At 61.2% G+C, this 57530-nt stretch carries 47 protein-coding genes (1 of these 47 cut by a window edge); 13 read left to right on the top strand and 34 right to left on the bottom strand.

Going from position 1 to position 57530, the window contains the following annotated elements; all coding sequences use genetic code 11:
• The 13 genes from exeI to ACB028_RS04500 all read right to left on the bottom strand — a co-directional run.
• Positions 1-118: the beginning of a GspI family T2SS minor pseudopilin variant ExeI gene (gene exeI, locus ACB028_RS04560; RefSeq protein ID WP_371143625.1), read on the bottom strand. 242 nt of this gene lie to the left of the window's left edge; only the first 118 of its 360 coding nucleotides appear in the window; its start codon is at positions 116-118; its stop codon lies beyond the left edge, outside the window.
• On the bottom strand, positions 115-726 hold the full coding sequence (gene gspH, locus ACB028_RS04555) for a type II secretion system minor pseudopilin GspH (RefSeq protein ID WP_371143624.1): 612 nt from the start codon (positions 724-726) through the stop codon (positions 115-117). Before gspH ends, exeI begins: the two co-directional genes overlap by 4 nt.
• 4 nt (positions 727-730) lie before the next feature.
• Positions 731-1162: a GspG family T2SS major pseudopilin variant ExeG gene (gene exeG, locus ACB028_RS04550; protein ID WP_042073013.1), complete on the bottom strand. Its 432-nt coding sequence runs from the start codon at positions 1160-1162 to the stop codon at positions 731-733.
• Positions 1163-1254: 92 nt separating this feature from the next.
• Entirely contained in the window at positions 1255-2475 is a 1221-nt protein-coding gene (gene exeF, locus ACB028_RS04545; RefSeq protein ID WP_201940881.1) for a GspF family T2SS innner membrane protein variant ExeF, read from the bottom strand.
• A gap of 1 nt (position 2476) precedes the next feature.
• Positions 2477-3982: a type II secretion system ATPase GspE gene (gene gspE, locus ACB028_RS04540; RefSeq protein WP_042027734.1), complete on the bottom strand. Its 1506-nt coding sequence runs from the start codon at positions 3980-3982 to the stop codon at positions 2477-2479.
• Positions 3982-6012: a GspD family T2SS secretin variant ExeD gene (exeD, locus tag ACB028_RS04535; protein WP_371143623.1), complete on the bottom strand. Its 2031-nt coding sequence runs from the start codon at positions 6010-6012 to the stop codon at positions 3982-3984. The genes gspE and exeD overlap by 1 nt, the downstream gene beginning before the upstream one ends.
• A gap of 22 nt (positions 6013-6034) precedes the next feature.
• On the bottom strand, positions 6035-6883 hold the full coding sequence (exeC, locus tag ACB028_RS04530) for a GspC family type II secretion system variant ExeC (protein WP_371143622.1): 849 nt from the start codon (positions 6881-6883) through the stop codon (positions 6035-6037).
• A 250-nt stretch (positions 6884-7133) separates the two neighbouring features.
• Positions 7134-7808, bottom strand: coding sequence for a GspB family T2SS assembly factor variant ExeB (gene exeB, locus ACB028_RS04525; protein ID WP_371143621.1), 675 nt, complete (start codon positions 7806-7808; stop codon positions 7134-7136).
• Complete coding sequence (locus ACB028_RS04520; RefSeq protein ID WP_371143620.1) at positions 7808-9376, bottom strand: ExeA family protein; 1569 nt, start codon at positions 9374-9376, stop codon at positions 7808-7810. The genes exeB and ACB028_RS04520 overlap by 1 nt, the downstream gene beginning before the upstream one ends.
• Positions 9377-9705: 329 nt before the next feature.
• The gene (locus ACB028_RS04515; protein ID WP_371143619.1) at positions 9706-11151 is read right to left on the bottom strand and encodes an HD domain-containing phosphohydrolase; all 1446 of its coding nucleotides are present in this window, start codon (positions 11149-11151) and stop codon (positions 9706-9708) included.
• A gap of 48 nt (positions 11152-11199) precedes the next feature.
• Positions 11200-12321 carry a beta-ketoacyl-ACP synthase III gene (locus ACB028_RS04510; protein WP_371143618.1) on the bottom strand — a complete coding sequence of 374 codons (1122 nt, stop codon included), beginning with the start codon at positions 12319-12321 and terminating at the stop codon, positions 11200-11202.
• A gap of 57 nt (positions 12322-12378) precedes the next feature.
• The gene (locus tag ACB028_RS04505) at positions 12379-13542 is read right to left on the bottom strand and encodes a VWA domain-containing protein (RefSeq protein WP_371143617.1); all 1164 of its coding nucleotides are present in this window, start codon (positions 13540-13542) and stop codon (positions 12379-12381) included.
• Complete coding sequence (locus ACB028_RS04500) at positions 13543-14385, bottom strand: AAA family ATPase (RefSeq protein ID WP_371143616.1); 843 nt, start codon at positions 14383-14385, stop codon at positions 13543-13545. It lies immediately after the preceding gene.
• 167 nt (positions 14386-14552) lie between these two features.
• On the opposite strand from ACB028_RS04500, the gene cysK reads away from it, so the two are divergent.
• The 4 genes from cysK (at position 14553) to crr (ending at position 18557) form a co-directional block, all read left to right on the top strand.
• Complete coding sequence (cysK, locus tag ACB028_RS04495) at positions 14553-15521, top strand: cysteine synthase A (RefSeq protein ID WP_042027719.1); 969 nt, start codon at positions 14553-14555, stop codon at positions 15519-15521.
• Positions 15522-15974: 453 nt separating this feature from the next.
• Complete coding sequence (locus ACB028_RS04490; protein WP_026457936.1) at positions 15975-16232, top strand: HPr family phosphocarrier protein; 258 nt, start codon at positions 15975-15977, stop codon at positions 16230-16232.
• Between the two features lie 44 nt (positions 16233-16276).
• Complete coding sequence (gene ptsI / locus ACB028_RS04485) at positions 16277-18004, top strand: phosphoenolpyruvate-protein phosphotransferase PtsI (RefSeq protein ID WP_371143615.1); 1728 nt, start codon at positions 16277-16279, stop codon at positions 18002-18004.
• Positions 18005-18047: 43 nt separating this feature from the next.
• A complete protein-coding gene (gene crr, locus ACB028_RS04480; protein ID WP_026456550.1) occupies positions 18048-18557 on the top strand; it encodes a PTS glucose transporter subunit IIA in 510 nt (169 codons plus the stop codon).
• Positions 18558-18987: 430 nt separating this feature from the next.
• Here the strand turns inward: crr and mscK are convergent, their stop codons facing one another.
• Both mscK and pykF read right to left on the bottom strand, forming a co-directional pair.
• Positions 18988-22311 carry a mechanosensitive channel MscK gene (gene mscK, locus ACB028_RS04475; RefSeq protein WP_371143614.1) on the bottom strand — a complete coding sequence of 1108 codons (3324 nt, stop codon included), beginning with the start codon at positions 22309-22311 and terminating at the stop codon, positions 18988-18990.
• Positions 22312-22459: 148 nt separating this feature from the next.
• Entirely contained in the window at positions 22460-23872 is a 1413-nt protein-coding gene (pykF, locus tag ACB028_RS04470) for a pyruvate kinase PykF (protein ID WP_042027715.1), read from the bottom strand.
• A gap of 307 nt (positions 23873-24179) precedes the next feature.
• Between pykF and ACB028_RS04465 the strand changes: the two genes are divergently transcribed.
• Together ACB028_RS04465 and ACB028_RS04460 are read left to right on the top strand one after the other, a co-directional pair.
• On the top strand, positions 24180-24449 hold the full coding sequence (locus ACB028_RS04465; protein ID WP_371143613.1) for a hypothetical protein: 270 nt from the start codon (positions 24180-24182) through the stop codon (positions 24447-24449).
• Between the two features lie 155 nt (positions 24450-24604).
• On the top strand, positions 24605-25369 hold the full coding sequence (locus ACB028_RS04460; protein WP_371143612.1) for a class III extradiol ring-cleavage dioxygenase: 765 nt from the start codon (positions 24605-24607) through the stop codon (positions 25367-25369).
• 80 nt (positions 25370-25449) lie between these two features.
• On the opposite strand, the gene ACB028_RS04455 is transcribed toward ACB028_RS04460, so the two are convergent.
• From ACB028_RS04455 to ACB028_RS04445, 3 genes are all read right to left on the bottom strand, one after another.
• A complete protein-coding gene (locus tag ACB028_RS04455; protein ID WP_371143611.1) occupies positions 25450-29202 on the bottom strand; it encodes an AAA family ATPase in 3753 nt (1250 codons plus the stop codon).
• A complete protein-coding gene (locus ACB028_RS04450; RefSeq protein ID WP_371143610.1) occupies positions 29199-30425 on the bottom strand; it encodes an exonuclease SbcCD subunit D C-terminal domain-containing protein in 1227 nt (408 codons plus the stop codon). Before ACB028_RS04450 ends, ACB028_RS04455 begins: the two co-directional genes overlap by 4 nt.
• A 103-nt stretch (positions 30426-30528) precedes the next feature.
• Positions 30529-30957, bottom strand: coding sequence for a GNAT family N-acetyltransferase (locus ACB028_RS04445; protein ID WP_026456882.1), 429 nt, complete (start codon positions 30955-30957; stop codon positions 30529-30531).
• A 179-nt stretch (positions 30958-31136) separates the two neighbouring features.
• Here ACB028_RS04445 and rdgC point away from each other — a divergent pair, with 179 nt between their 5' ends.
• A complete protein-coding gene (gene rdgC / locus ACB028_RS04440) occupies positions 31137-32048 on the top strand; it encodes a recombination-associated protein RdgC (protein ID WP_026456883.1) in 912 nt (303 codons plus the stop codon).
• A gap of 172 nt (positions 32049-32220) precedes the next feature.
• The gene (locus ACB028_RS04435; RefSeq protein ID WP_201940889.1) at positions 32221-34002 is read left to right on the top strand and encodes a gamma-glutamyltransferase family protein; all 1782 of its coding nucleotides are present in this window, start codon (positions 32221-32223) and stop codon (positions 34000-34002) included.
• A gap of 198 nt (positions 34003-34200) precedes the next feature.
• Here ACB028_RS04435 and ACB028_RS04430 read toward each other — a convergent pair whose 3' ends face one another.
• Positions 34201-34671 (bottom strand): FKBP-type peptidyl-prolyl cis-trans isomerase, encoded by a 471-nt coding sequence (locus ACB028_RS04430; protein ID WP_026456884.1) that lies wholly within the window; start codon positions 34669-34671, stop codon positions 34201-34203.
• Between the two features lie 142 nt (positions 34672-34813).
• Positions 34814-35962, bottom strand: coding sequence for a Na/Pi cotransporter family protein (locus ACB028_RS04425; RefSeq protein ID WP_201940890.1), 1149 nt, complete (start codon positions 35960-35962; stop codon positions 34814-34816).
• A 290-nt stretch (positions 35963-36252) separates the two neighbouring features.
• Between ACB028_RS04425 and ACB028_RS04420 the strand changes: the two genes are divergently transcribed.
• Both ACB028_RS04420 and ACB028_RS04415 read left to right on the top strand, forming a co-directional pair.
• Positions 36253-36585: a hypothetical protein gene (locus ACB028_RS04420; protein ID WP_124239869.1), complete on the top strand. Its 333-nt coding sequence runs from the start codon at positions 36253-36255 to the stop codon at positions 36583-36585.
• A 207-nt stretch (positions 36586-36792) separates the two neighbouring features.
• On the top strand, positions 36793-37347 hold the full coding sequence (locus ACB028_RS04415; RefSeq protein ID WP_371143609.1) for a hypothetical protein: 555 nt from the start codon (positions 36793-36795) through the stop codon (positions 37345-37347).
• 91 nt (positions 37348-37438) lie between these two features.
• Here the strand turns inward: ACB028_RS04415 and ACB028_RS04410 are convergent, their stop codons facing one another.
• The 4 genes from ACB028_RS04410 to ACB028_RS04395 all read right to left on the bottom strand — a co-directional run bounded on the left by ACB028_RS04410 (position 37439) and on the right by ACB028_RS04395 (position 44236).
• Positions 37439-38788, bottom strand: coding sequence for an APC family permease (locus ACB028_RS04410; RefSeq protein WP_371143608.1), 1350 nt, complete (start codon positions 38786-38788; stop codon positions 37439-37441).
• Between the two features lie 772 nt (positions 38789-39560).
• Complete coding sequence (locus ACB028_RS04405; RefSeq protein WP_026457272.1) at positions 39561-40910, bottom strand: APC family permease; 1350 nt, start codon at positions 40908-40910, stop codon at positions 39561-39563.
• 366 nt (positions 40911-41276) lie between these two features.
• Complete coding sequence (gabT, locus tag ACB028_RS04400; protein ID WP_371143607.1) at positions 41277-42572, bottom strand: 4-aminobutyrate--2-oxoglutarate transaminase; 1296 nt, start codon at positions 42570-42572, stop codon at positions 41277-41279.
• A 200-nt stretch (positions 42573-42772) separates the two neighbouring features.
• Positions 42773-44236, bottom strand: coding sequence for an NAD-dependent succinate-semialdehyde dehydrogenase (locus ACB028_RS04395; RefSeq protein ID WP_371143606.1), 1464 nt, complete (start codon positions 44234-44236; stop codon positions 42773-42775).
• Positions 44237-44589: 353 nt separating this feature from the next.
• On the opposite strand from ACB028_RS04395, the gene puuR reads away from it, so the two are divergent.
• Both puuR and ACB028_RS04385 read left to right on the top strand, forming a co-directional pair.
• Positions 44590-45147, top strand: coding sequence for an HTH-type transcriptional regulator PuuR (gene puuR / locus ACB028_RS04390; RefSeq protein WP_371143605.1), 558 nt, complete (start codon positions 44590-44592; stop codon positions 45145-45147).
• 50 nt (positions 45148-45197) lie between these two features.
• Positions 45198-46475: an FAD-binding oxidoreductase gene (locus tag ACB028_RS04385; RefSeq protein ID WP_042027692.1), complete on the top strand. Its 1278-nt coding sequence runs from the start codon at positions 45198-45200 to the stop codon at positions 46473-46475.
• A 139-nt stretch (positions 46476-46614) separates the two neighbouring features.
• On the opposite strand, the gene ACB028_RS04380 is transcribed toward ACB028_RS04385, so the two are convergent.
• The 5 genes from ACB028_RS04380 to ACB028_RS04360 all read right to left on the bottom strand — a co-directional run bounded on the left by ACB028_RS04380 (position 46615) and on the right by ACB028_RS04360 (position 51033).
• A complete protein-coding gene (locus tag ACB028_RS04380) occupies positions 46615-47811 on the bottom strand; it encodes a transporter (protein ID WP_371143604.1) in 1197 nt (398 codons plus the stop codon).
• Positions 47812-47870: 59 nt separating this feature from the next.
• Entirely contained in the window at positions 47871-48530 is a 660-nt protein-coding gene (locus ACB028_RS04375; protein ID WP_371143603.1) for a hypothetical protein, read from the bottom strand.
• Between the two features lie 7 nt (positions 48531-48537).
• Positions 48538-49215, bottom strand: a complete 678-nt coding sequence (locus ACB028_RS04370) for a C39 family peptidase (RefSeq protein WP_268856366.1) — start codon at positions 49213-49215, stop codon at positions 48538-48540.
• Positions 49216-49269: 54 nt separating this feature from the next.
• Positions 49270-50367 carry a hypothetical protein gene (locus tag ACB028_RS04365; protein ID WP_335827564.1) on the bottom strand — a complete coding sequence of 366 codons (1098 nt, stop codon included), beginning with the start codon at positions 50365-50367 and terminating at the stop codon, positions 49270-49272.
• Positions 50368-50454: 87 nt separating this feature from the next.
• Complete coding sequence (locus ACB028_RS04360) at positions 50455-51033, bottom strand: hypothetical protein (RefSeq protein WP_371143602.1); 579 nt, start codon at positions 51031-51033, stop codon at positions 50455-50457.
• A 366-nt stretch (positions 51034-51399) separates the two neighbouring features.
• Here ACB028_RS04360 and ACB028_RS04355 point away from each other — a divergent pair, with 366 nt between their 5' ends.
• The gene (locus ACB028_RS04355) at positions 51400-52707 is read left to right on the top strand and encodes a sigma-54 dependent transcriptional regulator (RefSeq protein ID WP_342012927.1); all 1308 of its coding nucleotides are present in this window, start codon (positions 51400-51402) and stop codon (positions 52705-52707) included.
• 297 nt (positions 52708-53004) lie between these two features.
• Here ACB028_RS04355 and ACB028_RS04350 read toward each other — a convergent pair whose 3' ends face one another.
• From ACB028_RS04350 to ACB028_RS04330, 5 genes are all read right to left on the bottom strand, one after another.
• On the bottom strand, positions 53005-53433 hold the full coding sequence (locus ACB028_RS04350; protein ID WP_371143601.1) for an N-acetyltransferase: 429 nt from the start codon (positions 53431-53433) through the stop codon (positions 53005-53007).
• Between the two features lie 98 nt (positions 53434-53531).
• Positions 53532-53813: a putative quinol monooxygenase gene (locus tag ACB028_RS04345; RefSeq protein WP_201978229.1), complete on the bottom strand. Its 282-nt coding sequence runs from the start codon at positions 53811-53813 to the stop codon at positions 53532-53534.
• 721 nt (positions 53814-54534) lie between these two features.
• Complete coding sequence (locus ACB028_RS04340) at positions 54535-55023, bottom strand: TIGR00645 family protein (protein ID WP_042027681.1); 489 nt, start codon at positions 55021-55023, stop codon at positions 54535-54537.
• A gap of 180 nt (positions 55024-55203) precedes the next feature.
• Positions 55204-56589, bottom strand: a complete 1386-nt coding sequence (locus ACB028_RS04335; protein ID WP_371143600.1) for an ATP-binding protein — start codon at positions 56587-56589, stop codon at positions 55204-55206.
• Positions 56589-57263 carry a response regulator gene (locus ACB028_RS04330; protein WP_042028195.1) on the bottom strand — a complete coding sequence of 225 codons (675 nt, stop codon included), beginning with the start codon at positions 57261-57263 and terminating at the stop codon, positions 56589-56591. Before ACB028_RS04330 ends, ACB028_RS04335 begins: the two co-directional genes overlap by 1 nt.
• Positions 57264-57530: the final 267 nt, after the last annotated feature.

The raw sequence follows: 57530 nt of genomic DNA, 5'->3' as shown, positions 1-57530 counted from the left end.
CCAGGTAGTTGAGGGCCGAGAGGTGCTCGCTGGCTGTCTTCATCACCGCCAGGCCCGCGATGGCGAATACCGCCAGCGCGACCATCACCTCCAGCAGTGTCATGCCGCGCGCCTTCATTCTGGCTGCTCCTCATCACCGGTCAGCAGGGTCAGGCGACCGAACTCGTCCCCCTTGACGATGCGGATGTAGCGGGCATCGTCATCCTGCTGGGTGAAGGTGAGGGTAAACGACGTGAGTTCGCCTCCCGGGAAGATGAGCAGCTGGGGCGTGCGCTCTTTCTCGTCCCGTTTCTGCTCGCGCTCCTCGTCGGGATCGGGCTGCCAGCCAAAGCCGCCGAGCTCAAGGCCCAGCGTCATGTTCTCTGGCAGCTCGACCTGGCCGAGCTGTCTGTCATCGGCGATCGGTTGCCATTTGCGATCCCGGGCGGCGCGCTGCATGTACTGCCAGCCATTCTCCTCGATGCGAAGACCCACCAGGCGCCCCTCCATTACCGCATACTCCTGTGCCAGCTGCAGGGTCGCCATCAGGCGGCGTGCCTGCTGGTCGAGCTCCCTGTCGCCCCGAGCGCCCCCCATGCTGAGGGTGACGGCGGTGGCCACCAGCCCCATCAGCATGGCGACCAGCAAGACCTCCAGCAGGGTAAAGCCGGATTGGCGACGAAGGGCCGGACTGACTCTCACGCAGACCTCAGCGGGCAGGGCGAAGCAGGATGCAGGGGCACGCATTCACTTACTGGAAGTCCTTCAGGTTCCAGTTGCCGATGTCGTCATCGCTGCCGGCTTCGCCATCCGGTCCCATGGTGAAGATGTCGAGCTTGCCAAACTGGCCCGGGCTCAGCAGCTGATACGGATTGCCCCAGGGATCCTGCGGCAGGCGCTTGATGTAGCCACCCTCGCGGTAGCTGCGCGGCGCCGGATCGACGGTCGGCTGGGTGACCAGGGCTTCCAGCCCCTGCTCTGTGGTCGGGTAGCGGTTGTTGTCCAGCTTGTACATGTCGAGGGCATTTTCCAGCGCGACTATGTCGGAGACCGCCTTCTGCTGGTCGGCCTTCTCCTTGTTGCCCATCAGGTTGGGCACCACCAGGCTGGCCAGGATCCCGAGGATCACGATGACCACCATGACTTCCAGCAGGGTAAAACCGGATTGACGACGTTTATTCATGAGTTGCTCCGTAACGAATGAGATGGGCTGACCCATCAGAGATTGCTTAATGGGTTCGACTGGCCGACTGGGGCCCGCCGAACGCCGGAACCTTATAAATTCACCATATTGTTGAGCTCGAGGATCGGCTGCAGGATCGACATCACGATAAACAGCACCACCCCGGCCATGGAGACCACCAGCATGGGTTCGAACACCCCGAGGGCGATGTTGACCTGGGACTCGAACTCCCGATCCTGGTTGTCCGCCGCCCGCTCCAGCATGCCGTCGAGCTCGCCGCTCTGCTCGCCGGAGGCGATCATGTGCAGCATCATGGGCGGGAAAATCCTGGTTTCCGCCAGCGACTTGCGCAGGCTGGTCCCCTCGCGCACCCGCTCGGTGGCCTCGCCGATCCGCATCCGGGCAAAGTCGTTGGAGAGCACTTCACCGGAGATCCGCATCCCTTCCAGCAGCGGTACGGCGCTGGCGTTGAGGATGCTTAAGGTGCGGGCGAAACGGGCGGTGTTGAGGCCGCGGCTGACCCGGCCTATCACCGGCAGGCGCAAGATGATCTGATGCCAGCGGCGGCGACGCTTGTCGTCGGTGAGCCACCAGCGCCAGACCAGGCTGCCGACAAACAACAGCAGCAAGAACCAGAGGCCATAGGCCTGCATCAACTCGCTGGTACCGATAAGAAAACGGGTGGTGCCGGGCAGCTGCTGGCCCATGTGCTCGAACTGGGCCACCACCTTGGGGACCACGGCGGTGAGCAGAATGGAGATGACACCGATGGCCACGCAGGTGAGGACGATGGGGTAGATCATCGCCTGCAGCAGTTTGGTGCGCATGTGCTGGCGCTGCTCGGTATAGTCGGCCAGGCGGTTGAGCACCTTCTCAAGGTGACCGGACTTCTCGCCGGCCGCCACCATGGAGCGAAACAGCTGATCGAACACATGGGGGAAGGCCCCCAGGGAGTCGGCCAGCGAATACCCCTCCACCACCTTGCTGCGCACCGTCGCCACCAGGCTGCGCAGATGGGCCTTCTCGCACTGTTCGGCGACCGCCTTGAGGGCCTCTTCGATGGTGAGGCCGGCGCCCACCAGGGTTGCCAGCTGGCGGGTGATGAGGGCCAGCTCGGCGGTGCTGGCCCCGCGGCGAAACAGGGCGAAGCGGGTTGCTTCCCGTTTTGCCTTCTCGGTGGTCTCGTTCACCTCCAGCGGGGTGAGTCCCTGCTCACGCAGCAGCTGGCGCACCTGGCGGGCGGAATCCCCCTCCAGCACGCCGCTCTTGCTGCGTCCCCGGTTGTCGAGTGCCTTGTATTCGAATGCCGCCATCTCAATCTTCCCGGGTCACGCGCAGCACCTCTTCCAGGCTGGTCTGCCCCTTGAGCACCTTGTCGATGCCGTCGCGGCGGATGCTGGGGGTGTTATCGCGGATGAGGCGCTCGATGGCCATCTCGCCACTGGCGCCGTGAATCGCCTCGCGCACCGCCTCGTCCACCACCACCAGCTCGTGGATGCCGGTACGGCCGCGGTAGCCGGTGTGGTTGCACTGCTCGCAGCCCACCGGATGCCAGATCTGCTGATCGGCGGTCAGTTCGATACCCATGGCGAGGCGCTCCTGCTCGGTGACCGGGCGCGGTGCGCGACAATCCGGGCAGAGGGTGCGCACCAGGCGCTGTGCCAGCACCGCCAGCAAGGATGAAGAGAGCAGGAAGGGCTCGATCCCCATGTCCCGCATCCGGGTGATGGCGCCGATGGCGGTGTTGGTGTGCAGGGTCGACATCACCAGGTGACCGGTCAGGGACGCCTGCACCGCGATCTGGGCGGTCTCGAGGTCGCGGATTTCCCCCACCATCACCACGTCCGGATCCTGACGCAATATGGCGCGCAGGCCGCGGGCGAAGGTCATGTCCACCTTGCTGTTGACCTGGGTCTGGCCGACCCCTTCCAGATCATATTCGATGGGGTCTTCCACCGTGAGGATGTTGCGATCCCGCGAGTTGATCTCGGAGAGCGCCGCATACAGGGTGGTGGACTTGCCCGAGCCGGTTGGGCCGGTCACCAGGATGATGCCGTGGGGCTTTCTGATGAGTTCGCTGATGATGGTGCGGTTGCGCTGGGTCATGCCGAGCTGCTTGAGCTCGAGGCGGATGGTGTTTTTGTCGAGCAGACGCAATACCACTCGTTCGCCATAGCTTGACGGCATGGTGGAGACCCGCACGTCGACGGCGCGCCCGCCAATGCGCAGAGAAATACGGCCATCCTGGGGCACCCGCTTCTCGGCGATGTCCATGCGCGACATCACCTTGATGCGCGATACCAGCAAGGAGGCGAGCTTGCGATGGGGGCGCAGGATCTCCCGCAGCACCCCATCGATGCGAAAACGAATGACCAGGGCGCGCTCGAAGGTCTCGATATGGATGTCCGATGCCTCCTCTTTGATCGCTTCGCTCAGCATGGCGTTGATGAGGCGGATGATGGGTGCATCGTCATCGGCATCCAGCAGATCCTCGCTCTGGGGCAGCTCTTCGGCGAGGGTGAAAAAGTCCATCTCGTTGCCGAGATCTTCCATCAGCTGGCGCGCCTCGGAGGAGTCGCGCTGGTAGTGGGCCATCAGCAGCTCTTCGAAGGCGTCGCCATCGAGCATCTCCACCGCGAAGGGGACGCCGGCGACCCGGCGCACTTCGAGCAGGGCCTGCGGCGTGACCCCCTGACGGCACAGCAGCAAGGGGGCGCCATCACGCTCGGTCAGGATCACCCCGAAGTTGCGGGCAAACGCAAAGGGCAGCTCGGGCAGTGGCGGCGGCAGTTCGCTGTCGTCCAGCTGGTAGGCGCTCATCAGGGCTTGCTCTGCACAAAGGGAGTGGTGCTCTCGACCGTGCTTTGCTGGCGAAGCTGCATCTGCTGGAGCTGCTTTTTCACCTCGGGGGAGACCATCACATCCTGACCGTATTCCGGCAGCACCTGGCGCTTGGGCGAGGTGAGGTAGGCATCCTGAGCGGCGGCTTCCAGCTGCTCGGCGCGGAACAGGGAGTACTTGTTGTTGGAGATGCCGGAGTAGACATTGGCATCACGCAGTATGGTTGGCCGGATAAAGACCATCAGGTTGCGCTTGGAGGTTGAGCTGGAGGTGGAACGGAACAGGTAGCCCAGTACAGGGATATCTCCCAGCAGGGGCACTTTCGAGACGCTCTCACTGGTTTTTTCGTCCATCAGGCCGCCCAGCACCACTGTCTCACCGCTTTTCACCAGCACGGCGTTTTTCACGGTACGGGTATCGAATGTGGGACCCAAGGTGGAAGTGCCTTCGGCTGGTTTGGTTGCCACGCTGGAGACCTCCTGCTCTATGCTGAGCAGCACCGAGTCCCCCTCGTTGATCTGGGGAGTGACCACCAGCTTGGTGCCCACCGTCTTGCGCTCTATGGTGTTGAAGATGTTGTCACCCGAGGTGGAGCTTTGCGAACCGGTCTGGACCGGCACCTCCTGACCCACGTTGAACGACGCCTCCTTGTTGTCCATGGTGACTATGCTCGGGGTGGAGAGGATATCGTTCTTGGTATTGGAGGCTATTGCTGTGGCCAGCATGCTCCAGTCGCCATGGTAGAAACCGGCAGCCATACCTGTGATGTTCTTCATTAGCGCAGCGCTGAGCTCTGGTTTACCCAGATCAAGCGCCTTGTCGGCAGCTACCTTGCTAGTGATCGGCACGTTGGTGCCGGGGAACTGCACCGTACCGTAGTCGGCGTGGTTCCACTGCACACCGAGATCGAGGCCGTCACCATCGGCCATCTCGACGATGATGGCTTCGACCAGCACCTGGGCACGGCGGATATCGAGCTTGGCGATCACCTGCTCGAGCTCCGCCATCACGTCAGGCTGGGCGGTGATGACCAGGGCATTGGTGGTCTCGTCGGCGGAGATGGCAAGCTTGCCACCGCCGATGCTGGCGCCCCCCGTGGTGGCCGTCGTGCCCCCCTTCTTGTCGGCCTCGATGCTGGAGCTGACCCCCTTGAGCACCTCGACCATATCCTTGGCCTTGCCATATTTGAGGTAGAAGACCCGGGTGTTGCCCTGGCTCTGGAGATCCCGATCAAGCTGGCGCACCATCTGGATGATGCGGGCGCGCGCCTTGGGTTCGCCGCTGACCACCACCGAGTTGGTGCGCTCGTCGGCCACCACCTTGGGGCTCAGCAGCAGGCTGGCGGTGCTTCCCTGTGGGTTGCCATCCTTGTTGAGGTTGGTCACCAGGCGCACCATTTCGCCGGCGGAGGCGTATTTCAGCTTGATGATGTCGACTTCCTGATCCCCGGCGCGGTCAACCCGGTTGACCACCTCCACCAGGCGATTGACCACGGCGGCGCGGCCGGTGATGAGCAGCACGTTGGACGGGTCGTAATGGACCACGTTGCCACCGCCGGCGTTGTCGTTGAGCTGGCGCAACAGGGGGGCGAGTTCGCGCACCGAGACGTTGCGCACCGGTACCACCCGGGTCACCATCTCGTCGCCGGAGCCCGGGTTGCTGCCATCCACCACCGGAATGGCGGAGGTTTTGGCATCCCGCGAGCGCAGCACCTTGAGCACGCCGTTGTCCATGGGGACCACGGCAAAGCCGTAGACGTCGAGCACGCTCAGGAAGAACTGGTAGTACTGATCCTCGTTGAGCAGGTCATAGCTGCGCACGTTGATTTTGCCCCGCACCGACGGCTCTATGATGACGGTCCGGTTGAGGTTCTTGCTCACCGTGTTGATGAACTCTTCGATTTCGACGTTCTTGAAACTGGCCGCGTATTCGGTGGCCCAGGCACTGCCTGCCATCATCAGTGCCGCGGCCATGGTAGCCAGACGCCAGCCTTTCCCTTTAGTGCTCATTCTTGGTACGACTCCAAAATCATTATTCTGCCAGGCTCACATAGACGTCGAGCTGTTCGCCCTGACGCTCTATGGTTACCGTCATTTCCGTGGCGCCAGCCATCTGTTGCATCGCCTGCATGGCTTGCATGTTGTCCCGTAAATCCAGTCCGTTGATGGCGATGGCCAGATCATTGGCCTGCAGTCCGCTCTGGTTGAAGAGGGCCGGATTGCTGCCCGGATTGAGGCGATAGCCCGTCATCCGGCCATCCACCTGCACCGGTGAAACATTGAGGTAATCGGTGATCTTGCCCGGGTTGGCCATCAGCTCCTGGCGCAGGTCGGTGAGGGTGCTGCCCGGTTTCTCCGGGGTCGGCAGCGGCTTGCCGTACTCTTCCCCGTCCAGCATCAGGGTCTCGTCACGGCCGTTGTGGGCGATGATGACCCGATCGGCAAAAATCTGGCGGATCTTGGCCTGGGTGCCGTCGATCATATCCCCGACACCGTAGGAGTTCTGGCGCCCGGAGATGGCGATGATGGCGATCGATCTGGCCGGATCCGAGCTAGCCAGCACGCCGTTGAGCTGGGCATTGAGTTGGGTGCGGGGGGCATTGGCGGCCACGGCAGTGTTGTCCTGCGCCCTGGGCAGGGGCTTGCCAAAGAGGGCCAGCCGGCTGATGTCATCGAGCTCGATGCGCGGGCTGCCCGGGGTGGTAGTGGCGACCATGGCCGGTTGCCAGGGTTCGCTCTGCTGGGGGCTTGCCAGGGTGAACAGACGCCAGGTCAGGCTGGCACTCTGCTGGGCCAGCATGAGCAGCAGCACCAAGAATACCAGCTGGGCAATCCTGGTCATGGGGAGGCGTCGGCACTGGGCCCACAGCCTGGTAAACATGTCGTCCCTGAATCGTAGCGTCATATTAATCAATCACTTCCAGGTTCCGGTGTGGTTGCGTATTGTGAACGGCCCGTTTGCCTGACACAACAGGCGTATGCATACAGGTGAGTATTTAATCATTTCGTCGCAATGAGACACGGCGCCACTTGTGCGCCAGGCGTCAGGGGTTGTCAGGTATGACCCGTTTGGCAACCTATTCATATCACAGACCCGCGACCCGGGGTGAACGGTTTGCTTCATCACCCTGCTAACCATGCCAGTCCTGCAGTGCCTTGAGGGTGACGCTCTGTCCGCCCACATCCAGCACTATGTACTCCTGCGCGATGGCGGCGAGGCGCACGCCGGGCGCCAGGTCACTTCCCTCCCGGTATTCACGGCCATTGAGCAGCACGGTGCGTTTGGCCGGGTTGGAGGAGAAGACATGGGAGCCGTACATCAGCGGCGGCACCTGCTGGCGCACCGCAGGCGGCGCCGCATTCAGGCTCATCAGCTGGCTCGGGGCGACCGCTGGCCCGCTGGCCCGGGGTTCCTGCAGCGGTGTCTCATTGAGGGCGCGCAGCAACTGTTCGGCCAGACTCGGGGCCGGGTTGCCATTTTTAGCCACCGCCCTGGGTGGCTGCACCACGGGTTCAGGCAGGGGAGGCGGCAGTGGGCGGGTGATCATCGCCTTGGGCTCGACTCGCATGAAGGGGGGCCTGACCACCTCCTTTACCTCGACCTTCTCCTCGATGGGGCGATTGTGCAGCAGGTGCCAGCCATAGTTGGCGCCGGCGCCCAGCAGCAGGGCCAGCGGTGCGAGCAGCCAGCCGATGCGGCGAGGGTGACGCTCCTCCTCCCGGGGTAGCGGCAGCCCCATGGCGGGGATATGGGCCGGGATGGCCGGTTGTTCGGCACGGCGCAGCGCCTTGAGCAGGGTAGACATCAGGAAGCCTCCTCCAGTCTGGGCATGGGCTCGCCGGAGAGGGCGTTGAGACGCAGCAGGGTATTGCTGCCGGCGATGCCGTCCGGGGTCAGCCCCTGATCCCGCTGGAACTGCTGCAGTTTTTGCTTGAGCTCGCCATCGAAGCGGCGCACCTTGCGTTCCGGTTGTTGCAGGGCGCGGCTCAGGGCATTGTCGAGCCACTGGAGCTGGGATTGGCCGGCGTTGCTGCTGATGAGGCCCACGCCACCCTTGGGCATGCGCCACAAGAGGGTGTAGCTGCCGCCCCAGTTATCCTGGAGCCATTGGCGCTCTACTTCCCAGCTCTGATCGCCGATCATCAGGCTGGCCTGCTTGGGACCCAGGGTCACCAGGGTGGCGTAGTAGATCCCGCCGGTCTCGTCGGTCAGGGTGATCATGGCGGGGTGCTGCAGGGCGCGCAGCTCCTCGAGGCTTGCTTCCCCCTCCTGGCAGCGCAGGCCGGCACGGGGGGCATTGGCACAGGTGGCGTCGTCCAGTTCGGGTTCATATCCCCATACCCGGTAGAGATTCTGCATAGCGCCGTCGGGATCGAGCGCCTGGTTGATCGCCTCGGTCAGCTGCTCCTGCTGCTCGGCGGTCTCGTCTATGGTGACCGGCACCTCGACCTTGACCACGGGGCGCTCGGGAAAAATGCCGAAAAATTGCCAGCCCCACCAGCCGGCAGCCACCAGCAGGGCGCCGGCCAGGGTCACGGTCAGCCCCGAGAGCCAGCTCCCTTCGTCCCGCACGCCGGTCACCTCGAAGGCCGCCTGGCTGATGTCGGCAGGGGCGACCTTATAGCTGGCGCGGGCGAAGGCGGCGATCAGGGCGCGATCGCAGATGAGGTTGATGAGGCGGGGCACGCCGCCGGAGAGGCGATGCAGGGTCTGGATCGCACCCGGGGTAAAGATGGGCTGCACGCAACCGGCCACCTGCAGGCGGAACCTGACGTAGGCATCCACGTCAGTGGCGGAGAGCGGCAACAGGTGGTAACGGGCGGTGATGCGCTGGGCCAGCTGGCGCAGCAGGGGCTGACGCAGCATCTGCTGCAGCTCCGGCTGGCCTATCAACACCACCTGCAACAGCTTCTTGTCGTCGGTTTCGAGGTTGGTCAGCAGGCGTAGTTGCTCCAGCACACCGGGCAGTAGGTGCTGCGCCTCGTCCACCAGTACCACGCTGCGTTTGCCCGCCGCCAGGTTGGCCAGCAGGTGATCGCGAATGAGGTCGAACAACGCCTTGATCCCGGCCTCCTCCCCATAGGCAAGCTGGAACTCGTCGCAGATGGCGGCCAGCAGATCCCGTTCGGTCAGGGAAGGGTTGAGGATGTAGGCGATCTCGGTCTCCTCCGGCAGCTGTTGCAACAGGCAGCGGGAGACTGTGGTCTTGCCGGTACCCACCTCGCCGGTCAGCAGCACGAAGCCGCCCCCATCCTGCAATCCGTAGGTGAGGTGAGCCAGGGCTTCGCCGTGGCGTTCACTCATATAGAGGTACTTTGGATTGGGGGAAATGGAGAACGGAGGTTCCGAGAGGCCGAAGAACTGTGTGTACATGGGTATTCTTTTGTGACCGGCGGCAGGTGATAAAGATTCAGGGATGATAACAAACCTGGCTTTGATTGGCAGTCATGATTGGCTCCTTTGGCCCCATATCGTCACTTTTATATCGCCTTGTGATCCAGGTTCCATAATTCTCGGGACCAAATGGCCAAAAAATGACACATTTTTTAAAAATAATATATTTATCAGCTGGTTGTGTGTGAGGAAGGAAAACGTTAGCGCGCCTCTGAGGGCCATCAACCGTAGTGAATGAAGGGGATTATGGCGGCTGCGAAAGGGGAATGACGCTTGAGGGGAGGGCCGCCATGTTGACGGCCCGTTTGTCAGTGACTGTCCTGAAAGCGGGCGGCAATCTGCTGGAAATTTGCCTCACAGGCGAGGAAGGCATCGACGATGGCCGGATCGAAATGGCTGCCGCGGCCCCGGACTATGATCGCCTTCGCCTCCTCATGGCTGAAGGCGGGCTTGTAGACCCGCTTCGAGATGAGGGCGTCGTAGACATCCGCCACTGCCATCAGCCGGCCGGAGAGGGGGATCGCCTCGCTGACAAGGCCGCTCGGATAACCGCTGCCATCCCACTTCTCGTGATGGGTGAGGGCAATTTCCCGCGCCAGGTGCAGGAAGGAGTTGGAGCCGAGCTGGGCCTCGGCGCTCGCCAGGGCATCGGCACCTATCTGGGGGTGGCGCTTCATGATGGCGAACTCCTCGTCAGTCAGCTTGCCCGGCTTGAGCAGGATGGCATCGGGAATGCCCACCTTGCCAACGTCGTGCAGGGGGGCCGACTTGAACAGCAGATCGATGGTGGCGTCGTCCAGCGGGTAGCGGGCCCGTTCGTGACGGCTCAGGTATTCGGCCAGCACCTTGACGTAGTGCTGGGTACGGATGATGTGGGCGCCGGTCTCGTTATCCCGGGTCTCCGCCAGGGAGGCGAGCCCCAGGATGGCCACGTCCCGGGTCAGGTGCAGCTCGTCATGGCGCGCTTTCAGCTCCCCGATCATCTGATTGGTGCTGGCGGCAATCAGGCCGAACTCATCATCCCGGATAACCGGCACCCGGGCGTTGAGATCGCCGCACTGCACCCTGGCCATGGTGCGGGTCTGGTGCATCAGGGTCAGGGAGAGGTTGCGGCCATAGCCGTGAATGATCAGAGAGAGATAGCCGAAAGTCACCGCCATCACGAAGGCTATTTCCAGCAGTATGTAGTGCTGGGCTGCGAGGTGCGGCAAGGTATCCCCGACCGTGATCAGCCACTCCAGATCCTTGTTGAACAGCAGGAAGAAGACGGCTCCCAGCAGGGTCAGGGTCGCCAGGGCAAACAGGGAGAGCTTGCGCGAAACCGGCATCGCCAGCGGATGGCTCAGAGCAAAGGAGCCCTGCTGTTCCCGCTGTTTGGCACTGAGCCAGTCCCGGGCCAGGGTCAGGTCCGCCGCCACCAGAAAGCCCAGGGTCGTCATGCCCAGCAGGATCTTGAGATGACTCTCCAGCGGGAAGGTGTGCACCAGGGCGTTGTAGGTGGAGATCATCAGGGCGCCCAGCAGGAAGAAGCCGACCTCGAGCCCGAAACCGCCCAGCCCCCGGGCGGTGAGGCGGCTGCGTGGCAGCAGCCAGCTGCGCATGACGAACATGAAGGTGAAGGCCACCAGGGTGGGCATGACCAGCTGGGGCAGGGTCAGGCTCTCGAGGAACGGGCAGACCTGCAGCCCGTAGAGACAAAAGAGTGACAGTGTCACGCCGTAGTGAAGGGCACAGCGCCCCGTGATCTTCTGCATAATGTCGCCCAAACAACGGATGATTGTTATGAGGGGCCAGGCCCCTTTTTACAGGCGCCGCAGCAGCAGGCTGCCGATGGAATAACCGGCTCCGAATGAGCAAAGCACGCCGCAGGCCCCCGAAGGAAGGTCGCGATTGTACAGATGGAACGCGATAATGGAACCCGCAGAGCTGGTATTGCCGTAACTGTCGAGGATCACCGGGGCCTCCTGCTGGCTGGCATCGTGCCCCAGCAGCTTGCGGGCGATGAACTGGTTCATGGCGAGGTTGGCCTGATGAAGCCAGAGCCGGTTCAAGGCATCCGCCCTCCAACCCTGCTCGTCCAGCTGGTCGGCGATCAGGTCGCACACCATGGGCAGCACCTCCTTGAACACCTTGCGCCCCTGCTGGCGAAACAGCTTGTCATCGCCGTAGCGGGTGCGTGGGCTGAGCCGGTTCAAGAAGCCGAAGTTGTTGCGGATGTTGTTGGAGTACTGGGTCATCAGCTTGCTGGCCACCAGTTGCCAGGGGTTGGCCACCTTGCAATCGGTCTCCCGTTCCAGCAGCACGGCGGTGCAGGCGTCGCCGAAGATAAAATGGCTGTCTCTGTCGCGAAAGTTGAGGTGGCCCGAGCAGATCTCCGGGTTGACCACCAGCGCCAGTTTGGCTGTGCCTGCCGCCAGCATGTCCGCCGCCGTCTTGATGCCGAAGGTGGCGGAGGAGCAGGCCACGTTCATGTCAAAGGCCATGCCGCTCGCCCCCAGATAGTGTTGCAGCTCGATGGCAAGCGCCGGATAGGGGCGCGGCATATTGGAAGCAGCCACTATCACCAGATCTATCTCCCCCGGCTCGCGACCGGCGGCGATCAGCGCCTGCTCGGCGGCAGCCACCGCCATCTCCACCATGATGGAGGGCTTGTCATCGGGGCGCTCCGCCATCAATGGCTGCATAATGTCGGGATCCAGCACACCTTCCTTGCTCACCAGATAACGGCTCTTGATGCCGGAGGCCTTCTCGATGAATTCGCAGCTTGAATGCTGCCTGGCCGGCAGCTGGCCCGCATCGATGGCGGAGGCATTCTCCTCGTTGTAGAGATCCACATACTGGTTGAAGGCGGCCACCAGCTCTTCATTGCTGACGGCAAAGGGTGGGGTATAGAGGCCTGAGCCACTGATCACGATAGGGGTCATCTTTGCTCCTCGCCGGGTGCACTCCCGGCTTGTTGTCCGTTCGGGTAGAGAGGTTCATTACAGCTGGTCAATAGCTTGAGTGAGACCGGCCAGGGTCAACGGGTGCATGCGCCCGCCGATCAATTCGTTCATCAGCTTGATGGAGGGGTGCCAGAGCCACTCCCGGCGCGGTGTGGGGTTGATCCACACCAGCTTGGGGAAGTGCTGCTGCAGCCGGGCGAGCCACACCTGGCCGGGCTCCTCGTTCCACTGTTCGACACTGCCGCCGGGCCAGGTGATCTCGTAGGGGCCCATGGTGGCATCTCCCACCAGGATCACCCGGTAGTCGCTGCCGTAGGTGCGCAGCAGCCGCAGGGTGTCGAAGCGCTCCTCGTGCCTGCGGGCGTTGTCTCGCCAGACAAAGTCGTAGAGACAGTTGTGAAAGTAGAAGTACTCCAGGTGCTTGAACTCGTGGCGCAGGGCGGAAAAGAGCCGCTGCACCTCGGCCACGTGGGCATCCATGGAGCCCCCCACGTCGAAAAAGACCAAGAGCTTGACCCCGTTGTGGCGCTCGGGGCGCAGCTTCACATCGAGCCAGCCTTGCCTGGCCGTGCTCTGGATGGTGTCGTCGAGATCCAGCTCGTCGGGGCTGCCCTGGCGCACCCAGCGCCTGAGTTTGCGCAGGGCCAGCTGGATGGCCCGCTGGCTCAAAGGCGAGTCGTCGCTGAAGTTGCGATAGTGACGCGCCTCCCACACCTTGACCGCCCGGCTGTGCTGTCCCTCTCCCCCCATGCGGATCCCTTCGGGGTGAAAACCGCCGTGGCCAAACGGGCTGCTGCCGCCGGTGCCGACCCACTTGTTGCCGCCGGCGTGACGCTCTTTTTGCTCCGCCAGGCGCTGGTTTAGGGTCTCCAGCAGCTGGTCGAGTCCGCCGAGGGACTTGAGCAACGCCTTCTCCTCGGGGCTCAGCAGCCGTTCGAACTCCTTGCGCAGCCAGTCGTCGGGTAGCGCTTCGGGCAACAGGGGGGTGGCCTGCAGGCCGTCGTAGTATTCGGCGAAGGCGCGATCGAAGCGATCGAAATGGGCCTCGTCTTTCACCAGCAGGGTGCGGGCAAGCAAATAGAAGTCATCCATGTCGACGCTGGCCAGGCGAGCCCCCAGGGCGGCGTGCAGGTCAAGCAGTTCACGCAGGCTGCAGGGAAGCTTGTGGCGGCGCAGGTGGGTAAAAAAATCGATCAGCATCTAGCTACCACGGCGGGCCAAAAAGGCGAGCTTCTCAAAGAGATGCAGATCCTGCTCTGTCTTGAGCAGGGCGCCATAGAGGGCGGGCACCAGCTTGCCGGGCTCGCGGGTGCGCATTTCCTCCGGGGCGATATCGTCGGCCAAGAGCAGCCGGATCCAGTCCAGCAGCTCCGAGGTGGAGGGTTTCTTGCGCAGTCCTTCCACATCCCGCAGCTCGAAGAAGAGCGCCATGGCCTCCTCCAGCAATGCATCTTTCAACTTCGGATAGTGCAGCCTGACGATAGCCTGCATCTCGGCCTTGTCGGGGAAGCGGATGTAGTGAAAGAAGCAGCGGCGCAGGAAGGCATCCGGCAGCTCTTTTTCGTTGTTGGAGGTGATGATGACCACGGGGCGCTGGCGGGCTCTGACGCGCTCGCCGGTCTCGTAGACGTCGAACTCCATCCGGTCCAGCTCCAGCAGCAGATCGTTGGGAAACTCGATGTCCGCCTTGTCGATCTCGTCAATGAGCAGCACGGGCCTCTGGTCGGCGGTAAAGGCCTGCCACAGCTTGCCGCGGCGGATGTAGTGGCCTATCTCCCCCACCCTGGGGTCGCCGAGCTGGGAGTCCCGCAGCCTGGCCACCGCATCGTATTCGTAGAGCCCCTGCTGGGCCTTGGTGGTGGACTTGATATGCCAGGCGATAAGTTCAGTGCCCAGATGGTCGGCGACCGCCTCGGCCAGCACCGTCTTGCCGGTGCCCGGCTCGCCTTTGATGAGCAGCGGCTTCTCCAGCACGATGGCGGCATTGACCGCCATGCTCAGTGCATCAGAGGCAAGATAGTGGCTGCTTCCTGAAAATCCCATAGCGTCCGATCCTTTGACGAGGGGAGGCCCGTGGTGATGGCGGGACTCAGTGAGAGAATAAGCTCTATATGTTGTAATAACATATTGTTATAACGATTCGTCACTTCTCATTCAGAAACCACAGGGTAATCTTGTTTCATCGCCTTAACAAACACAGGGATAGCACCATGAGCAAAATTTTCGAGGACAACAGCCAGACCATAGGCAACACCCCGCTGGTTCGTCTCAACCGTGTTACCAAGGGCCGCGTGCTGGCCAAGATCGAGAGTCGCAACCCGAGCTTCAGCGTCAAGTGCCGGATCGGCGCCAATCTCATCTGGGATGCCGAGAAGCGCGGCGTGCTGACCAAGGGCAAGGAGATCATCGAGCCCACCAGCGGCAACACGGGTATTGCTCTGGCCTTCGTGGCCGCAGCTCGTGGCTATCCCATCACCCTGACCATGCCGGCCACCATGAGCCTGGAGCGTCGCAAGCTGCTCAAGGCCCTGGGAGCCAACCTGGTACTGACCGAGGGGCCGCTCGGCATGAAGGGTGCCATCGCCAAGGCCAACGAGATCCTCGAATCCGAGCCGGGCAAATATGTCCTGTTGCAGCAATTCGAAAACCCGGCCAACCCGGAAATCCATGAAAAAACCACTGGCCCCGAGATCTGGGACGCCACCGATGGTGAGGTGGACGTGTTCGTGGCCGGCGTCGGCACCGGCGGTACCATCACGGGTGTTTCCCGCTATCTGAAACAGACCAAAGGCAAGGCCGTGGTCTCCGTGGCCGTCGAGCCGGCCGAATCTCCTGTCATCAGCCAGAAACTGGCGGGTGAAGAGATCAAACCGGGCCCCCACAAGATCCAGGGGATCGGCGCCGGCTTCATCCCGGGCAACCTGGACCTGACCCTGCTGGACCGTGTCGAGCAGGTGACCAGCGACGAGGCCATCGAGATGGCGCGCCGTTTGATGGAAGAGGAGGGCATCCTGGCCGGGATAAGCTCGGGCGCCGCCGTGGTCGCAGCCAGCCGTCTGGCCGAGCTGCCGGAGTTTGAAGGCAAGACCATCGTTGTCATCCTGCCGAGCGCGGCGGAGCGTTACCTCTCCAGCGCCCTGTTTGCCGGGGTGTTCACCGAGCAGGAACTGCAGCAGTAAATGTACGGATCTTTTCAAAACAACGGCGCTCCTCGGAGCGCCGTTTTGTTATGGACTAGACTCTGCACTTGGCCGTGACGCGAGGGAGCGTCACTCGACCCTTATTTTTTGGGGTAAAATAACAAGCGTTGCCGCGACAAAAAAAGCAGACATTCTGTGATAAATCTCATATCCTGTGCGGCGTCACGCGGTTTTTGATGGCTAGGTATCACAAAGTAACAAAGTGTTATTTTTCGTTATAAATTAATTTCAGGCCAGTCCTGATGCGGCTTTCAGCCGGATAACGGAAAAACACCGGCCAACAAACCGATTACTGCACAGAAACTTGACCTGGATTAAACCATTGCGGGTCTGCTTTCGTTACTTTACAACATATCCATACTGACACGGTGGGGCGAATCGTTTGATAAACGCTCAATCCATCAAAAAATATCAATAATATGGGGTGAAACCATGTACGAGAAGTCTGTTGTTATTACTGCTGAAAACGGCCTGCACACCCGTCCGGCAGCTCAGTTCGTGAAAGAAGCCAAAGAATTCCAAAGCGAGATCACTGTGGTCTCCGGTGGCAAGTCCGCCAGCGCCAAGAGCCTGTTCAAGCTGCAGACCTTGGGCCTGACCAAAGGCACCAACGTGACCATCCAGGCCGAAGGTCCGGATGCTCAGCAAGCCGTTGAGAAGCTGGTTGCCCTGATGGACGAGCTGGAGTAATCCAGCTTTATTCCTCCCCCACAGTCGTTTTAATAGGAAGGATTATGATATCTGGCATTCTTGCGTCCCCCGGTATCGCATTCGGTAAGGCGCTTCTTCTGAAAGAAGATGAGATCGTTATCAGTCAAGGCAAGATTTCCGCCGATCAGATTGATGCCGAGATCAACCGTTTCCTCGAAGCTCGCACCAAGTCAGCTGCCCAGCTGGAAGCCATCAAAGAGATGGCCGGTCGTACCTTCGGTGAGGAAAAAGAGGCCATCTTCGAAGGTCACATCATGCTGCTCGAAGATGAGGAGCTGGAAGGGGATATCAAATCCTTCATCAAAGACAACAAGGCTTCCGCCGACAAGGCGATTTACGAGGTTATCGAACAGTACGCCAAGATGATGGCCGAGCTGGACGACCCCTACCTGCGTGAGCGCGCCACCGATTTCCGTGACATCGGCACCCGTCTGGTCAAGAACGTACTGGGCATCGCCGTTGTCAACCTGAGCACCATCGACGAAGAGGTTATCCTGGTCGCCAAAGACCTGACCCCGTCCGAAACCGCTCAAATCAACCTGAAGTACGTGCTGGGCTTCGTCACCGACATCGGTGGCCGTACCTCCCACACCTCCATCATGGCCCGCTCCCTGGAGCTGCCGGCCATCGTGGGTACCAACGACATCACCGAGCGCGTCAAGAATGGTGACGTGCTGGTGCTGGATGCGATCAACAACCAGATCGTGATCAACCCGACCGCCGAGCAACTGGCCAAGTTCAAAGAGATCCAGGCCCAGTTCCAGGCCGAGAAGGACGAGCTGGCCAAGCTCAAGGATCTGCCTGCCATCACGCTGGATGGTCACCAGGTCGAAGTGTGCGCCAACATCGGTACCGTGAAGGATACCGAGGGTGCCATCCGTAATGGCGCCGAAGGCGTGGGTCTGTACCGTACCGAGTTCCTGTTCATGGATCGCGATGCGCTGCCGACCGAAGACGAGCAGTTCAAAGCCTACAAAGAAGTGGCCGAAGCGATGCCGGATCAGCCGATCATCGTGCGTACCATGGACATCGGCGGCGACAAAGAACTGCCGTACATGAATTTCCCGAAAGAGATGAACCCCTTCCTGGGCTGGCGTGCCGTGCGTATCTTCTTCGATCGCGCCGACATCATGAACGCCCAGCTGCGGGCCATTCTGCGTGCGTCTGCCTTCGGCAAACTGCGCATCATGTTCCCGATGATCATCTCCGTCGAAGAGTTCCGTAGCCTCAAAGCTACCGTAGAGACGCTGAAGGCCGAACTGCGTGCCGAAGGCAAAGCCTTTGATGAAGCCATCGAAGTGGGTATCATGATCGAGACCCCGGCTGCTGCCGTCATGGCTCATCATCTGGCCAAGGAAGTGGATTTCTTCAGTATCGGTACCAACGACCTGACCCAGTACACCCTGGCTGTCGACCGTGGTAACGAGATGATCTCCGCCATGTACAACCCGCTGTCACCCTCCGTCCTGACCCTGATCAAGATGGTTATCGATGCGTCCCACGCCGAAGGCAAGTGGACCGGTATGTGTGGTGAACTGGCTGGTGACGAGCGTGCCACCCTGCTGCTGCTGGGTATGGGTCTGGATGAGTTCTCCATGAGCGCCATCTCTGTACCGCGTATCAAGAAGCTTATCCGCAACACCAACTTCGAAGATGTGAAGGCAATGGCTGACCAAGCACTGAGCTTCGCCACTGCCGCAGAAATCGAAGCCTGTGTAGATAACTTTATTAAGCAGAAGGCAGTCTGCTAAGATCGGCTGCAAACAGCGACAAATCATCTCTAGGAGCTTTACTATGGGTCTGTTTGATAAACTGAAGAAACTGGTTTCCGACGATAGCTCTGATACCGGTGGCATCGAAATCTTTGCTCCGCTGTCAGGCGAAATCGTGCCGATCGAAGATGTGCCCGATGTTGTCTTCGCCGAGAAGATCGTGGGTGACGGCATCGCCATCAAGCCGGCTGGCAACAAGATGGTTGCTCCGTGCGACGGTACCATCGGCAAGATTTTCGAGACCAACCATGCGTTCTCTCTGGAATCCGACTCTGGTATCGAGCTGTTCGTTCACTTCGGTATCGACACCGTTGAGCTGAAAGGTGAAGGCTTCACCCGTATCGCTCAGGAAGGTCAACAGGTCAAGCGTGGTGACACCATCATCGAGTTCGATCTGGCCGTTCTGGAAGCGAAAGCCAAATCTACCCTGACTCCGGTGGTCATCTCCAACATGGACGAGATCAAAGAGCTGGTGAAGATGACTGGTGCCGTTGTTGTGGGTGAGACCCCGGTTATCCGCATCAAGAAATAATGCAGCGCTGGCCTGTGCCAGCCATTGCAGCAAAAACCGAAGCCTTGTGCTTCGGTTTTTTTATGGCCGCTGTTCTATGGTGCAAGCTGCTTTCAGCACAGGAGAAGTGCGTTATTTCATCAGCCAGGTCATGAGTGCGAAACAGGAGGTCGCACTGATAACTGCTCTACGTTTTGCGTGAGCGCTCAGAGGCCTATGGTCTACGGTTGGCAACGGCCATCATATCCATAAGCGGGTGGAAGGCGTAGGCACCCTGATAGGGTGAGCAGAAGGCTACCAAGGGGGTAGTGCATCTGGCTGGCTCATTGCAGCTATGGGTTGTCCTCTTGTGCAGAACACAGGGAAGGGGCCTTGTCGTGGCCTGCAGCAGGCATAAAAAAGCCGCTCACAGGGTGAGCGGCTTTTGTCATCGGATGGCCGGCAAGAATTATCAGGTTGGCTGCTGGCCGGGCTCTGTAGGCGGCAGGCTGGAGTGGGATTCCAGCTTCTGCTCCTCTCCCTGCATGTTCTTGATGTAGACATCCATCTGGTTGAAGGCGATCTCGATGCCGTTTTCGCGGAACAGGGCATCGATCTTGCGGTTCAGCTCGTCAATGGCCGGGTTGCGATCCCCCAGTTCGCTCACGAAGAAGCGCAGCTCGTGATCCAGAGTGCTGGCGCCAAAGGTGAGGAAGAAGACGATGGGTTCCGGATCCTTGAGCACCCGGCTGTTCTCCATGGCCGCCTGCATCAGCAGGGTACGGGTCAGCTCGAGATCGGAGCCATAGGCCACCCCGACCCGTACGATGACGCGGGTAATGGTGTCGCTCAGGGACCAGTTGATCAGCCGTTCGGTCATTAACTGCTGGTTGGGGATGATAACTTCCTTGCGGTCGAAGTCGGTCAGGGTGGTAGCACGAATGCGGATCCTGGAGACGGTGCCGGAGAAGCTGCCGATGGTGACGGTGTCACCGATCCGCACCGGGCGCTCGAACAGGATGATGATGCCGGAGACGAAGTTGGAGAGGATCTCCTTCATGCCAAAACCGATACCGACTGACAGGCCACCCGCTACCCACTGCAGCTTGTCCCACTGGACGCCCATCATGGAGAGGGCGGTCAGCGAGCCGACCCCGATCAGCACATAGTTGAGCATGGTGGTGATGGCGTAGGCGGTGCCCTGGGCCAGGTTCAGCTTGGAGAGCACCAGCACCTCCAGCAGACCCGGCAGGTTGCGGGCCAGCGACCAGGCGCCCCCCAGCAGGAGGAAACCGATCAGCACGTCGCTCAGGCTTATGGGGAAGAGCACGGCATTGGCGCCAGTCCCTTCACTGCGATGCCACAGCACCATGCTGTCGAGGTAGGCGAAGACTGCCACCAGATCGGACCAGAGCCAGTAGAAGGCGACGCCAAAGATCAGCAGCAGCACGGTGCGAGTCAGACGCAGGGACTGCTGGCTGACCTCTTCCAGATCCATGGGCTGCTCTTCAATGGATTCTCCCCCTTCCGCATCCTCCTGGGCCTTGTGCTCCCGCTTGGCCACGGCACGGCGGTAGGCCAGGCGGCGAGCCGCCAGCTCGAGGCCACGCAGGGCGGTGCGATAGACCAGGCTCCAGAGGATCAGCATGTAGAAGGATTCGATCAGGCGGCCGGTCAGCTTCAATGCCGTGTAGTAGTAGCCCAGACCGACCAGTATGATCAGGGCCACGGGGGCCAGCGCCAGGGCCATGGCGACGATGGACTTCTGCATGCTCGTCTCGCCCTTCATGCGGGCGCGGGAGATGGGGAAGACCAGATAGGCGGTCAGGCCCAGTAGCGCCAGAGTGAGCGCCTGGCCGATCACGTCGTTGCCAAGGGTGGAGGGTTCAACTACCGCCTTGGTCGACAGCATGATGAGGGGCAGCAGCGGCAGCCACAGATAGTGCATGCTGTTGCGCTTGGCCTGCAGCTCGGCTTTCGGTATGCGGAAGTGGCTTTCGGCGATGCCGCCCGGACGCATCACGGAGAGGTAGACGCTGAACACCAGATAACCCAGTGCGAGGTTCAGGGTGATCTGGAAGATAAGCTTGGGCGTGAGCAGACCACAGTAGGTCAGCAGCAGGCCGATGGCGAGGATGAACAGGCTGCCCGGCAGGCGCTCCAGCACGGTATATAAGAGTGCCGCCGGGGTATGCCACTGGCTGTCCTGGCGGAAGCGGCCGAGATCCTTGGCGATCTTCTTCTGGCGCTCGATCAGGGTCGGGCGCTTCCAGATCAGCAGACCGGCGACCAGCATCAGGGGAAGGGAGAGCAGCGAAATGGGCAGTACCATTTCACCCCAACCCTTCCAGTCAGGTTTCAGCACCCAGTCGGAGGCCTGCTTGAAGGCCTGGGCTGGCCAGCTGATGAACCACTTGCCGTCGATGGGCTTGTTGCTGCTTACCCAGAAGATATGTTGCTGCAGGGTAAACTCGACCGAGGCATAGACCCGGCTCAGCTGCTGCTGGGTCAGCTGCAGGCTGATGGCATTGGTGAGCTGGCTGTCGAGCTGGCGGTTGAGCTGATCCAGCAGATTGATGCGGGTATCGAGCAGCTTGGAAAGGCTGGTCCTGTCTTCGGCAGTGACGGGATCAGGGCTCTGGGCGATGAGGTTGTCCAGATACTGGTTCTTCTGGAACAGCTGGTCGCGTTGCTGGCTCAGCTCGAACTGGGCCAGATGCAGGTCGGCAATCTGCTCTTCCAGGTTCTTGACGGCGACGGTCGGTGCCGCCTCCAGCTGCTGGTAGAGCTGATAGAGAATGCGCGAGAGCAGCAGATTGCCCTTGAGCATCTGTACCTGTTCATTGAGGTTGCGTTCGGTCTGGGTGCCGCGCTCCAGCCAGCTCTTGGCCTGCAGATTCTTCTGCACCAGCGAGTTGAGGTTGGTAGTGGCGCTGATCAGCTGCTGGCTGAGCTGGTGGTTGATCTCCTGCTCTCTTTGCACCAGCGGACTGTCTTCGGTGGCCACCAGCTCGCCGGTCTGCTCGGCGGTTTTCTCGGTGTCACCCAGGCGCTTGGCGCTGCTCTGCTCCTGCAGTAGTTGCAGCTTTTGCTCTTCGCTGGCGAGACGGGCGCTCTGGTAGTCGCGCTGTTTTATCGCGAGATCCTGCATGCTGGTACGGTTGTCCAGCTCCTTCTGCAGATTGGCCAGCTGCAACTCGAGCAGTGCCAGCTCGGTATTGAGTTTCATCTTCTCGGCACTGCTGACACCCTCGCCGGTATTGAGGCGGCTGCGGATCTCCTGGCTGCGCAGGTAGACCCGGCTCATACTGGTCTGGGCGCGCTCCGGCAGGGTCTGCAGGTTGGTGAGCTGGCTGGCGATGGCACCGAGGGCTTCCTGGGCGTTTTGCATGTTCGCCAGCACATCGGGCTGGCGGCTCTCCAGCTCGTTCAGGCTCATGCTGGCGTATTCGCTCTTGATCTGCTCCGCACTCTTGCCCTCGTTCAGGGCGTTGAGTTTGGCGCCGATGTCGCGGATCTCGGCCGGAAGTGCCCGGATCCGCTGAGCCTGGGCCTTGGCCTTCGCCTCTTCCTTGTCGATGCTGTCGAGCAGGCTGAGGGTGTCGGTCAGAAATTTCTGATCGGCTTGTTGCGAGACGGTGAGGGTCTCGGATTTACCCAGGCTGTCCAGGGCACGCTGGACGCTGGCGCGCTGGGGAACCTCTTGTGCCATGGCCTGCGCAGTGCAGAGGCTGGCGAGTAGACAGAGCAGCGGCAGCAGGGTGGCCGAGGCTCTTTTCAATCGTATTGAGAGCATAAAACTTCCGGGTTATTACTCGATGTACGGGGGATATCCCGCTTAAATTAAAACCGCGTGGATTCTATCATCGGGTTTGTCAGGGAAGCAGGGGGAGAGATAAAAAAAACGGCGCCCGCAGGCGCCGTTTTCAGCAGTTCGGTACGGATTACAGTACGTGAACAGAAGCGGTGTTGGTGGTGCCGCTCGGTACCAGAGCACCGGAAACCATGACAACCACGTCACCCTTCTGACCCATGCCGCTCTCCAGCGCCACTTCTTTACCGATGCGATAGAAATCGTCGGTAGAGGCGATGCTGTCAACCACGTGAGTCATGACACCCTTGGTCAGTACCAGCTGGGCAGCAGTCTTCTTGTTGGTGGTGATGGCCAGGATCCAGGCTTTCGGGAAGTACTTGCGGATGGCCTTGGCGGATTTGCCGCCTTCGGTGGCAACCACGATCAGCGGGGCATCCAGCTTCTCGGTGGTCTCTACCGCGCCCTTGCACACGGCTTCGGTGATGCGCAGCTTGTTGCTGTCGTTGGACGCAGACAGGTTGGACGGCATCACGGCATCGGTGCGCTCGCAGATGGTGGCCATGATGGTCACGGCTTCCAGCGGGTATTTACCCTTGGCGGACTCACCGGACAGCATGACCGCATCGGTACCGTCCAGGATGGCGTTGGCCACGTCGCCGGCTTCGGCGCGGGTCGGACGCGGGTTCTTGATCATGGAGTCCAGCATCTGGGTCGCAGTGATAACCACTTTGCGGGCCTTGTTGCACTTGGCGATGATCATCTTCTGGGCGAAGATCACCTCTTCAACCGGGATCTCTACCCCCATGTCGCCACGAGCAACCATGATGCCGTCGGAAACAGCCAGGATGTCGTCGAAGTTGTCCAGGCCTTCCTGGTTTTCGATCTTGGAGATGATCTGGATGTTCTCGCCACCGTGGGCCTTCAGGTGCTCACGGATTTCCAGTACGTCTTCTTTCTTGCGGATGAAAGAAGCAGCAACGAAATCAACGCCCTGCTCGCAACCGAAGATCAGGTCGCGCTTGTCTTTCTCGGCCAGTGCCGGCAGCTTGATGGAGACGCCCGGCAGGTTGACACCCTTGTTCTCGCCCAGGTCACCGTTGTTCAGCACTTTACAGACAACTTCGCGCTCGGTGATTTCGATGACGTCCAGACCGATCAGGCCGTCGTCAACCAGGATGCGGTTGCCGACGCGCAGGTCGTTGGCGAAACCCGGATAGGTCACGGCGACCTTGTCCTTGTTGCCAACCACGGTCTGGTCGGTGGTGAAGGTGAAGGTCTGGCCGGCGACCAGGGCGACATCGTTGCCACCTTCCAGCTTCATGGTGCGGATTTCCGGACCCTTGGTGTCCAGCAGGATGGCGGCTTGCTTGCCGGTTTCGGCCATCACGGCACGCAGGTTGCTGATACGGGTACCGTGCTCTTCGTAGTCACCGTGGGAGAAGTTCAGGCGCATGACGTTCATGCCGGCATCCAGCATCTTGGCCAGCATTTCTTTGGATTCGGTCTTGGGACCGATGGTGCAGACGATTTTGGTCTTTTTCATGTCAGTCTTCATGGTTAAGGAGTTTCCGCCGAGCAATATACACCAGTTTTTGGATTCTTTTTATGATCCAGAAACAACGTTTTGACCAGATAACGTTTTCTTTTCAGGGATAACGTTTTCCTGATTGTCACTTTTCAGGGTATACACCTACTGGTCTGAGCTGACAGGGGACAAGTGTTTCCATCTGTGTCTTGGCGGCCGATTCGGGAGCAAATGTTGTAAAATGACAACTTGCTCAGTGTCACCGTCCTGTCACCCGCATGGGCAAGAATGTTAGTCCATTCGTCGGCATCTGAAGGGTTTCGGGATGAAAAACAGTGGATGGGCGGGGCCCGGGCTGTTTCTGCTGGGGGCCAGCCTGCTGGTGATGCAGGCGCTGCCAACGCGCTTTTGGCCAGGCAATGAGGGCTGGCTAAGCGGAGTGCCACGGCACGAAAGTGCGCTGACACTGGGCTGGCGGGAATGGCAGGATCAGCAAGTGGCCACCAGGCTGGCCAGTCGTCTCCTGGTTGTGGGGGAGAGGGACGCTGGTACCGATAAACGAAATGCTCCCTTGCCCGCAGATCGGCAAGAGTGAAGCACGGTTTTAGCTCTCATTGATTATCAATAATTGGTAAACAGTGCTTATCCATTTCACCTGATTGTTAACCTGAAAGCGTGGGCAGATAATGTACTCCAACGGCGTTATTCCTTGTGAATGGCGCCACCCGATACCTTGTTGGAGTGACTGTCATGTCCCTTGCCCCTGTCTGGTTTATCTCCCACGGCGCCCCGGATCTGGTGCTGCGGGATCGCCCCGCCACCCGTTTCCTGAGCACCCTGCGACTGGGGGAGCTCAAGGGGCTGGTGGTCATCTCCGCCCACTGGTTCAGCCGCGAGCTGGAGCTCAACGTCGAGCCGGCTCCGGCCCTGATGTACGATTTCTACGGCTTCCCCGAGCCGCTCTACCATATGCGCTGGCCCGCCAGCAGCCCGGCCTGGCTGCAGCAGGCCGTGGGGGATGAGCTGGCGGTGGCCGGATGGCAGGCCAGTGCCGTGCGGCGGGAGCTGGACCACGGGGTCTGGTCACCCATGTCGCTGATCGACCCGGACAGCGAGATCCCGTTGGTGCAGATATCCATCCCCGTGAACTTCACCCCGGCGCAGCTGTGGCAGCTCGGGGAAGCGCTGGGCCGGCTGCGCGAGCAGGGGATAGGCATCCTTGCCTCCGGCGCCATCACCCACAACCTGAGGGCGCTCGGACCGGATAACTCCCCCACGGCCCCCTGGGCCCGGGAGTTTGTCCGCTGGCTCGAGCAGATGATGGCGCAAGGGGACAAGCAGGCACTGCTCGACTATCGCCGGCTGGCCCCCGGGGCGGTGGAGTCCCATCCCCACGACGATCACCTGCGCCCCCTGTTTGTGGCGCTGGGGGCCGCCAGGGGGGAGAGCCCTGTCCGGCTGCACGAAAGCTGGGATCTGGGCAGTCTCTATATGGGGGCTTACCGCTTCAATTAAGGCGCTCGCTGTGGGCATGAACGACAAGGCCCCGCCATTTGCTATGCAATCCCGCTGCCGATGGGAGCATGCGGCGCCAGTCAGGGCACGATTACCCGGCTTTCGCCGCCGCCGAGAGCCTCGACTCTCACCTGCACCCCGATCCGCTCCACCAGGGTCTGTACATGGGAGATGACCCCGATCTGGCGACCGGCGGCCTGCAGCGAGTCGAGGCTGGCCAGCGCCAGATCCAGGCTGTCCGGATCCAGGGTGCCGAACCCCTCGTCGATGAAGAGCGACTCGACTTGGGTCTGGCGCGACGACAGGCTGGAGAGGGCCAGCGCCAGGGCCAGCGACACCAGGAAGCTCTCGCCACCGGAGAGGGAGTCCACCGAGCGCACCTCGTCCCCCATGTCGAGATCCACCACCTGGAGCGCCAGATCGGTGCCGGGCACCCGCTCCAGCCGGTAGCGGGGTGACAGCTCGCCGAGCTGGGCGTTGGCCTCCAGCAGGAGGCGCTCAAGCGTGAGGCTCTGGGCGAAGGTGCGGAACTTGGCACCGTTGGCCTGGCCGATGAGATCGCACAGTTGCTGCCAGTGATCTGCCACCGCCTGCTGGCTCGCCAACTCCTCTTGCAGGCTGCCCGCCTTGAGGGCGGCGGCCTCCGCCTGGGCCAGGGTGCTGCGGCACTCGAACAGCTGCTCGTCGAGGGTGCGACACTGGTTCTCCAGCGCTGCCAGCCGCTCGCCGAGCGCCTGCTCGGAGAGGGCGGCCAGCTCGGGGTGATGTTCCTGATAACGCTCCCGCTTGCTCTGCTCCTGTGCCAGCGCTCGTTGCCGTTCGGTGAGGCGGGTACGGGCCTCGGCCAGGGCATCGTCCAGTGACTGCAGGGCGGCGCGGCGGGCCTTGAGTTCCTCCTGGCCGATAGCCAGCAGACGGCGCAGATCATATTCGGCGATGCCGAGAGTAGTGGCGTGAGCGGCCCAGCGACCAAGTACCTCGCGTTTGCGGCGGCTGCTTACCTGCTTTTCCTGCTCCACATGGGCAAGGCGGGTCTTGAGCTCGGTCAGTCGCTCCCGCAGGGTGCGCCCGGCACCGGCTGCTTCGTCGAGCTGGCTGGCGGCCAGCTGCAACCGCGTCTGCCAGCGAGCCTCGACCTGGGGGATCCCTTCACCTTCCAGACAGGCCGCACGGCTCGCCAGCAATCCCTGACGCTGCTGTTCGTGCTCCTTATAGTCACGCTCCAGCTTGTGCAGCCGCTCGCGCTGGGTCTGCAGGCGGGCCTCCTGGGCACTCAGGGTCGGGGTCAGGCTGGCAATCTCGCCGGCCAATCGCTCCCACTCGCTCTGGCCGTGCAGATAGGCCTCGCAGGTCTGCTGCCACTCGCGCCACTGCTGACTGCCGAGCCACTGGCGCCAGGGTTGGCCGCCCATCTGCTCGTCGAGCCGGTTGGCCCCCTGTTCGAGGCGCTGGCGCAGGGTGCTCTCCTGCTCGCCCATCGCCTTCACTTCCCCTTCCCAGGCGATGCGCTGGCGGTCGGCCTCCTGCCACTGCTGATCAAATTGTTGATGGCGGGTGGCCAGCTGGCTGAGTTGCTGGCGGATGCCCTGCAACTGCTGCTGCCCCTGCTGGGCCTGACGCAGGGTCTGCTGGCTCTGGGCCAGCCCCTGTTCCAGCGCCTGGCCACGACCGAGTAGGGTGTCCAGCAGGTGCTCCCATTCGGCCGGGCTCTGGCGCAGCGGCAAGGGGTGGCCGAGCTGCGCCTCCCCACCGAGCTGTTGCCAGTGCTGGGTCAGCTGCTCGGATCTCGCCGCCAGCTCCGGCAAGTGTTGCTGGCGCACAGTCAGCTGGCGGGCCAGCTCCTGACGCTCGCTCTCGCACTGAATGTATTGATGGTTGAGCCGCTCCCACTCCAGCTCCAGGCTGCGAGCTCGCTCCGCCAGCTGACCCAGGATGCTTGCCACCTGGGGCTGACTCTGGCTGTAGGGGTGCTCCTCGGCGCCGCAAAGGGGGCAGGGGGTGCCATCGCTCAGCACGTGGCGATACTGCTCGAAGCTCGCCACGGCGCGGGCCTGCTCCAGGGCGTGGCGCGCCTCGTCCCGTTGCACCGCCAGCCGCTCCAGGGCGGGGGCCAGCTCCTGGCCCTGGCTGGCGAGCCGGGTCAGAGCTTGTTCCAGCTGGGCTATCTCTTGTTGCAGGCGATCGTGCTGCTCGCCGTGGTTGCGGCCATAGTTGGCGAGATCAAGCAGTTGGCGCAGCTGGCCCAGCTGTTCTGTCTGCTGTTGCCACTGCTCCTGCGCCTTGGCAAGGCGGCTCTCCCACTGCTCCTCCTGCAGATCGTCCTGCAATTTTTGCAGCCGTTCCTGCTCGCGGCGCCAGTAGTCACGCTCCTGCCGGCCTTGCTCCAGCTGGTGTTGCAACTGCTGCAGCGCATGCACCTTGTGCTCGCGCAGGGTCAGCAATTGCTGCAGCTTGTCGGCATCCTCGGCCCAATCCTGCATCGCGGTGAGCAGGGGTTGCCACTGGCGAGCCTGGGGAGCCAGTTCCCTGTGCTCCTCGAGCCAGACGCTCCACTGCTGATACTGGCTCTTGAGGGCGGTTACCTGTTGGCTCAGCTCCTGCCAGCTCTGCTCCAGGGTGAGCAGCACCTCGCGCTCCTGGCTTCCCTCCTGCTGGATCTTCTGCAACTGCTGCTGTTTTTCCAGCAGCCGGGTGTCGAGCTCCTGCGCTCGCTTGAGCTCGGGTTGCAGGGCGCCCCACTCGCGCTCGGCAGCAATCTTGTCCGCCAGCAACTGCTGCTCATGGAGTGCATTTTGTCTGGCCTGCTCCTCGAGGCGGTCCAGCTCCGGCCCAAGCTCGGCGATCACCTTCTCCTGCTGCTGCACCTCCAGGGTGAGGCGCGCCAGCTCATCGTGATCGGCGCGGGCCACCTGGGCCTGCTCGGCCCGGGCAAACTCCTCCCGCTCGGGGGCTGCGGCATCGTGAGCCTGTTGGGCGGAGGTCAGCGCCTCTTCCCCCTCGCGGCACCCCTGCAACTGGGCGGCGATGCGGCCATCCAGCTCCCGCAGATCCTGCATCAGCTGGCGCTGCTGTTGTTCGTGCTTGAGGGTGGTGGAGAGGGTGAGCTGGCGAGCGATCCACGCTTCACGGGTCGCCTCGTCCATCAGCGCCACGTCGCCGAGGCGCTGCGCGATGGCGGCGAGCTTCTGCTGTTCTTCCCGCGCCCGTTCATAGGTCTGGATGGAGATGGCGGAGTAGAGCTCGGTGCCCGTCATCCGCTCCAGCAGGGCGGAGCGCTCATTGGCATCGGATTTGAGGAAGGCGGCAAACTCCCCCTGGGGCAGGATCACCGCACGGCGAAACTGCTCCCAGGAGAGCCCCACCAGCTCGTCGATGCGCTCTTGCAATTCCCGCTTGCTGCCAGAGAAGACCTGGCCCGACTCGACGTTGGTCAGGCTGCGCTCCTGGGCCTGAAAGCGCCCCTCGGCGCGGTTACGGGCCCGGCGCACCGCCCAGCGGGCGAGCCAGGTGCGGCCGTCACAGCCGCGAAACTGCACCTCGGCAAAGCCGCTGGCGTGGCCGCGGCTGAGGATGCCGCGCACGTCGTTGGCCTTGAGCTTCTCCTCGTCGTCCGCGCGGCCCACCTCGGCTACGTTCTTGCGGTTGGCGACAAAGCGCGGCATCTCGTCATAGAGCGCCAGACAGATGGCGTCGAGCAAGGTGCTCTTGCCGGCCCCCGTGTTGCCCGTGATGGCGAACAGTCCGGTGGCGCCGAGGGCCCCTTTGGTAAAGTCGATGGTGAAGGGGCCGGTCAAACTGGCCAGATTTTCACCTGACAGGGATAAAATTTTCATGCGCCGACCTCCTTCACCTGCTCCAGGATCTCTTCAAACGAGGCAACCAGCCCGACCTCGGGCTCACCTTCAAACTGGCGTTGATAACAGAGACGAAACACCTCGGTGGGGGAGAGTTCATCCAGCCTGCGCCGCTCACGGCCATCGGCCAGCCCCTGTCCCGACCCCTGATACTGGGTGTTGATACGGGCGAGGCGCACCGGCTTGCCCACCAACGCTGCCAGAATGCGCTCGCGGATACGGGCCTCGGGTTTGGGCAGCAGCAGTCGCACCTCAAGGAAGGGTTGCGCCTCCTGCGGGCGATCCGGCAACTCAAGCGCGTCGATGGCGGTCAGGGCCTCGTCAAGGGAGCCCAGTGGCAGGCGGATCATCTCGACGCTGCGGGGCACCGGGATGGCTTCTACCGCTGCGAGCTGGCCGGCCTCCAGTGTCACCTCAAGCACCTGATGGCGGTAGCCGGTCTCGGTCAGCGACAGGGGCAGCGGCGAGCCGCTGTAGTGAACGCCTTCAGCCAGGCGCTGGGCCAGATGCAGGTGGCCCAGCGCCGTGTAGTCGGCGCCGGTGAAGATGTCGGCGGGCAGGGCGTGCTGGTTGCCGCCAAGCACACGTCGCTCCGACAATTCCGAGAGCTGGCCCGCCGCCAGATAGGCATGGCCCATGGCGATCAGAGCCTGATCCTGCTTGCAGCGCTTGCGCCCCTCGGCGAGCACTTCTGCATAAATCTGACGCACCCCCTCGATAAGCCTGTCCTGCCCCTCGGCCAGCGGTTCGACCCGCAGATCGCTGCTGCGCAGAAACGGCACGGCGGCGCACCAGGCGGCCACCTTGCCTTCGTTGTCGTGCAGCGGCACCAGCAGGCGATCGGTCTCAAGCTGGCCATCCTTGTCCCGGCTGATGCTGCCCACCAGATGCAGATCGAATGCCCGCAGCAGTTCGTGGGGGGCATCGAGCTTGGAAGGGGAGTCGTGGTTGCCCCCGATCAGCACCATGTCGAGGTTGGGCATTTCGGCCCGCAGCCGCGCCAGAAAGCGGTAGAGCTGCTGCCAGGCGCTGGCGGGGGGATTGGCGGTATCGAACAGATCGCCTGCGACCAGCAGGGCGTCTATCTGGCGTGCCTTGAGGGTGTCGGTCAGCCAGTCGAGGAAGGCATCGTGTTCAAAACGGCGGTCATGGCCATGGAGTTGATGGCCAAGATGCCAGTCGGCGGTATGGAGGATTTTCATGAGAAAGCAACCCGGATCCTGGGACGGTGCCAGTGGCACCCGATGGAGACAAGATGAGGATCCCCCTCGCTTTTTTCAAGGGAAACTGGCCGCCAGCTTGGCGTCAGGCGGGTATGCAGCGCATCCGGTATTGCGGGTGGCCGGTAAAGGGATCGGACTCCTCGCCCTCGATCATGAAGCCGTGGCGGCGGTAGAAGCGCACCGCTGGCTCGTTTTCCACGAACACCCTGGCATACAGCGAAGCCCCCTGGCGTTTGGCCTCCTGCAACAGGGCATGACCCACGCCGCGTCCTTGCCGATCGGGGCGTACGAACAGGGCCGCCAGGTAGTCATCCACTAGCGCGATAAAGCCAAGCAAGTCGCCGCGCTCCTCAAACACCCAGATGCGGGCACGATCCAGATAGCGGGAACGTAACTCCTCCTGGGCCTGCCACCAGCAGGAGGCATCGACGAAATCGTGGGCCTGCAGGGAGGCCAGCAGCCAGATTTCGACGATCTCTTCCATGTCTTTCGGGCTACTCGGCCGCAACATGCTTTGATCCTTGTTAACAATTCAAACATTCGCAGTCTAGGGGAGTTTGCCGATCGAGTCGGGGGCGAACATGACTCCCTGTGACGTCGATCGTCCTTTATTTAGCGAGAATGATTGGCTGATCACAAAGCGCCTCTCTAGTACAATGCCCGCCGGACAATCTAGAGACCGAGGACGCCATGTGGTTTAAAAACCTGCAGATTTATCGCTTTACCCGCCCCTTTGACCTGACCGTGGATCAGCTGGAGACCCAGCTCGAGGCCTGCGCCTTCACCCCGTGCGGCAGTCAGGACATGTCCCGTTTCGGGTGGGTCAAGCCTCTTGGCAAATTCGGTTCCACCCTGACCCACAGCGCCTCCGGTCACATCCTCATCTGTGCCCGCAAGGAGGAGAAGATGCTGCCGGGTACCGTGGTCAAGGAGATGCTGGCGGAGAAGGTAGAGGCGATCGAGTTCGAACAGGGGCGTGCCCTCAAGAAGAAAGAGAAGGAAGCGCTCAAGGAGGAGATCCTCCACACCCTGCTGCCGCGCGCCTTCAGCCGCACCAGCCAGACCTTTGCCTGGATCAATCCGGCCGACAACCTGATGGTGGTGGATGCGGGCTCCGCCAAGAAGGCGGACGATCTGCTGGCTCTCTTGCGCAAGTCCATCGGTTCCCTGCCGGTGGTGCCGGTGGCCCTGAAGAACCCGCCCGAGATCACCATGACCGAATGGCTGAACGAAGGCAATCTGCCGGCCTCCTTCACCCTGGAGGACGAAGCCGAGCTGCGCAGCGCCATGGAGCACGGCGGCATCATCCGCTGCAAGCAGCAGGATCTGATGACCGACGAGATCAAGAACCACCTGGCCAACGACAAGCTGGTGACCAAGCTGGCCCTCAACTGGGGCGAGACCATCAGCTTCGTGCTGGGGGACGATCTCTCCATCAAGCGCCTCAAGTTCAGCGAAGAGCTGCGCGAGCAGAATGACGACATCACCAGCGAGGATCCGGCAGCCCGTCTGGACGCCGATTTCGCCCTGGTGACCGCCGAGCTGGCCCAGTTCATCCCGGCGCTGTTTGCCGCCATGGGCGGGGAAGAGCAGTCCATATGATGCACTCCTTGTCAGCAAGAACCGCCTACGGGCGGTTTTTTTATGGCCGCATGAGTCGGCTCAATCTGTTGATAAATGAGTAAAATATTGATTTGGCTAGGTAACTTGAGTCATCAGCGCCAATCGTGACATAGTCGTCCTTCATGGTCATAAAACAGACAAGGAGAGTGTCATGTTGCGCAAACCCCTGGGGCTAGCCATCGCCCTTGCCCTGCTGGCCGGCTGCGCCAGCGAACCGGGCTTTCACTATGCTGCGCCACCCCAGACCCTGATCGCGCCGGAGGCGGCCAGCGGCTGGCAGGAGAAACAGGGTTGGCAGGGCCATGACTTCATGGTGGCTGCCGCCAACCCGCTGGCGGTGGATGCGGGCTACCAGATCATCAAGGCGGGTGGCAGCGCCGTGGACGCCGCCATCGCGGTGCAATTGGTATTGACCCTGGTGGAGCCGCAATCCTCCGGCATTGGTGGCGGCTCCCTGCTGCTGGTGTGGGATGGCCAACGGGTCAGCGCGGTGGATGGCCGGGAGACGGCCCCCGCTGCCGCCACGGATCAGCTGTTCATGAAAGATGGCCAGCCGATGGCCTTTTACGATGGCGTGGTGGGTGGTCGCTCAGTCGGGGCGCCCGGCACTGTGCGCGCCCTGGCGCTGGCCCACGAGCGTTATGGCAAGCTGCCCTGGGCAAGTCTGTTCACGCCGGCCATCACCCTGGCGGAGCAGGGGTTTGTGATAAGCCCGCGCCTGGTCACCCAGCTGGCAAAAGATCCCTATCTCGCCAAAGACCCACAGGCGCGCGCCTACTTCTACCAGCCTGATGGCAGCCCCAAGCCAGCGGGTACACGGCTGACCAACCCGGCGCTGGCCAAGGTACTGAAAACGCTGGCAGATCAGGGGGCTGATGCCTTCTATCAGGGGCCGCTGGCCGATGCCATGGTGGCCAAGGTGCGCGGTCACGCCACCAATCCCGGAGTGCTCAGCGCCGCCGATCTGGCCAGCTACCGGGCCCGGGTGAGTGACGGCCTCTGCTTTGACTATCGCCAGAGCAAGGTGTGCGGCTTCCCGACCCCCTCGTCGGGCACCATCGCGCTTGGCCAGATCTTCGGCATGCTGGAGAGTCGCAATATGGCGGCCCTCACACCCGTCACCACCCCGGCAGGGGGGCTTGCCGCCTCGGCTGATGCCATCCATCTCTACAGCGAGGCGGCGCGACTCGCCTTCGCCGATCGCAACCAGTATGTGGCCGACAGCCGTTTCGTATCGGTACCGCTGGCCGGCCTGCTCGATAAAGGCTATCTGGCCGAGCGCGGGCGGCTTATCGGCGAGCGCTCCATGGGGATAGCTCAACCGGGCACGCCGCCGCAGGCGCTGGCCATGGGCCGCGATGCCACCCCCGAGCTGCCGTCGACCAGCCACATCTCCATCGTCGACCCGAGCGGCATGGCGATCTCTATGACCAGTTCCATCGAGGATGGCTTCGGCTCGCGCCAGATGGTCAACGGCTATCTGCTCAACAACCAGCTCACCGACTTCTCCTTCACCTCGGTGGATGCTGCCGGCCTGCCGGTGGCCAACCGGGTGGAGCCCGGCAAGCGGCCGCGCTCCTCCATGTCGCCTCTGCTGGTGTTTGACAAGGCAAGCGGCGAGCTGGAGATGAGTCTGGGCTCCCCGGGTGGTTCGGCCATCATCAACTATGTGGGCAAGACGCTGCTGGGGACCCAGGATTGGGGACTCAATCTGCAGCAGGCGATCAATCTGCCCAACTTCGGCAGTCGCAACGGTCCTACCGAGCTGGAGGCGGGACGCACCCCTGATGCCGTGGTTGAGGGGCTGAAGGCGAGGGGGCACGAGGTGGTGCTCAATGAACAGACTTCAGGCCTGCAGGGGGTAGAGCGCAACAAAGAGGGATGGTTTGGCGCCGCCGATCCGCGCCGCGAGGGGATCGCCAAGGGGGAGTGAGGTGTTCCCGTCGCAGCCGTTCCATCACAACAAGGCCAGCATGATGCTGGCCTTGTTGTTGGTGCATGACTGGCTCGAAGAATGCGTTACTGGATGCCTGGCAGCTCCACGTCGAAGATCAGGACAGAATTGCTCAGTGGGATCTTGCCGGTGATGTGATTGCTACGGGCCAGCTTGTTATCGGTCCTGGAGGAGGCGTCACTGGATGCCCAGCAGCTCCACGTCGAAAATGAGTACCGAGCCGGGCGGGATCTTGCCAGCCGCGCGATCGCCATAGGCCAGGTTGGCGGGGATGTAGAAGCGGGTCTTCTCACCTTCCACCATCAGCTGTACCCCTTCGGTCCAGCCCGGGATCACCTGGTTGAGGCCAAATTCGATGGGTTCGCCACGAGCTACCGAGCTGTCAAATACGGTGCCATCCAGCAGTTTGCCCTCGTAGTGCACCTTCACCTTGCTGGTGGCGGTGGGGTGAACCGTACCGCTGCCCTTGGTGAGCACCTCATACTGCAGACCGGAGGCGGTGGTGGTCACCAGCGGGTTTTCCTTGTTGCCGGCCAGGAACTCGGCGCCGATGCGCACGTTTTCCGCGGCCAGCTTCTTGTTGTTGCTGCTGGTGTAGAAGTAGTAGGCGACACCGGCAACCAGCAGCGCGATCAGGATGAATTTCATCGATTTTCCCTTGTGAGAACGAGAGCGGCATCTTATCCCAGCCGGGGCGTCAGGGCGAGTCGGGGCGGGGCAGGATGTGACAGAACAGGCAAATGAGAAGGGGGAGGAGCCAGGCTCCTCCCCCTCGTCTTCATGATGAGCGTTACTTGGCGGCCACCATCATCAGGGCGGGCAGGGCGAAGAAGAGGCCTGCCACGTAACCCAGTGCCAGCAGCTTGTTCTCGCTGCCAACCCGGGCCAGCCACTCGGCGGCGCGCACCGGCAGGTCGCGCAGGGCCGGGATGCCGTAGATGAAGATGACGGCGAAGACATTGAACAGCACGTGAACCAGGGCGATGGTCAGGGCCAGCTGGGCACCGGCGCCGCTGATGGCAGTGGCAGCCAGCAGGGCCGTGATGGTGGTACCGATATTTGCGCCCAGGGTGAAGGGATAGAGCTGACGGGTGCTGAACACGCCGCCGCCGGCCAGCGGGATCATCAGGCTGGTGGTGGTGGAGGAGGACTGCACCATGATGGTCACCAGGGCACCGGAGGCGATGCCGCTCATGGGGCCACGACCCAGCGCCTTGTGCAGCACCTCTTTGGCGCGGCCGACCAGTACCTGTTGCAATACCTTGCCCAGATAGGTCACGCAGCCCAGGATCAGCAGGATGCCGATGATGATGGTGGCGATGGAGGCACCCTTGCCCGGCAGGAAGGCGACGGCGCTGTCGATCAGCTGCTGGGCCGGGGCGGTCAGCGGCTTCATGAAATCCATCCCCTTCATCGACATGTCGGTGGAACCGGTGAAGAAGGTGGCCAGGGTCTCGGCGCTCTTTTGCAGCAGGCCGAACATCAGCTCCAGCGGCAGGAAGATGGCCACGGCCATGAGATTGAAGAAGTCATGGACGGTGGCGGCGGCGAAGGCGCGGCGAAATTCCGCCCGATCCCGGATATGACCCAGGGAGACGATGGTGTTGGTGATGGTGGTGCCGAGGTTGGCGCCCATGACCATGGGAATGGCCATGCTGATGGGCAGGCCACCGGCCACCAGGCCGACGATGACGGAGGTCACTGTGCTGGAGGATTGCACCAGGGCAGTGGCCAGAATGCCAAGCAGCAGGGCGACGAAGGGGTTGTTGGCAAACGCGAAGATCTGGGCGGCACCCTCGGCACCGCCGGAGAAGCCTTTGAAACCATGAGAAACGGCGCCAACGGCGACCAGGATCAGATAGACCAGTACGATAACACTCATCCAGTTGAACAGGGCGCGGGTCGCGGTCTGCTGCGGCAAGGAGTCATTGTGTTGCATAAAGCCTCTTGGGACGGTCGTTCCGTCTTGGGTAGTTGATGACAGGCGCATTTAAGCAAGGCTCCATGACAGAAATATGACAAAGTGACACTTTTATGATGGTTTGATGACATGACCCCGTACGCTGGTTGACCGTCCGGGGAGATCTTTTTTGGCGAAATCGGTCAGAAACTGTCGACTTCTTTTCCTGAGCATGATGATGAAGGGCTCCGTTCGTATTCGTGCTTGTGCTTGGCTGCCAGCGTTATATGCTGGCTGTTGTTCCTTCAATCAAAGAGAGTGGTGCTGTCATGCGTGCATGGATACTGTGTGTTTCCTTGGGGTTGCTGTCTGCCGGCGTGCAGGCCGAGTGCAATCTCGAAAAAGCGGCCAAAAACGAAGCCCTCAACGCGACCCTGGGGGTCAAGGGACGCTGTGATACCGACAAGCTGGTGGAGCAGAAGACCAAGGACGCCAAGAAAGAAGTGAAAGAGGTGAAGAAGAACACCGCCGAGGCGATCGACAACAAGACAGATGGCCTCAAGGAGACGCGCGACGATATCAAGCAGACCAGCAAGGACGTGAAGAAGGTGGTAAAGGATCCGGTCAAGTCGGCCGCCACCGCCGTGGTCAACAAGGGCTAAGGCTGGGAGCCGCCAGCGGTACGCCGTGCAGCGCAAGAAAGGGGGCCAATGGCTCCCTTTTTGTTTGGCAGGTCATCGGCGCGTTAAAAACTGACGGAGAAAGCGGGCTCAGAGGAGCCTAAAGAGCATAAAGGAGCTATTCGGTGCCAAGGCTGGGCCTGGGAGGGTACACTGCGGCGTCATGTTATTAGCTATGGTGAGTCTGTCATGAAACATTGGTCCCTTCTCCTCCTGCCTCTGGTGCTGGCCTCCCTGCCGTCCCAGGCCAATCTTCTTTCCTCCGGTTGCAGCGCCAAGGATGTGGCGATAGGTTCCGCGGTCAACAGCGCGACCGGCGTCAACAGCCGCTGCTCGGCGGCCAGCACCAAGCAGCGGGTCGAGAACGCGATAGACAATCCGGGGGATTACGCCAAGCGCAAGGCAGCCGAGGCGACCGGGGTCGATGAAGCCTACAACAAGGCGCGCAACACCAAGCAGCGGGTCGAGAATGCGGTAGAGAATCCGGGGGATTACGCCAAGCGCAAGGCGGCCGAGGCGGTCGGGGTCGATGAAGCCTACAACAGGGCGCGTAACACCAAGCAGCGGGTCGAGAATGCGGTAGAGAACCCGGGGGATTACGCCAGGCGCAAGGCGGCCGAGGCGACCGGGGTGGATGAGGCCTACCACAAGGCACGCAACGCCAAGGATCGGGTCGATAACGTGGTGGATGATCCGCTCAAGGCGGCGGGCAAGGCAGTGCTGCGCCACACGGGTACATACTGACGGATAAGAGGCTGGGGAGCGCAGTCACCCTGGCCAGCGCATTAAAAAGGGGAGCCTGTGGCTCCCCTTTTGCTATCCGGTATCCACGCCATTACTGGGCGTCGGTCGCCTCTTCGTACTGGCGGAACGGAATGCGGAACACCGCCAGACGCAGGAACAGGTAGGTGACGCCGAGGCCAGCCCAGATCAGGCCCAGCTCGAGGGAGCTCTGCTCCAGGTTGATCCACAGGGCGCCGATGGTGGCGGCGCCAAGCAGCGGCAGCAGCAGGTAGATCAGGTGATCTTTCAGGCTCTTGTTGCGTTTCTCGCGGACCCAGAACTGGCCGATGACCGACAGGTTGACGAAGGTGAAGGCCACCAGGGCACCGAAGTTCACCAGTGCCAGCGCCATGTCCAGATCGAACGACACCGCGGAGAGGGCCAGGGCGCCCACCAGCAGCACGTTGATGGCCGGGGTGCGGTATTTGGGGTGAATGTAACCAAACACCCGCTCCGGGATCATGCGATCGCGGCCCATCACGTAGAGGATGCGGGAGACACCGGCGTGGGCCGCCATGCCGGAGGCCAGTACGGCGACCGTGGTGCAGACCAGGACGATGCTCTGGAACAGGGTGCCGCCGACGTAGAGGGCGATCTCGGGCAGCACGGCGTCCGGCTCCTTGAAGCGGGCCAGATCCGGGAAGTAGAGCTGCAGGCAGTAGGAGACCACCACGAAGATGACGCCACCGATGAGGGCGGTCAGCACGATCGCTTTGGGGATCACCTTGCCGGCGTTCGGGGTCTCTTCACTGAGGGAACTCAGGCCGTCAAAACCGAGGAAGGAGAAGCAGAGGATGGTCGCACCGGTAAAGAGCGGCACCATGCTGGCGCTCTCGAAGTGGAACGGCCGGCTGCTCATCAGGGTGGCGGCACCCTCGCCATGGTAGAGGCCCCAGCCCATCAGGCCAATGAAGACGACGATGATGGCGAGCTGGATAAAGACGATGGCGCCGTTGAAGTTGGCCACCAGGTTGATGCCGCGCAGGTTGAGGAAGGTCATCACGGTCACCAGGCCGAAGATGAAGATCCAGGGATCGACACCCGGGAACATGGCGGTCAGGTAGATCTTGGCCAGCAGGATGTTGATCATCGGCATGAACATGTAGTCGAGCAGGGATGACCAACCGACCATGAAACCGACGCAGGGGTTGAACACCTTCTGGGCATAGGTGTAGGCAGAGCCCGCGGAGGGGAATTTGCGCACCAGGTGGCCATAGCTGAGGGCAGTCAGCAGTATGCCGCCGAGGGCCAGCAGGTAGGCGGTGGCGACCCGGCCTTCGGTGATGTCACCGACGATGGCGAAGGTGTCGAATACGGCCATGGGGGTCAGATAGGCGAGACCCATTACGATAACCTGAGTCAGGGTCAGGGTCTTGAGCAGCTTGGCGCCTTGAGATGCCATTACGCTTTCTCCTCAATCAGTGCCGGAGCACATGCTTGCAACGCGCACAGGGAGACGAAAAATTCGCAGACCTGTACATCAAGGGCGCCGGGGAGGCGCATACCGGTGTTGGCCGGCAGGAAAGCATTGAAACGCCCCATTTTTTTCCTCTTAACGTCGGGAGATTGTTGGCAATCTCGGTATCACTTCCGGAAGGTTTCCGGCCTCTGTGGTTGGTTTGGTGTTCTGCCCAAAAGAAAGAACCGATGTCGCAAGGAACATCGGCTCTTCAATTGGCCGCGTATTTTGCATTTGTGGCCCCCCCGTGACAAGCAATAATGGGCGCCGGATCGCATTTTTTTGCACTCTGCTTTGACAGGTAAGCGATCACTCTCCCCGTACTGCCCTCATGTTACTTCTTCCCCCGTTTTTCAGGTCACGCTGGATGAGGGAGCCTCGCTCTCATCCAGTACGGAATCTCGCCATTTCGCCGCTGCAGGGCGCATTGGTACAGGAAGAGGCGCCCGGGCCGGGTGGCCTCTTCAGGTGGGGTGGCAAGGAGATCTGTCTGGTGCATGGCCCCCGCTTTGACGACCAGCACAAGGGCGGAGAGAGGCACGAATAAATGGTCACTTTATCCGGGTGAACACCGTTTTTGGTCATGGGTGGTGGGGGCAAGAGGGGCAAGCCAGGAAATTGAGTACAAAGGGATTTTTTATCAGGCTTTCAATCAGGCATGAAAAAAGGAGCCTAAAGGCTCCTTTTGATTCAGTACATTCATGCTCCCACAGACTTACTGGGCCACCTCGACCTTGTCGGCGGTGTGCAGCGGAATGCGGAACACCACCAGACGGAGGAACAGGTAGAGGGCACCGAGCGCCGCCCAGATCAGCCCCAGCTCGAAGGAGGAGGGCTCGAGGTTGAGCCACAGTACCCCGATGCAGGCGGCGCCGCACAGGGGCATCACCAGGAACAGCAGGTGATCCTTCAGGGTCTTGTTGCGACCGAGCTTCACATAGAAGTGGGCAATGACCGCCAGGTTGACGAAGGTGAAGGCCACCAGGGCGCCGAAGTTGATCAGGGCCAGGGCGATCTCCAGATCAAACGACACAGCGGAGAGGGCCAGGGTGCCCACCAGCAGCACGTTGAGCGCCGGAGTCTGCCACTTCGGATGGATATAGGAGAAGAAGCGCGCAGGCAGGGCGCGATCCCGACCCATCACGTAGAGCAGGCGCGACACGCCGGCGTGGGAGGCCAGCCCCGAGGCCAGCACCGCCACTGTCGTGCACACCAGCACCACCGCCTGGAACAGCTTGCCACCCACGTAGAGGGCAATCTCGGGCAGGACCGCATCCGGTTGCTGGAAGCGGGAGATGTCTGGGAAGAACAGCTGCAGGAAGTAGGAGGTGGTGACGAACAGCACGCCGCCGATCAGCGCGGTCAGCACGATGGCGCGGGGGATCACCCGATCCGCGTCCGGGGTCTCTTCCGACAGGGTGCTGATGGCATCAAAACCCAGGAACGACAGACACAGGATGGAGGCGCCGGTCAGCAGGGGGTTGATGTGCATCTGCTCGGAGAAGAAGGGACGGCTGCTGGCCACGGTTCCCAACCCTTCACCGTTGTAGACACCCCAGGCGATGAGGCCGATGAAGACGGCGATGATGCTGAACTGCATCATGACGATCAGGCTGTTGAAGTTGGCCACCAGCTTGATGCCGCGCAGGTTGAGGGCCGTCATCACGGCGGCCAGACCGAAGATGTAGGTCCAGGGCTCCACGTTCGGGAACAGGGCCTCCAGATAGATCTTGGCCAGCAGCATGTTGATCATCGGCATGAACATGTAGTCGAGCAGGGAGGTCCAGCCCACCATGAAGCCCACATAGGGGTGAAACACCTTCTGGGCATAGGTATAGGCAGAACCGGCCGACGGGAACTTGCGTACCAGATGGCCATAGCTCAGGGCGGTGAACAGCATGCCCATCAGGGCAAACAGATAGGCCGTCGGCACATGGCCGTCGGTGATCTCGGTGACGATGCCGAAGGTGTCGAACACTGCCATGGGAGTGAGGTAAGCCAGGCCCATGACCACGACCTGCCAGAGTTTCAGGGTCTTTTTCAGACCAACCGCCGGGGTTGTCATCATGCCTGTTCCTCACGCAGTGCCGGGGTGGCACAGTCCATCAACGAAACCGGGAGAGTGGCCCGGGGATCAAGGGCGCCAGGGTGGCGCGCACCGGCCAGGGCCGGCAGGAAAGCATTGACATGCCCCATGTTGTTCCTCACTAAGACTTGGTGTCGGGAGATTGCTGCCAATCTCGCTATCTTTTCCGGGGGTGATCCGGCCTCGTTTATGGGTTTGTTCACTGTGAAAAAAGTACCGATGCCGCTGGGCTGCACCGGTACTTTCAGTGGCCGCGCATTGTGCATTTGCAGGGCCCCCTTGACAAGCGATAAAAGGGGCAAAATTGCATTTATTTGCACTGGTGAGCGGTCACTTTCATGCTGGTCAGTCCAGCACGGCCTCCAGTGACTTTTCAAGGATTTGCAGCCCTTCGTCAATCACGGACGCAGGGGCGGTCAGGGGGGCGAGAAAACGGATGACATTTGCGCGCACACCGCATGACAACAGGACCAGACCGCGCCTGCCCGCCTCGGCCACCAGACGCTTGGTGAGGTCGGGATCCGGCTGGGCGGCATCGCGCTGCTTGACCAGCTCCATGGCCACCATGGCGCCGGGGCCGCGAATTTGACCTATGCAGTCAAAACGCTCGGCTATGCGTTGCAGTCCTGCCTTGATCTGCTCGCCCTGGGCCTGGGCCTTCTGGTTGAGCTGCTCCTCTTCGATCACCTCGAGGACCGCCAGGGCGGCGGCGCAGGCGATGGGGGAGCCGGCATAGGTGCCGCCCAGACCACCCGGCTTGGCCGAGTTCATGATGTCGGCCTTGCCTACCACGGCGGAGAGGGGGAAACCGCCGGCCAGGCTCTTGGCCAGGGTCATGATGTCCGGCTCGATGCCGGCATACTCGGTGGCGAAGGTCTTGCCGGTGCGACAGAAACCGCTCTGGATCTCGTCGCAGATCAGCAGGATGCCGTGCTGATCGCAGATGCGGCGCAGGCTCTGCATGAAGCGGGGGGAGGCGGGATAGAAGCCACCCTCGCCCTGAACCGGTTCGAGGATGATGGCGGCCACCCGGCTCGGTTCGATGTCGGCGCTGAAGCAGAGGTCGAGGGCCTGCAGGGCATCCTCTTCACTCACCCCCAGATAGTCGGCGGGGAAGGGGATGTGGTAGACCTCGCCCGGGAAGGGGCCGAAGCCGGTCTTGTAGGGAACCACCTTGCCGGTCAGAGCCATGCCCATCATGGTGCGGCCGTGAAAGCCCCCCTTGAAGGCGATGGTACCGCTGCGGCCGGTGTGGGCGCGTGCGATCTTGATGGCGTTCTCCACCGCCTCGGCGCCGGTAGAGAGAAACAGGGTGCGCTTCGATGTGGAGCCGGGCACCAGGGCATTCAACTTTTCCGCCAGCTCGATATAGCCGGGGTAGGGGGTGACCTGGAAGCAGGTGTGGCTGAATTTCTCCAGCTGGGCTTGCACCGCCGCCACCACTTTCGGGTGATTGTGGCCGGTGTTGAGCACGGCGATGCCGGAGGCGAAATCGATGTAGCGGTTGCCCTCGATGTCCCACAGCTCGGCATTCTGCGCCTTGTCGATAAAGACCGGCAGCAGGGTACCGACGCCGTTCACCACGGCGGCTTCACGGCGGGCCTGCCAGGCCTGGTTTGACTGGTTGTCTGAATGACTCATTTTTCCTCCCTGCGGGGGCGTTTGCCCCCTCTCTTGAGTGTTGGCGAGCCTCCCGGGCGGGAGCGCTCACTTCGTCCTTGAATAGTGTGGTGGCAAGCCTTGGCAGGCTGGCCAGACCCCGCCCATCCCCTTCCCATGGTTGGGAGGGGAGGGTTTGCGCCTCCCTTGATGAAGGTGAGGTGGGGTGATCGTTATCCTGCCTAGCGGATGGCGCCAAAGCAGAGGTATTTGGTCTCGAGGTACTCCTCCAGCCCCTCGGCCGCCCCTTCGCGGCCCAGACCCGACTCCTTGATGCCGCCAAAGGGGGCCAGTTCGGTGGAGATGATCCCCTCGTTGATGCCCACCATGCCGTATTCGAGCCGCTCGGCAACTCGCCACACCCGGGCGATGTCGCGGCCATAGAAGTAGGCTGCCAGGCCATAGGGGGTGTCGTTGGCCAGCGCAATGGCCTGCTCTTCGCTGTCAAAGCGCACCAGCGGTGCCACCGGGCCGAAGATCTCCTCCTGCAGGATGGGGTTGTCTCCCTTCACCTCGCCGAGGATGGTGGGCTGATAGAAGAGCGGGCCGGCGGGGTGGGCCTCGCCCCCCAGCAGCACCCTGGCGCCGGCGTCCCGGGCCTGGTTGACCAGCTCGGCCACCTTGCTGGCGGCGGCGGGGTTGATGAGGGGGCCAATCTGGGTGCCCTCGCTCATGCCATCCCCCACCTTGAAGGCTTTGACGGCGGCGGTCAGCTTCTCGGTGAAGGCGTCGTAGACGCTCGATTGCACCAGGATGCGGTTGGCGCAGACGCAGGTCTGGCCCGCATTGCGGTATTTGGAGGCCAGCGCCCCTGCCACGGCGGCATCGAGATCCGCGTCGTCAAACACGATGAAGGGGGCGTTGCCACCAAGCTCCAGCGACACCCGTTTCATGGTGTCGGCGCACTGGCGCATCAAGAGTTTGCCGATGCGGGTCGAGCCGGTAAACGAGAGCTTGCGTACCACAGGGTTCTGGCACAGCTCGTCACCCACCGCTGCCGCCTGATGGGAGGTGATGATGTTGATGACGCCGGCCGGAATGCCCGCCTCCTCGGCCAGTGCCGCTAGGGCGAGGGCGCACAGGGGGGTCTCGGCGGCGGGCTTGATGACGATGGTGCAACCGGCGGCCAGCGCCGGACCCGCCTTGCGGGTGATCATGGCGATGGGGAAGTTCCACGGGGTGATGGCGGCAACCACCCCCACCGGCTGCTTGATGGTGGCCAGGCGGCGATCGCCGCTAAAACCCGGGATGGTGCGGCCGTAGGCGCGTTTGCCCTCCTCACTGAACCACTGGATGAAGCTGGCGCCGTAGGCAACTTCCCCCTTGGCTTCGGCCAGCGGCTTACCCTGCTCGCAGGTCATGATGCGGGCCAGCTCGTCGGTGTGGGCCGTGATGGCGGCAAACCAGGCGTAGAGTTTGTTGCTGCGCTCCTTGGCGGTCAGGGCGGCCCAGGCCGGTTGGGCGGCCTGGGCGGCCTCGATGGCGCGGCGGGTGTCCTCGGCATTCATGTCGGGCACCTGGGTAATCACGGCACCGCTGGCCGGATTGGTGACCTCGAAGGTGCGGCCGCTGGCGGCGTCGCACCAGTGACCATCTATATAGGCGCGGGATTTGATCAAGCTGCTGTTGGGTATCGTTCCTGACATGGGAAGCCTCGAGTGTGGATCCGGGCAGCAGGGGGCCGGTTACCCGACCCTCCCTGTGGTGCTGCCGTATAAAATAATAAGCACAGGGAGAACATAAAGTGAGCCGAAATGTTTTTCAAGTGTTAAATATATTTGAATTATTGGTGTTCGGCATGCTAGAAAATGGGCTGTGACGCACGGTCTATCCCATATGGTGCCACAGGATGGTATCAAGGGTGTGCAAAATAATGAACGCTCGCGCTGTGTAACATAGCAAACAGCCGGGGGATGATTGGTCCGCTATTTTAACCAGCGGCGACAGGGAGGTTGATCATGTACCAAAGAGGCAAGAGCGAAGATACCCGGGGACTGCCATGAGCGGGTTGCCATACCAGAGCATGGGGGAGCGGCTGGCGGCGGTGCGCCATCAGCTGGGGCTCTCCCAGCGGCGAGCCGCCGAGCTGAGCGGCCTGACCCACGGCGCCATCTGCATGATAGAGCAGGACAAGGTGAGCCCGTCGGTGGCCTCCCTGCAAAAGCTGCTCACCGTCTACGGCCTGCCACTGTCGCGCTTTTTCGCCGAAGAGGAGCAGAGCGTGCCGAGCGTGGTGATCAAGGCCGAGCAGCTGATCGAGCTGGGCAGCCAGGGGGTCTCCATGAAGCTGGTGCACAACGGCAACAACCGCCGCCAGCTCGGCTTCATGCTGGAGACCTATCCCCCCGGCACCGACACCGGTGGCCAGGTCAAGCACCAGGGGGAAGAGGTCGGCACGGTGCTGGAGGGGGCGGTGACCCTGACGGTGGCAGGACAGAGTTATCAGCTGGAAGCGGGCGACAGCTATGTGATCGACACGGGCGAGCCCCACAGCTTCAGCAATCCGTCGGGGCAGACATGCCGCATCGTCAGCGCGCATACCCCGGCAAATTTCTAGTGACAGGCGATGCCTCGCTAGGGAAAAGAACCGGTAAGGAAACAGGGATCATGACCGAGCATGTAAACAGTTACTACGCAGCCAGCGCCAATCAACATGCGCCTTTTGCCACTCTGACCGAGCAACTGGAGTGCGATGTCTGCGTCATCGGGGCGGGTTATACCGGCCTCTCCAGTGCGCTCCATCTGGTGGAGAAGGGATACAAGGTGGTGGTGCTGGAGGCGGCCCGGGTCGGCTTTGGCGCCAGCGGTCGCAACGGCGGCCAGATCGTCAACTCCTACAGCCGCGACATCGACACCATAGAAGCGAACTGCCCGCCGGATCAGGCCAGGCTGCTCGGTTCCATGCTGTTTGAAGGGGGCCAGATCATCCGCGATCGCATCAAGCGCTACAACATCCAGTGCGATCTGCAGGAAGGGGGGGTGTTCGCCGCCGAGACCGAGAAGCAGCTGCACGAGCTCAAGGCCCAGCAGGCCCGCTGGCAGAAGTGGGGCAACGACAAGCTGGAGCTGCTGGATGCCAAGGGGGTGCGCGAGGTGGTGGCGAGCGATCGCTACGTCGGCGCTCTGCTCGACAAGAGCGGCGGGCATATCCACCCCCTTAACCTGGCGCTGGGGGAGGCGGAGGCGATCCGCATGCAGGGGGGGCTTATTTTCGAACAATCCGCCGTCACCAGCATCACGCCGGGCCAGCCTGCGCTGGTGAAGACCGCCAAGGGGGCGGTCAAGGCGCGTTTCGTGATGGTGGCCGGCAACGCCTACCTCGGCAACCTGGTGCCCGAGCTCGCCGGCAAGAGCATGCCCTGTGGCACCCAGGTGATCACCACCGAAGTGCTGGGGGAGGAGCGGGCCCGTTCACTGCTGCCGCAAAACTACTGCGTGGAAGACTGCAACTACCTGCTCGACTACTACCGCACCAGCGCCGATCACCGGCTCATCTATGGCGGCGGTGTGGTTTACGGGGCGCGGGATCCGGCGGATATCGAGCGGCTGATCATCCCCAAGATGCGCAAAACTTTCCCCCAGCTTGCCGACGTCAAGGTGGAGTACACCTGGACCGGCAACTTCCTGCTGACCCTGTCGCGCCTGCCGCAGTTTGGTCGTATCGGCCCCAACATCTACTACATGCAGGGCTACAGCGGCCATGGCGTCACCTGTACCCATCTGGCGGGCAAGCTGCTCTCCGAGGTGTTGAGCGGCCAGGCGGAGCGCTTCGATGCGTTTGCCAAACTGCCCCACTACCCCTTCCCGGGGGGCCGCATGTTCCGCATTCCCTTCACCGCCGCCGGCGCTGCCTGGTACACCCTGCGCGATCGCCTGGGGGTGTAAGCGGCCCAGCGGGAAGCGATGCAAGGGCAAGGCTCTATCGTCAGCCCGGAATCACCCGAGGGAGGCATCATGCCTCCCTCGCTTTTTGTCTGCCAAATGTCTGCCAAACCCAACACCGGCTGCCTCCCTCGTGCTTTGGCTAGAAGCGGTAAGGGAAGCGGATCCCGATACTGTAGTCGGGGGCATCCGTGGTGAGCCCTGCCGACCAGTTGACCACCATGGAGAGCCGGTCGGTGATGGCCCATGTCGAACCCATGCCAAAACTCGCCGCGTTGGCATCCGAACCGATGACCTTCTCCATCCCGAACCCTTCCGCCCCCTGCTCGGACTCGCGGGTGATGCGCTGGTTGATGTTGAAGGAGAGACTGAAGCGCTCGTTCAGGGCGAATGCGACTCCGAGCCCGTATTCAAACCAGTCACCCAGCTGGACGCTGCCCGGTTGCTGCCCCGGTTGATAGGAGATGTCGTCAAAATCCTCCTTGAGGCTGTGGCCATAGTTGATGTTGGCGAACAGGATGGCGGGATCCAGGGTCCTGACCAGCGAGAAACCGGTCGACAGCTGCCAGAGCCCGTTGCCGGTGGCGAGCTCCTTCGGGGTCATCAGGTTGCCCGATGCCGAGGTGTCGAGCTCGATGCCGTAAGGATCCGTGCCGGTCGGTGCCTTGACCCTGACATTCCACACCAGATCCGGCCACTCCTCGTCTTCGGCCATGACCCGGTAGTAGACGGCGAGGCTGAGATCGCCGAGGCCCCCGTCGCTGACGCTCTGCTCCTCGAAACTGCGGCTGGAGTTATCCTTGCCGGTGCTCTGGTAGTTGCTGTTGCGAAACAGGTAGGGGATGGCGAGCTCCAGCTGCCAGCGATCGTTGAGGGTGTAGCGGGTCACCAGATCGGCACTGATCTGATCGGAGCGCACCCTGTCCAGATTGATCTCGCCAAGAAAGATGGCATCCAGCGCGAGAAAGCCGCGCAGGGCGAGATCCTTGCGGTTGTAGTGCTGGTAGGAGAGGCCGAGGTCGAAGGTCAGGGCGCGATCGAAGACGTTGTGCTGCTCCAGCAGCAGATCTTCGGTGCTGCGACCGGGCTCCGGGCTGCGACGGTCCGGTTCCTGCTGTGCCCTGGCCGGTGTCACGGCAGCCGTGCCGGTGCCCGTCGCGGTTACTCCGCTGCTCTTGACGGCTTCCAGCCTGGCCTGCAGCTGGTGGAGCGCCTGATTTTGCTGGATCAACTGCTGGCGCAACTGATCCAGCTGTCGTTGCAACGCCTCTTCTTCTGCGGTGGCGCCCCAGCATGTCAGCGGGGTCAACATCATCAACAGCAGGGGGGACTGTTTCATGGGAGCGGATCCTTGTTGTCGTTTATCGTCCTTTTTTCGTGCCGTCAGGGGAGCAGAGGCTAGCGGGAGAACCAGATCCTCGTCTGGTTGAGGGTCTGCAAGCCATCCCCCCTGACCCGATTGAGTTGCAGCAGGCCGCGACTGAAGTCCGTGCCCCGCAGGCTCTGCTCCAGCCGGACGCTGCCATCCGGGGTGCTGAACTGCAGGCCCGCGTAGTTGCCCGAGACGCTGTAACTGGCGGTGCCGAGCACGCCCTGTTGCTGATAATGGCCGGCGGAGACCTGCTCCCCTGCCAGCTCGGGGGGCGTCGTCCCGATGCCGGTGAGGTTCACCGAGCTGTTGCCGCGCCCTTCCAGCTGCATAACCTGCACCAGCCCGGCCCCCTGCACAGGGGCGCTGGCAGGGGCCGTGGCGACCGCGCTGGCCCCCTCCTTGATGCGAATATCCAGCCTGGGGGTGTGCTGCTCCACGCTCAGTGCCAGGTTCATGGCTGCCGTCTGTCGGGACTGGGCCGTGGTCAGGGTGGAGATGAACTCGATGCCAAAATAATGGATGCCGTGAGCGTTGACATAACGCCCCCGCAAGCCGGCCAGCTCGCTATCGGACATCTGTGGTGCAAACTGATCCGACAGCTGTGCCAGGGGATCGGATACCGCCAGTAGCGGGAGGGGCAATCCCCCCAGGCTGCAGACGAGGTAGAGGGCGGGTCGGGTGTTCATGGTGACCTCACATTAGCTCTTTGTGCTGGAAGCCAAAGTCCAGCAGGGATGTTGCATTGACCGGGGCGAACAGCCCGCCTCTGCCTCTGGCCGAGAACGGAGGGGAGGGGTTGGCCAGGGGAGCGTCCGGGCGATAGCCTGCACCGATCACGGCCAGCAGGATCCCGTTCCAGCTTTCCTTGAACTCCCTGAACGAGATGATGCGGTTGCCAAGGGCAGGGTCTGCCAGATAGACACGGTCACGACGGTCGATGGCGCGCAGCACGGCGAAGTGCTGATAGCCGCGAATGTTGAGCAGCACTATGGTCGGCACCCTTACCTGGCGCAGCTTGGTATCGCTCAGGCGGTAACCCCGGGCACGCATCCCCAGCATCTGCACGTACTGCTTCATGTCCAGCATGGAAAAGCCGTAGCGTTTGACCTGCGCCGGATCGGCCATGGCCATCATGCCGTCCATCACCCAGCGTTCATTGGTCGCCTGGCCATAGGCATGGCGCAGTATGGTGGCCACCGCCGCCGCGCCACAGCTGAAGTCGGTATGCTGGCGCTCGAGATTGGCATAGCGGCGCTCCTGGATGCTCTGTACCGGTTTGGCAAGCCCCCCCAGCGCCGGGAGATGCTCTCCCATCGGCAGGGTCGCCGACCAGACGACGGGGCTGAACAGCAACGGCAATAGCCAGCGCATTGACACCTCCTTGTGGGCAAAAAATGGGGGGCACACAGGCCCCCCAAGGGTGGATCACTTGGCAAATCCGGCTGCCAGCGAGAGGTTGTTCGCTTGCAGATTGTTGGTGCCAGACGCGACGTTCACCCCGATATTGCCCACGGCACCATTGAAGGAGCCGCCGTCTATGGTGGCATGGTTGAAGGTCTCACGGGCGGTGTAGGTGTTGACCACAGGGATGTAGCCGGTCACCGAGCCGTGCAGTGTCATGTCACCCTCTTCCTTGAACTCGAACTTGGAGTCCTTGCTGCCGTCGTTGTCCAGATTGTCGTAGTCGATGTGACCCCAGAGGCTGCCGCCGTTGGGGTGATCACGATCCTGCCAGATCTCCGGATAGACATTGTTGGACTGCTTGCTCGTCCCCTCGTAATTACCCTTGGCATCGAGCTTGAGGTGAACCGGGGCGTTCTCCACCGTCCTGGTGGCGCTCAGGCTCTTGTTCTCGGTCAGGTTCTTGGACACATGCTGGCTGTTGGCCACGGTGGCCACCGCCATGGCGCCGGTGGATACCGAGGCGGCCAGGTTGTTGGCCTGCACGTTACCGGAGCCGGAGGCAACGTTGGCGTTGATATTGCCCGCGGCATTCTTGAAGGCGCCACCACCGACACCCGCCCTGTTCTGGTGCCCCTGGTTGCTGGCCCAGTTCATGCTGGCGCTCTGGCTGGAGAAGATCTCGGCATCCGAAGAGCCACCCGCGCTGCCGTGAGGGTGGCCACCGCCCATGACAAACTCGGCATCGACCTGGTCATAGGCGGCCAGGGAGACGCTGTTGCCCTGCACGTTGGAGTCACCGGCCGCCACGTTGGCGCCGATGTTGCCGGATGCCCCCTGGAACGAGCCATCAATCTTGCTTGCGTTCTCCGTTCTGCTGTTGGCCGTGCCTATCATGGTGCTGGATTGCTGGTTGTCCACGACGGCCATGCCGAGCTTGTTGACGTTGACAAAGCCGCCGACCATCACCTTGCCTTCGTACTTCACATCGACCTCAGCCTTGACCTTCTTGGTCAAGGTTGCCCCTGTCTCATCCTTGTCACCGCGGTACTCGGCGGATGCGGTGCCGGACATCGCCATGATGACAGCGGCGGCTAATGAGCTGTAAATAAGTCCACGCATATTGAGTCTCTCCATTGAACTTTCTGGGGAAGATCCGCCCATCGGCAGGTGCTGCGCCCCCGGACTTCGCTTCCTGTCCCTGCGGCATCAGGGTGATGCCGTTACTGCGCCCGCCAGGGGCAGGGCAACCATGTTGACGGCCTGGTTGCCCTGTCCCGTGACCTGGTTCACCTGAATGACCCCTTTACTGCCGCTCAGGGCGTTGTCATCCAGATAGATGCTGGTTGTCATGCTTGCGGAGAGCTGGCCCGGGGAGGGGCTGGCGATACTGTTGCCGAGATTTACATCGGTCACGACGCTTATCCCGGCGTCGCCCAGTGACAATGCGAAGCCATTGAGTTGCTGGTTGGCTTCACCCGCTGCCTGGTTGATGCTCAAAAGCCCCTGGTTCTGGCCAAGTGCCGCGCCATGGATAGCGACGCTCTGGTGACCGCCCGGGGTGACGCTGGATTGATTCTGTTGGCTGAACTGAATTACGGCCGGACCCGAGAGGGAAATAGATGCGAGGTTGCCTTGTTGGTTGTGATTGCCGGCAACCATATTGACGCCCAGGTTGCCACGAATATTGCCAAGCGCTTGCGACCCCAAATCAACACGATTCTCCGCTTGTGATGAACTCATCAATTGGAGGAGTGAAAGGATCGCCACGACAATATATTTCATCATGCTATCTCTATTGTTTGTCACTTGGGGTTTACAGATATAGCAATGGAGGTGCCAAAGTTTAACCTATTGATTTAAATGATTTTTGTGTTTTCAGGTTGCGCCGTTTTGTCTCAAATTTGAGACTGCATTTTTATGTCATCCATCAAGGTGTTGTTTATCAATGAATTTATTTTTCTCAGCCTAAGACTGGCTTGTCTCAATATTGCTGCGCATCAGTCAATTAGGCGGGATGGTTTATAGTTATCGTCACCTGATGTGCTCGAATTAAGCTCTTTGATAATGAGAATTTCTATCAAAATAAAAACATGAACCTTGCGGGGCCAGGATTGGCACGCTTATAAGAAGCTCGAACAAGGAGGTTTCCATATGACAGCAACGGCATTATTGCTCATCAATTCATGTGCCGTACTGGAGAGTCTGCTGGTCAAAAGCGAGTGGCGGGTGGAGCAGGCAAGTTCACTGGCGATGGCAGAGAGAAAGTTGCAGGAGAAGGATTATCCCCTGGTACTGGTGGCCATCGAGCCTGATCAGCACGAGGCATTGTCAGCCTTGATCACGCAGCACGCGAGCAGCCTGTGGATTGGCCTGATCCAGCGTGATGCCCTCGCCAGTGAGGAGATGCGCAATTTGCTGGCCGCCTGTTTCCATGATTTTCACACCTTTCCCCTCGAGCGGATACGGCTCTCCCACAGCCTGGGCCATGCCCTCGGCATGGCCCGGCTGATCAGGCGCTATCGCCCGAAAATAGCGGAACAACCGCGCTTCATTCAGGGGGAGAGTGTCCCCATTCGTCAGCTGCGTGAACAGATCCAGCGCTTGCAGCACTGTCGCCTGCCGGTGCTGGTGACCGGGCCGAGCGGCACCGGCAAGGAGCTGGTCGCCAGGGAGTTGCACTACAGCGCGTTTGGGGAAGATAGCCCCTTCGTGGCCGTCAACTGTGGCGCCATGCCCCACCAGCTGATCCAGTCCGAGCTGTTTGGTCACGTCAAGGGGGCCTTCACCGGGGCCCAGAGTCGCAAGATAGGCAGGATAGAAGCGGCCGATGGCGGCACCCTGTTTCTCGACGAGATAGGCGAGCTGCCGCTCGAAGATCAGGCGACCCTGCTGCGTTTCTTGCAGGAGGAGAGCATAGAGGCGGTGGGCAGCCATGTGTCCCGCAGCGTCGATGTGAGGGTCATTGCCGCAACCAACATAGACGTAGAGCAGGCAGTGGCCAACGGCTCGTTTCGCATGGACCTTTACTATCGGCTCAATGTGGTGCGCCTGCGCACACCCGCGCTGCGTGAGCGAGCCGAAGATATCCAGCTGCTGGCGGACGAGGTCCTGGCCGAGGCGCGGGGCAATCGCATGATAAGCTTCACCCGCAAGGCGCGCCAGGCCATGCAGTCTTACGACTGGCCAGGCAATGTCAGGGAGCTGCGCAACCGGGTACAGCGGGCCGCCGTCATGTGTTCGGGCCCCTTTATCGATGCCCAGGATATGGAGCTGATCCACAGGGACTCCCAGCTGCTGAACATGAACAACTCCCTCAAGGCCGTGCGTGAAGCAGCAGAACGCCAGGCGCTGCAACGAACCTTGACCCGTTTCCCGGATCAGCTGGAAGAGGTGGCGCGCCAGCTCGATATCTCCCGTGCGACCCTCTACCGCCTGCTGGACAAGCACGATTTGCTGTAAGCTGGCGAACCCGCCAGGGTGGCGTGAAGGAAGTGGCCTATACCAGCGAGAGTATGGGCGGCGGTGTTGCAACCCGTCCGTGGCTTGTCCGGAAGATGCCAGAAACAACAAGGCCACCCAATGGTGGCCTTGTTGTTCAGGCGAATAGTGCTCGGAAGCTCGAAGCTGGTCGCCGCATGATGTGGGCTATGGGGGGACAGAAGAGGTTATCCGGCAATACGGCCGGATTAAGCTCACCACTGCATGCCAGCAATGGCGTCGCTAGGCGGATTAGGTACTACTGTTGGCAGCCTGCGATTAACTTCGTTGCCAATGCATGACGATTTCGGCGCGGCCGCTATGCTCGCACACCTGATGTTCACTCTCGGTAAAACCGTTACGGACATAGAAGCGTCGCGCTGCATCATTCTCTGCATACACCCTCAAATCGAGGCGCTCATATCGTCTTTTGAGGTGCTCAAGCAGTTGGCGACCCAGCCCCTGTGACTGCTTGTCCGGGGTGATAAAGAGGGCCGCGAGTGCCCCTTGGTGATAGGAGACAAACCCCAGGAGCTGGCCACCTTCCTCATAGACCCAGCTTTCGCTGGCGGGCAGATAGATATCCCGCATTGCCGCCCGCTGTGCATGCCAGAAAGAGGCGGGGATAAAGTGGTGAGCCCGTATGGATGCCTGATACCAGAGCTCTACCACGGCATCCAAATCGGCAGTAGATAATGGACGGATCATGGTTTCCTCTATGGTTAAAAATGGAGACGGGATCGACTCGATGAGTCAAGCGTCATGGGGCGTTCGTGGACAGATGATGACTTTCTCGTAGCTGAAAATCATTCAGCTATCGTCACCGTATAATGGCGCTCTACGTTGGCCGTAATCTCTCCCCAATACGAGGATTTGACTCTGGCTTGGTGTGCTTGAAAGGCTATATTGTCGACAAACTCTTCATAGACATCGAATCGACATGGATTAGCGCTATCTTGAATTACCTCAAAGACAAGGCAACCGGGCTCAGTGCGAGTCAGTTGGATATGTCTGGCAAGCTCATCTTTAACCTGAGCTAAATCTGATGGAGGAACAATAATAAATCCCTTTAGTATTACCTTGCTCACGGCTTCCCTCAAACAGAGATATTTTAATGTTGATAATAAACAGGGTAAATAACTGACATTTAAAAAATAAAAACGAGAATAAAATAAGTATATAATACGTGCCATTTTATTATGGCAGTAGATGTCTAATGTTTTTTAATTCTTCAATGTATATGTCTAAATGTGATAAGGCAATTGGGTATCCAGCACATGATGATACTAGAATGTCGTGATGATTAACCATAAATAGCCCTTCACTCTTTAAATAATTTCTATAATCATCAGGAGAAAAACTCTCCAATGTATGAACATCTACAGCCTCTACCAATTGATTTATTATTTGAGTTTTATTCATAATAAAGAGATCTTATAGATATAAAGGATGCATATTTTTCAAGGTTTAACATTTGTTATCACGGATTACTCACTACGGTCATGCTACCGCCCCTGAGTTACAGCTCCCACACTGCTGTTATGAACCAATATGCTTCGGACAAAATCGGCATAGCTGAGAAGGCGCATGGCGAGCCTTCGGATGCGTTGCTTTGTCGAGCGACAATGATACCGAATGAAGCCTTTTCCGAAAGAGGCAATGGGCAATAATCAGTCGTGGATCAATAAATTAAACACGGGCTGGGTTGCTGCCTGAATGGGCCAGTGGGGCGTCTGGATGCAGTGAAAGGGGGAAGAGTAAACACACTGCGGCCACCCGAAGGTGGCCGCAGTGTGTGAAGGCCGAGCCTTATTTGCGGGTCAGTTTGTCCAGATAGCCCATGGCAAAGGCGGAGACGACAAAGGTGATATGGATCAACAGGTACCATTTGATCTTGTCGTTGGGGATATTTTCGGCATTCATAAACACCTTGAGCAGGTGAATGGACGAGATGGCGACGATGGAGGCGGCCACCTTGTTCTTCAGGGAACCGGCGTCGAGCTTGCCGAGCCACACCAGCTTGTCGCTCTCATCCCCCACGTCGAGGCGCGAGACGAAGTTCTCATAGCCGGAAAACATCACCATCACGATGAGCCCCCCCACCAGGGTGATATCGATCAGTGACAGGGTGACCAGCACCAGATCCACCTCTTTCATTGCGAAGATATTCGGCAGGATATGGATGATCTCCTGAAAGAACTTCAGGCCCAGTGCCAGCAGGATAAGGCTGAGCCCCAGGTAGATGGGGGCCATGATCCAGCGCGATGCATACATCAATCTTTCAAACATGTTTTCCATGGTGTGATAGCAAGTCCATCAAAGGGTTAACAGACAAAAACGCCCCTAGCTTAACCGAGATGGGGCGCATCACAAGTATCTGAATGAAAACGGTGGGGGATTTGTGCGGTGGGCACACGACAGGCGCGACCCGCATTGCAGGAGGGGAAAGCAAGGGCCCTGAGGCAGGGCCCTTGGGAGTCAGGGCAGGATCAGGGTAAAGCGGGCACCGCCAAGGGGCGATTCGTCCACCCGGATCTGGCCGCCGTAGCTGTGGACGATCTCGGTCACGACCGCGAGGCCAATGCCTTGTCCCGGGGAGCTGTCGGCCCGCACGCCGCGCTGGAAGATCTGCTCCGACTTGGCCGGCTCTATGCCGGGGCCGTCATCTTCCACTTCGATGCGCAACTGCTCGGCCTGACGGCGCACCGTCACATGCACCTCGCTGATGGCGAACTTGCAGGCATTGTCGAGCAGGTTGCCCATCAGCTCCATCAGATCCCCCTGCTCACCGTGAAACAGGGCGTCGTCATCGAAGTGAAACTGGGTCTGCAGCTTCTTGTGGCGATAGACCTTGGTCAGGCTGGCCAGCAGTTTCTCGATAAGGGGCACCGGCTCAGTGCCTTTGCTGGCGAGGCGCTGGCGGCCGGTGACGGCGCGCCTGAGCTGGTACTGGACCATCTGATCCATGGTGAGGATCTGCTCGTTGATGTTGTCGTGGATGTCGCGCCCGAGCTTGCTCTCCCGGGTGGTCATCTGGATCAGCGCCAGCCGGGTTTTCAGGCTGTGGGCGAGATCGTTGAGGGCGTGCTGGTAGCGCTGGGTCTGCTGCCGCTCGTTCTCCAGCAACTGGTTGATGGAGTCGGTAAGGGGGGCCAGTTCCCGCTCGACATCGCTGGAGAGGGCGTCGAGCTTGCCGGCCCGGATCTCGTCGAGCTGGCGGGCGATGGCGCGCAGGGAGCTGAGGCTCCAGAAGGTGGTGAGCACCAGCATGCCTGCGAGCAGCATATAGGCCAGCAGCGCCTGGCGCGCGGTCTGGCTGAGGTAGGCGAGCGCCTGGGCGTGGTAGCGCTTGGCGGAATCTATCATCACCACGTAGTAGGCGGTAGTGCCGGTGCCGGGGTTGCGAACAAAGCGCAGGCTGTAGACGAAGTAGCTCTCGCCGTTTTGTATGGTGTGCTTCTTGAAGAAGTAGTCGAGATCCATCCCCCCCAGGTACTTCATCAGATCCCCGCAGATGGTCTGCTTGGTCTTGATCACCTCGGGCAGATGCAGGCTGGACCACACCAGGGCGCCGTCGGCACGGCAGATGAGGGTGTCGAGGTTGCGATCCCCGGCATTGCGGGAGAGGTGGCCAAGATCGGCGGATTTGTTCTGGGAGGGCTCGGTGGAGGAGAAGAGCTTGGCCAGGTTCTCCTGCATCCGGGCGCTCGCCTTCTGGCTCAGCTCCTCGACATGGGCAAGGTAGAGGGCATACACCGCAAAGCTCATGATGAGGGCGATCACCAGCAGCGAGCTGAGCAGCAGCTTGATGTGCAGGGAGCGGCGCAGCAGCTGCACGGGGCGCAGCAACAGGGGGAGCCGCATCAGTTGCACGACAGGTTGAAAATGTAGCCCTGGCGACGGATGGTGGAGATGGGTTGAATCGTCCCTTCCGGATCCAGCTTCTTGCGCAGCCGGCTCACCATCACCTCTATGGTATTGGGGTCCCCTTCGCCGTCGCCGTAGAGCTGATCGAGCAGCTGCTGCTTGGAAACCACCTGACGGGCATTGCGCATCAGGTATTCCAGAATCAGGTACTCGAAGCTGGTGAGTACCGCCACTTCGCCGGCGATGGTCAGCTCCTTGCGGGAGAGATCCAGCTCGTAATCACCGGCCTTCACCCGTGGGGAGATAAACCCGGCGCTGCGGCGCAGCAAAGCGTTGAGGCGAGCCAGCAGCTCGTCTTTCTGGAACGGCTTGACCAAATAGTCATCGGCGCCCGCCTCCAGCCCCTCGACCTTGTCCTGCCAGTTGCCACGAGCGGTCAGGATCAGGATGGGGAAGGGGATCTGTTGTTCGCGCATCTGGCGGATCAGCTGCAGGCCGTCCATGTCCGGCAGGCCGAGATCGATGATGGCCACATCAATGGGATAGTCAGCGGCGTAGTGCAGCGCAATACCAGCCTGATCCGTGCTGTAGACCTGATTGTCGGCCTCGGTCAGCAGGGAGGAGAGGTGGTGATTGAGCAGCTTGTCATCTTCGACCAACAAAATTTTCATGATATGGGCGGTCATAGGAGGTCCAGGCTGCCAATTAGAAAGGGTTAGTCATGCAGAGTCAATCCGTATCCTAATGCGCCCCGCCTGTATCGGGACTGAATCAGCCCGACTTCAGACTTTTTGTCAACTGGTCGTTTAAACCGGACATGATGCTATTGATGGCATCCAGTCCGGTATCTTGCCGGCGGTTCATGCAGCAAGAGAGGGTGATGGATGAAAGATCAGCCCCGAAGATGGCGCGCCTGCCTGCAAGGCAGGGAGCGTAGC

This window comes from Aeromonas sp. S9(2024), from assembly GCF_041403185.1.
GTDB classification, from domain to species: Bacteria; Pseudomonadota; Gammaproteobacteria; order Enterobacterales; family Aeromonadaceae; genus Aeromonas; species Aeromonas enteropelogenes.
The sequence above is the reverse complement of the archived record's forward strand: the minus strand, read 5'-3'. Positions and strand labels throughout refer to the sequence as shown.

Excerpts from the sequence above, each read along its gene's own strand:
- ACB028_RS04385 (WP_042027692.1), top strand. The coding sequence starts at position 45,198 with ATGACCGAGCATGTAAACAGTTACTACGCAGCCAGCGCCAATCAACAT.
- ACB028_RS04355 (WP_342012927.1), top strand. The coding sequence starts at position 51,400 with ATGACAGCAACGGCATTATTGCTCATCAATTCATGTGCCGTACTGGAG.
- ACB028_RS04365 (WP_335827564.1), bottom strand. The coding sequence starts at position 50,367 with ATGCGTGGACTTATTTACAGCTCATTAGCCGCCGCTGTCATCATGGCG.
- ACB028_RS04455 (WP_371143611.1), bottom strand. The coding sequence starts at position 29,202 with ATGAAAATTTTATCCCTGTCAGGTGAAAATCTGGCCAGTTTGACCGGC.
- ACB028_RS04450 (WP_371143610.1), bottom strand. The coding sequence starts at position 30,425 with ATGAAAATCCTCCATACCGCCGACTGGCATCTTGGCCATCAACTCCAT.
- gabT (WP_371143607.1), bottom strand. The coding sequence starts at position 42,572 with ATGAGTCATTCAGACAACCAGTCAAACCAGGCCTGGCAGGCCCGCCGT.
- ACB028_RS04515 (WP_371143619.1), bottom strand. The coding sequence starts at position 11,151 with ATGCAGAAGATCACGGGGCGCTGTGCCCTTCACTACGGCGTGACACTG.
- ACB028_RS04435 (WP_201940889.1), top strand. The coding sequence starts at position 32,221 with ATGTTGCGCAAACCCCTGGGGCTAGCCATCGCCCTTGCCCTGCTGGCC.
- ACB028_RS04420 (WP_124239869.1), top strand. The coding sequence starts at position 36,253 with ATGCGTGCATGGATACTGTGTGTTTCCTTGGGGTTGCTGTCTGCCGGC.
- ACB028_RS04490 (WP_026457936.1), top strand. The coding sequence starts at position 15,975 with ATGTACGAGAAGTCTGTTGTTATTACTGCTGAAAACGGCCTGCACACC.
- ACB028_RS04460 (WP_371143612.1), top strand. The coding sequence starts at position 24,605 with ATGTCCCTTGCCCCTGTCTGGTTTATCTCCCACGGCGCCCCGGATCTG.
- ACB028_RS04405 (WP_026457272.1), bottom strand. The coding sequence starts at position 40,910 with ATGACAACCCCGGCGGTTGGTCTGAAAAAGACCCTGAAACTCTGGCAG.
- exeG (WP_042073013.1), bottom strand. The coding sequence starts at position 1,162 with ATGAATAAACGTCGTCAATCCGGTTTTACCCTGCTGGAAGTCATGGTG.
- pykF (WP_042027715.1), bottom strand. The coding sequence starts at position 23,872 with ATGAAAAAGACCAAAATCGTCTGCACCATCGGTCCCAAGACCGAATCC.
- ACB028_RS04425 (WP_201940890.1), bottom strand. The coding sequence starts at position 35,962 with ATGCAACACAATGACTCCTTGCCGCAGCAGACCGCGACCCGCGCCCTG.
- exeF (WP_201940881.1), bottom strand. The coding sequence starts at position 2,475 with ATGGCGGCATTCGAATACAAGGCACTCGACAACCGGGGACGCAGCAAG.
- ACB028_RS04445 (WP_026456882.1), bottom strand. The coding sequence starts at position 30,957 with ATGTTGCGGCCGAGTAGCCCGAAAGACATGGAAGAGATCGTCGAAATC.
- ACB028_RS04370 (WP_268856366.1), bottom strand. The coding sequence starts at position 49,215 with ATGCGCTGGCTATTGCCGTTGCTGTTCAGCCCCGTCGTCTGGTCGGCG.
- ACB028_RS04340 (WP_042027681.1), bottom strand. The coding sequence starts at position 55,023 with ATGGAAAACATGTTTGAAAGATTGATGTATGCATCGCGCTGGATCATG.
- crr (WP_026456550.1), top strand. The coding sequence starts at position 18,048 with ATGGGTCTGTTTGATAAACTGAAGAAACTGGTTTCCGACGATAGCTCT.
- ACB028_RS04330 (WP_042028195.1), bottom strand. The coding sequence starts at position 57,263 with ATGAAAATTTTGTTGGTCGAAGATGACAAGCTGCTCAATCACCACCTC.
- exeC (WP_371143622.1), bottom strand. The coding sequence starts at position 6,883 with ATGTTTACCAGGCTGTGGGCCCAGTGCCGACGCCTCCCCATGACCAGG.
- mscK (WP_371143614.1), bottom strand. The coding sequence starts at position 22,311 with ATGCTCTCAATACGATTGAAAAGAGCCTCGGCCACCCTGCTGCCGCTG.
- rdgC (WP_026456883.1), top strand. The coding sequence starts at position 31,137 with ATGTGGTTTAAAAACCTGCAGATTTATCGCTTTACCCGCCCCTTTGAC.
- ACB028_RS04415 (WP_371143609.1), top strand. The coding sequence starts at position 36,793 with ATGAAACATTGGTCCCTTCTCCTCCTGCCTCTGGTGCTGGCCTCCCTG.
- ACB028_RS04465 (WP_371143613.1), top strand. The coding sequence starts at position 24,180 with ATGAAAAACAGTGGATGGGCGGGGCCCGGGCTGTTTCTGCTGGGGGCC.
- ACB028_RS04505 (WP_371143617.1), bottom strand. The coding sequence starts at position 13,542 with ATGCTGATCGATTTTTTTACCCACCTGCGCCGCCACAAGCTTCCCTGC.
- ACB028_RS04350 (WP_371143601.1), bottom strand. The coding sequence starts at position 53,433 with ATGATCCGTCCATTATCTACTGCCGATTTGGATGCCGTGGTAGAGCTC.
- cysK (WP_042027719.1), top strand. The coding sequence starts at position 14,553 with ATGAGCAAAATTTTCGAGGACAACAGCCAGACCATAGGCAACACCCCG.
- ACB028_RS04410 (WP_371143608.1), bottom strand. The coding sequence starts at position 38,788 with ATGGCATCTCAAGGCGCCAAGCTGCTCAAGACCCTGACCCTGACTCAG.
- ACB028_RS04335 (WP_371143600.1), bottom strand. The coding sequence starts at position 56,589 with ATGCGGCTCCCCCTGTTGCTGCGCCCCGTGCAGCTGCTGCGCCGCTCC.
- ACB028_RS04500 (WP_371143616.1), bottom strand. The coding sequence starts at position 14,385 with ATGGGATTTTCAGGAAGCAGCCACTATCTTGCCTCTGATGCACTGAGC.
- exeD (WP_371143623.1), bottom strand. The coding sequence starts at position 6,012 with ATGAGCACTAAAGGGAAAGGCTGGCGTCTGGCTACCATGGCCGCGGCA.
- ACB028_RS04395 (WP_371143606.1), bottom strand. The coding sequence starts at position 44,236 with ATGTCAGGAACGATACCCAACAGCAGCTTGATCAAATCCCGCGCCTAT.
- ACB028_RS04375 (WP_371143603.1), bottom strand. The coding sequence starts at position 48,530 with ATGAACACCCGACCCGCCCTCTACCTCGTCTGCAGCCTGGGGGGATTG.
- gspH (WP_371143624.1), bottom strand. The coding sequence starts at position 726 with ATGCGTGCCCCTGCATCCTGCTTCGCCCTGCCCGCTGAGGTCTGCGTG.
- ACB028_RS04430 (WP_026456884.1), bottom strand. The coding sequence starts at position 34,671 with ATGAAATTCATCCTGATCGCGCTGCTGGTTGCCGGTGTCGCCTACTAC.
- ptsI (WP_371143615.1), top strand. The coding sequence starts at position 16,277 with ATGATATCTGGCATTCTTGCGTCCCCCGGTATCGCATTCGGTAAGGCG.
- ACB028_RS04510 (WP_371143618.1), bottom strand. The coding sequence starts at position 12,321 with ATGACCCCTATCGTGATCAGTGGCTCAGGCCTCTATACCCCACCCTTT.
- ACB028_RS04520 (WP_371143620.1), bottom strand. The coding sequence starts at position 9,376 with ATGTACACACAGTTCTTCGGCCTCTCGGAACCTCCGTTCTCCATTTCC.
- ACB028_RS04360 (WP_371143602.1), bottom strand. The coding sequence starts at position 51,033 with ATGATGAAATATATTGTCGTGGCGATCCTTTCACTCCTCCAATTGATG.
- exeB (WP_371143621.1), bottom strand. The coding sequence starts at position 7,808 with ATGTCTACCCTGCTCAAGGCGCTGCGCCGTGCCGAACAACCGGCCATC.
- ACB028_RS04380 (WP_371143604.1), bottom strand. The coding sequence starts at position 47,811 with ATGAAACAGTCCCCCCTGCTGTTGATGATGTTGACCCCGCTGACATGC.
- puuR (WP_371143605.1), top strand. The coding sequence starts at position 44,590 with ATGAGCGGGTTGCCATACCAGAGCATGGGGGAGCGGCTGGCGGCGGTG.
- gspE (WP_042027734.1), bottom strand. The coding sequence starts at position 3,982 with ATGAGCGCCTACCAGCTGGACGACAGCGAACTGCCGCCGCCACTGCCC.